The sequence below is a fragment of the Streptomyces sp. NPDC004539 genome (assembly GCF_040610055.1).
GTDB lineage: Bacteria > Actinomycetota > Actinomycetes > Streptomycetales > Streptomycetaceae > Streptomyces.
This window is the reverse complement of the sequence record NZ_JBEXLS010000036.1, coordinates 1-57,535: the sequence shown is the minus strand read 5'-3', so window position 1 is coordinate 57,535 and position 57,535 is coordinate 1. Positions and strand designations below refer to the sequence as shown.

Here is a 57,535-nt window from a genome sequence, read left to right as displayed (position 1 = left end):
GGCACCCTCTCGGGGAACCCGGTCGCGACGGCCGCCGGCCTCGCCCAGCTGCGCCTGCTGGACGACGCGGCGTACGACAAGCTCGGCGCCGTCTCCGGGCAGATCCAGGCGCTGGTCTCGCAGGCGCTGACCAAGGAGGGCGTCGCGCACACCGTGCAGAGCGCCTCCAACATGTTCTCGGTCTTCTTCACCGACCGTCCGGTGCGTACGTACGACGACGCGAAGGCGCAGGAGTCGTACCGTTTCACCGCGTTCTTCCACTCCCTTCTGGCGAACGGCGTCTACCTGCCGCCGTCGTCGTTCGAGTCGTGGTTCGTGTCCACGGCGCACGACGAGCGTGCCGTCCAGAGAATCGCCGACGCCCTCCCGGCGGCGGCCAGAGCAGCCGCGGAGGCCACGGCAGCATGAGCACAGCCAAGGAACTCACCGTCGTCCACCTGATGCGGCACGGCGAGGTGCACAACCCCGAGGGCATCCTGTACGGGCGGCTGCCGGGGTACCACCTCTCCGAGCTGGGCCGGCAGATGGCCGACCGGGTCGCCGAGCACCTCTCCGTCAGGGATGTCACCTACGTGGTCGCCTCCCCGCTGGAGCGCGCGCAGGAGACGGCGACGCCGATCGCGAAGGCGCACGGACTCGACCTCGCGACCGACTCGCGGCTGATCGAGGCGGGCAACTTCTTCCAGGGCAAGACGTTCGGGGTCGGCGACGGGGCGCTGAAGAAGCCGGAGAACTGGCGGCATCTCGTGAACCCGTTCAAGCCGTCCTGGGGCGAGCCGTACATCGATCAAGTCGTGCGGATGAAGGGGGCGTTGGACGCGGCCCGGGACCAGGCGCGGGGCCGTGAGGCCGTGCTCGTCAGCCACCAGCTGCCGATCTGGATCGTCCGCTCCTACGTCGAGCGGCGGCGGCTGTGGCACGACCCGCGCAGGCGGCAGTGCACGCTGGCCTCGCTGACGACCTTCACGTACGAGGGGGACCGGATCGTCTCCGTCGGGTACTCCGAGCCCGCGATCGACCTGGTTCCGGCGCATCTGCGGGCCGGGGCGAAGCCGGTGAAGGGTAAGGACAAGGCATTCGGGGCGTAAGGGTTTCCCCGTAGTACCTGAGGCCCTTGCGACGTCGGCCGGATTCGGTTGCTTCTGTTACCAAACCTGGAACTCCTGAGGGAACCTCTTCGTTCTGCACCTCCTCTGAATGAGTGAACCATCCAGAGAAACGTGACGAACGGAAGGTCCATGCGCACTGTCACCCGAAGGGGAGCAATAGGACTCGGGGCGGGCGCCGCCGCCGCGGCGGGGCTCTCCGCCTGCGGCACGTCCTCCGGGGGTTCCGGCTCCGGCGACGACAGCCCGTCCGCGAGCGGCTCCCCGAAGGGCAGCGACAAGCCCAGCGCCCCGGCGAAGCCCATCGGGGACGGCTCGACGTCGTTCACCGGCAAGCAGCCGCACCAGCCGGCCAAGCCGGTGCCGCTGGAGGCCGGCGAGGAGCCGCCGCAGTTCGTGATCTTCTCCTGGGACGGCGCGGGCGAGGTCGGCAACGGCCTCTTCCCCCGCTTCCTGGACCTCGCCAAGGAACACGGCGCGTCCATGACGTTCTTCCTCTCCGGGCTCTACCTGCTGCCGGAGAGCCAGAAGCGGCGGTACGAACCGCCGAACAACCGGCGCGGCGCCTCGGACATCGGCTACCTCACCGACGACCACGTCAAGGCGACCCTGACGAACGTCCGCCGCGCCTGGCTCGAAGGGCACGAGATCGGGACGCACTTCAACGGGCACTTCTGCGGCGAGGCGCACGGCTCGGTGAAGTGGTGGACGGCCAAGCAGTGGCGCAGCGAGATCGACCAGGCGAAAGCATTCGTCAAGGAGTGGCGGACGAACACGGGCTGGACGGATCTGCCGGCGCTCCCCTTCGACTACGACAAGGAGCTGGTCGGCGCGCGCACGCCGTGCCTGCTCGGCCAGGACAACCTGCTGCCGACCGCCCGCGAGCTGGGCTGGCGCTACGACGCGTCCTCGCCCGGCGGGCGCCAGGTCTGGCCGAAGAAGCGGCAGGGGATATGGGACCTGCCGCTCCAGGCGATACCTTTCCCCGGCCGTAAGTTCGAGGTCCTCTCGATGGACTACAACATGATGGCCAACCAGTCCCTGAACTCCACGAAGGCCCCGGCGCACAACTACCCGGGCTGGCGCAAGCAGTCCGCGGGCGCCTACATCCAGGGCTTCCAGCGCGCCTACACCACCAACCGCGCGCCCTTCTTCATCGGCAACCACTTCGAGCAGTGGAACGGCGGGATCTACATGGACTCCGTCGAAGAAGCGTTCAAGCACATCGCCGCGGAGAAGGAGAAGGGCGCGGACGTCCGCATGGTCTCCTTCCGCCAGTTCGTCGACTGGATGGACGTCCAGAAGCCCGAGGTCCTGGAGAAGCTCCGCAAGCTGGACGTCGGCCAGACCCCGACGGGCGGCTGGAAGGCGTTCATGACGGAGAGCACGGGGACGGCGGGGGCGTCCGCGGGTAGTACGGGTACGGGTACCACCACGCAGACGATGGGGTCGACGGCGGCCTACTAGGGGGACTACGGGTACTAAGGGTACGAGGGACCGCGCGCCGGCCCCTCAGTCCCCTCAGCGCGTCCCCAGCTCCCGCAGCACGGTCAGCGCCAGCGCACGGGCCACCCCGACCGTCTCCCGCACCGACACCGCCTCCCGCGCGCTGTGGGCGACGGCGATGTCCCCAGGCCCGTACTGGAGCGTGGGGACACCGGCCCCGGCGTACAGCCGGAGATCACTCCCGTAGGTCGCACCGCGCTCCCGGGGTACGACGCCCTGGTGCGTGTCGGCGTGGGCTTTCTGTACGACGTCCAGGAGCCGGTGTCCCTCAGGGAGCCGCCCGCTGGCGAACTGGCCGCCGGGCCAGGTCACTTCGGCGGGGTGGTCCCTCAACCACGCGTCCTGGGCGCAGGCTTCGGCGACGCACGCCTCGAACGCGGCCCGCGCGTCGGCGGGGTCCTCACCGAGCCGTACGCCCAACCGGCCCTCGGCGACGAGGAGATCGGGCACGCTGCTGGCCCAGTCCCCGGCGCGGAGGGTGCCGACGGAGAGGGAGTAGGGGATCGGGTACTCGGCGAGCAGGGCGTCGGCGTCACGATTGCGCTCCGCCTCAAGTCGCCCCAGCGCACGGTGGATCGGCAGAAACGCGTCGATCGCGCTCACCCCCTCCTCCCGCGAACTCGCGTGCGCGGCAAGCCCCGGGACGGCGAGCCGGAACGTGAGCGCCCCCGCGTTGGCGGTCACCACGGTCCCCCCGGTCGGCTCGGAGATCACACAAGCACCCCCGGTGTGCCCCCGCTTGAGCGTCCCGAACGCCCCGATCCCCCCGTCCTCCTCCCCGACGACGAAGTGCACCCCGAGCGTCCCCCGCAACCGCACCCCCGAGTCCCGCAACGCCCCCAGCACGGCCAACTGCGCGGCCAGCCCGGCCTTCATGTCGCAAGCGCCCCGCCCATGCACCAGATCCCCCCGCACCCGCGCCACGAACGGGTCCCCCTCCCAGGCGGCCGGGTCCCCCGCGGGCACGACATCGACATGCCCCTGAAGCACCAGCCCAGCCGACCCCCCAGCTGACCCGTAATACCCCACCACCCCCCAAGCCTCCTCCCGCTCCACCTCAAGCCCCGGAAACCCCGGATCGGCATACAACTCCCCCAGATCCATCGACCACAGATCCACCTCCGCCCCCAACTCCCCCAACTTCCGCGCCAACACCTGCTGAATCTCCGACTCCGCCGCACTCCCCGTCACACTCGGCACCCCCACCAACTCCACCAACGTCCCCACCAACGCCGCTTCATCGATCGCCTCCAACACAGCGGCCTCCTGCTCGGTGTACACGCGCCTGTACCTCCCTGGTCCTAGGGGGCCACGGCGGCCACCTCGAACGCATACTTACTCACCCGCACCACCCCCAACCCTCCAGGGGCGCGGGGCTGCATCAATCCGCGGCTCCGCCGCGCAGGCGCGACACCCCCCCACGAATCCGCACTCACCCCCGAACCGCAACCACGTCTCTTAGGGGCGCGGGGCTGCATCTGATCTGCGGCTCCGCCGCGCGGGCGCGACAAGCCACAACGAACCCGCACCCAACCCCCAACCCCCACCACATCCTTCAGGGGCGCGGGGAACTGCGCGACAAGCCACAACGCACCCGCACCCGCCCACTCACCTCACCCACCCCCCACAGTGAACCCAATAACCGACCCACCCCCCGCCCTCCGATGCGCATACGGCGTCCCCCCATGCGACAACGCCACCTCCCGCACGATCGACAACCCCAGCCCCGACCCCGGCAACGACCGCGCATCGGCGGCCCGGTAGAACCGGTCGAAGACCCGCGTGAGATCGTCCTCGGAAATCCCGGGCCCCCGGTCCAGCACTTCGACCCGCACGGTCCCGGGCCGAGCCGGCCCGGTGACGCTGATCTCGATCGGCCCCTTCCCCTCCCGATCGAACTTGGCGGCGTTCTCAACGAGGTTGGAGACGGCCCGCTGCAAGGACCCGGGCCGCCCATCGGTCGTCGTATCCCCACTGACCCGCACGACGATGTCCCGCCCGCTCCGCCGCCGAACCACCCCGGCGACCTCCTCCGCGATGTCGGCGAGATCGACCCGCTGCGGCGGCTCGGCGTCGGACTGCCCGGCCGCGAGATCGACGAGCTCGTTGACGAGATCGGTCAACTCCCGCGCCTCCTGCCCGAGATCGGCGACCAACTCCTCCCGCGTGGAGAGCGGCAGTTCGTCTATCCGCCGCAGCAGAGAGATGTTCGTACGGAGCGACGTCAACGGCGTACGCAACTCGTGCCCGGCGTCCTGGACGAGCCGCCGCTGATCCTCCTCGGACTGCGCGAGCCGCCCCAGCATCCGGTCGAAGGCCCGCCCGAGCCGCCCGACCTCGTCGTACCCGGTGACGGGAACCTGGATGCCCAGACGGCGAGTTCGGGCGACGTCCTCCGCGGCCATGGTCAGCACGACGAGCCGCCGGGTGATCCGCCGCGCCAGCCACCAGCCGAACAGCCCGGCGGCGGTGACGACAACCGCCATGAGCGCGAAGGTGCGTTGCTGAAGGTTGCGCAGCAAGTCCTCGGTACCGCTGAACTCCTGGGCGACCTGCACGGCCCCCCAGCCCCGCCCGAGGGAGACGGTGGCGATGCGGTAGACGTCGTCCCCGACGTTGACGTCCTTGTGCTCGACGAGCGTCCCGGCGACGGTCGCACCGGCGATCTCCCGGTCCCCGTCGGTGACGGGCAGCTTCGGCTGCCCGGGATCGACGACCTGCCCCCCGGAGCCGAGGACCTGCACGTTCGTCCGCGCGGGCCGCACCAGATCGTGCCCGGGCGCGGACGACGAGAAGTCCTCCGGCGTCATCTTCTGCTGCCGCACCTCGTCCCGCAGATCCTGCACGACCTCGCTGAAGACGGACTGCTGGTCGACGCGGACGAGCCGGGCGGCGGCGTTGTACGACAGGATGCCGACGAGCATCGTGACGGCGGCGGTGACGGCCGCGAAGGACACCGCGAACGTCGTCCCGAGCGCGGCGAGCCCCGGCCGCCGATGCTCGACGAGCCGCCGCAACCGGCCCACTCAGTCCTCCCTGAGGACGTACCCCACACCTCTTACGGTGTGAATCAGCTGAGGGGCGCCGGGCTCGTCGAGTTTTCGCCGCAGATACCCCACGTAGACGGCGAGGTTCTTCGAGCCGGGCCCGAAGTCGTAGCCCCAGATCCGGTCGTAGATGGTGGAGTGGTCGAGGACGATCCCCGAGTTGCGGACGAGGAGTTCGAGCAGCTCGAACTCGGTCCGGGTCAGTTCGAGTTCGCGCGCCCCGCGCCAGGCCCGCCGCGCCTGGGGGTCCATGCGCAGGCCCGCGGCCTCGATGTGCCGGTCGGACACGGGCGGCTCCTTGGGAGCGGGTGCGCTGGCCGGGACCGCGGCGGGGACGGCGGCGGCGGTGCCGCTGCGCCGCATGAGGGCGCGCAGCCGGGCGAACACCTCCTCGACGTCGAAGGGCTTGACGACGTAGTCGTCGGCGCCCGCGTCGAGTCCCGCGATCCGGTCGGCGGTCTCGACGAGCGCGGTCAGCATGAGGATGGGGGTGCGGTCACCCTCGGCCCGTAGTACCCGGCATACCTGGAGCCCGTCGATACCGGGCATCATCACGTCGAGGACGAGCACGTCCGGCGGTGACTTGTGCGCGTGCGCCAGCGCTTCCACACCGTCCGCCACCGCCGTGACCTGATACCCCTCCAGCGTCAGCGCCCGCTCCAGGGCATGGCGGATGGCTCGGTCGTCTTCGGCAAGCAGCACGGTCTGAGGCACTGGTCCAGTCTGCCAAGCCGAACCCGTCTCCACCCGCGGCGACCGCCATGACGATCACCCTTTTTACCTGCCTCTCACCGTGTCGGAGGCAACCGGAGATCCCCCCGTACCGAAGTACTAGGGGGAATCCTCAGAGACAGCCCGTAATACCTCCGCGTCAGCCCGTAGTACCCCCGCCGAGCGCCGCGAGCCGCTGCTCGAACGGTACGACGACCTCGAACTCGTCCCGCGCCTCAGGCACCCGCGCCACCGACAGCCCGCGCATCAGCGTGCCCAGCTCCCCGGCCGCCCGCTCGATCCGCTCGGGCAGCCCCTGCGCGCCCCAGTCCTCGGAGGCGGCGTAGACCCCGGTGGGGACGACGACGGCCCGCAGGTAGGAGAAGAGGGGCCGCAGCGCGTGGTCGAGGACGAGGGAGTGCCGGGCGGTCCCGCCGGTCGCGGCGACCAGCACCGGCTTCCCGGCCAGCGAGTCCTTCTCCAGCAGATCGAAGAACGACTTGAACAGCCCGCTGTACGAAGCGGAGAAGACGGGGGTGACGACGATCAGCCCGTCGGCCGCGACGACCGTCTCGAAAGCGGCCCGCAGTCCGGCGCCGGGAAATCCGCTGACGAAATTCTGCGCGATCTCGACGGCGAGTTCCCGCAGCTCGACGAATTCCACCTCGACGCCGGGAACCTGCTGCCCCACGGCGGCGGAGAGCCGCTCCCCGAGCAGCCGGGTGGACGACGGAACACTCAGCCCGGCGGAAACGACGACCAGCTTCATGACGTGCCCTCCTCGGAATTGTCCTCGGCGTTCTTCCTCGCCAGCAGCGATTCGTGCGTGGGCGCCTCCGGGACGTCCGTCCCGCGCCCGACGGCGAATTCCTTCCGCAGCACCGGCACGACCTCCTCGCCCAGCATGTCGAGCTGTTCGAGGACGGTCTTCAGCGGCAGCCCCGCGTGGTCGACGAGGAACAGCTGACGCTGGTAATCCCCGGCGTACTCACGGAACTTGAGCGTCTTCTCGATGACCTGCTCCGGCGTCCCCACGGTCAGCGGGGTCTGCGCGGAGAAGTCCTCCAGGGAGGGCCCGTGCCCGTAGACCGGCGCGACGTCGAAATACGGCCGGAATTCCCGGACGGCGTCCTGCGAGTTCTTCCGCATGAACACATGGCCGCCGAGTCCGACGATCGCCTGTTCCGCCGTCCCGTGCCCGTAGTGGGCGAACCGCGCCCGGTACAGGTCGATCATCCGCTTGGTGTGGTCGGCGGGCCAGAAGATGTTGTTGTGAAAGAAACCGTCACCGTAATACGCGGCCTGTTCCGCGATTTCCGGCGACCGGATGGAACCGTGCCAGACGAACGGCGGGACGTCGTCCAGCGGCCGGGGCGTCGAGGTGAACCCCTGGAGCGCCGTACGGAATTTCCCTTCCCAGTTCACGACGTCCTCGCGCCACAGGCGGCGCAGCAGGGCGTAGTTCTCGATCGCCAGGTTGATGCCCTCGCGGATGTCCTGCCCGAACCACGGGTAGACCGGCCCGGTGTTGCCGCGGCCCATCATCAGGTCGACGCGGCCGTCGGCCAGGTGCTGGAGCATCGCGAAGTCCTCGGCGATCTTCACCGGGTCGTTCGTCGTGATCAGGGTGGTGGAGGTGGAGAGGATCAGCTTCTCGGTCCGCGCGGCGACGTAGCCGAGCATCGTGGTGGGCGAGGACGGCACGAACGGCGGGTTGTGGTGCTCGCCGGTCGCGAAGACGTCGAGTCCGACCTCCTCGGCCTTGAGCGCGATGGCGACCATCGCCTTGATCCGCTCACGCTCGGTCGGCGTCCGCCCGGTCGTGGGGTCCGGCGTGACGTCACCGACGGTGAAGATCCCGAACTGCATGCCCGCTCACCCTCCAAGTTGTTGACCGTTGAACTATATCGCCGGAACGCGTCCCTCTCCAGCGGTATTCCCGGACGTACGATCCCCCCATGGCGGCCCCCCAGGACACCCGAGGCATCGTCGACCCGGCGGCCCTCCTCACCCGCGTCCGCTTCCGCCGCCGCCTCCCCGCACCCCCGCTGCGCCCGTACATCGAACGCTACTGGCTGATCGACTGGGACCTCCCCACCCCGTACACCTCAAGAGTGATCCCCCACCCCGCGGTCAACCTCACCTTCCAGTGGGACGGCCCCCGGACCGCCCCCTACACCGAGCTGACGGGCATCCCCCGGGGCCTCTACACCCGGACCCTGACGGGCCGAGGCAGGGTGTGCGGCGCGAAGTTCCGCCCGGGAGCGATCCGAGCCCTCCTCCCCGGACCACCCGCGACGCACTGGACCGGCAGAGTGCTGCCACTGGAGGAGGCACTACGGGAGGACCTGAGGGGTACGACGCCGGCGAGGCCGACGCCTCCGGGGGTGCCGGCGCCGGGGCCGACGCCTCCGAGGGTGCCGCCGGCGTCGTACCGAGACCCCCTCCCCGCCCTGGACCTCACCGCGCCCATGGACGACGACACCCGCGCCGCGGCCCTCGACGCCCACTTCCTCGCCCTCCCGCTCACCCCCGACCCCCAGATCGCCCAGGCCACCGCCCTGGTCGCCCTGATCCGTGAGACGCGTGACCTCCGCAGGGTCTCGGACGTGGCCGACGCCGCGAACCTCTCCGTCCGCTCCCTCCAGCGCCTCTTCGCGACCCACGTGGGCGTCACCCCGAAGTGGACGATCCTCCGCTACCGCCTGCACGAGGCCCTCGACCGGGCCACCACCGCCCCCGACCCCGACTGGCCCGCCCTGGCCGCCACCCTCGGCTACGCCGACCAGGCCCACCTGATCCGCGCGTTCACCAGAACCCTGGGGGTACCACCGGCGACGTACGCACAGGCGCTGGGGTCAGGGTCGTAGGAGTCGCAGGCGCCGGACGTCATACCCGTACGACCCTGAGCCCGCCCTCGGGGATACCCGTACCCCTCAGGAGCCACCCCTTCTCCTCCCCCGGGCACCCTCGGCACCCCCCAGCAACCCCTAGGGAACCAGCACCAGCCTCCCCCCGACCCCACCCCCGGCGAACCGCGTGTGCGCCGCGCCCGCCTCCTCCAGCCCGTACGTCCCGGCCACCCGGGTCGTCAGCACCCCCTCCTCCATGAGCTTCACCAGCTCGGCCAGCTGCGCCCCGTCGGCGGTGACCTGCACGGCGAAGGTCCGCACGCCCCGTACGGAAGCCGGCTCCCCCTGCGGCATCACCCCGGCGTAGACACCCCCGTCCCGCACCCACCCCAGCGCCGTCTCCCCCAGCACGGCCGCGTCGAGCACCCCGTCGAACTCCCCCTCGACGGAGCCGGCGAACTCCCCGTCCGCACCCCGCGCCAGCCCCGTCACCGCCAGCCCCCGATGCGCGGCGAGCTGCGCGGCGAACCCGCCGACACCCCCACCCGCGCCGGTCACCAGCAGCGACTGCCCGGCGCTCAACTCCATGGCGTCCAGGGCCTGGAGAGCCGTGAGCCCGTTCAGCGGCAGGGTGGACGCGTGCACGTCGTCGACCCCCACCGGCGCGACGGCGACCGCGTCGACGGGGACGACGACGTACTCCGCCTGCGCGCCGAGCGCCCCGGAGATCCCGTGGTCGAGGGCCACCACCCGGTCGCCCGGCGCCCACACGCTCGCGACCCCGGCCGCGTCCACGACACCCGCGGCGTCCCAGCCGAGCCCGACCTGCTTCCCGGCGCCCCCGAACGCCCCGGTCCGCACCGCGACGTCGACCGGGTTCAGCGCGGCGGCGGTCACCCTGATCCGCACCTCCCGCGCACCCGGCTCGGGCACCTCGGTCTCGACGACCTCCACGACCTCGGGCCCACCGAACCCCCGGACCACGACAGCACGCATGACAGCCAACTCCCTTTGATCTCAACCGAGTCGAGGGAACTTCCGCGCCCCCTCCACGGCAACCCTAGGAAGAGCTACTCTCCACAAGGAAGTAGTTACCCATAAGTGCGTATCTCCCCGGAGGGTGAGCCATGGCGACCACGACGGCGGCCGAACGCCGCGCACAGGCCCGTGTCGAGTACGACGCGTTCATCAAGGGCTGCGCCACGAACCAGCTCCTCGCCCGCCTGAGCGACAAGTGGGTCAGCCTCGTCGTCTGCGCCCTCGCCCCCGGCCCCCTCCGCTACAGCGACCTCGCCCGCAAACTGGCGGGCGTCAGCCCCAAGATGCTCACGCAGACGCTCCGCGCCCTCGAACGCGACGGTCTCCTCACCCGGGAGATCACCCCCTCGGTCCCGGTCCGCGTCGACTACGAACTCACCCCGCTCGGCCAGAGCCTCGCCCTCCTCCTCACGGCCGTGAAGGACTGGGCGGAGACTCACATGGACGAGGTCCACGTGGCCCGCGAGCACTACGACACGGAGAGCGCCGGCTCACCCGGCGTACTTCAGAAGTAGCCCCACGCGGCGTACCTCGGAAGCAGCCCCGCCCGGCGCACCCCGGAAGCAGCCCCACGCCGCGTACCTCAGAAGTAGTAGACGTCCCCCGTCTCCAGCACCAGCACCCGCTGCCGGTCGTTCGCCCGGTTCCGGTCGACGGTCCCCCCGCTCCACGCGGTCTCCACCTCCAGTACGACCTCCTCCGGCCGCCCCCTGAGACGTACCCCCACCTCGATCCGCTCCCCCGCCGAGTCCGCCGCCAGCGCCCCCGTCCGGCACACCACCTCCGCCGCCGCCACCCGCACACACCCGCCGGGCAACCGCTGCACCCCCGCCGCGAGCGGCACGGACCACCGCAGCCGCACCGCCGAATCCGGCACCCCCGAGGGCCCGTGATTCCGCGGCACGACCCGCACCTCCATCCGCCCGCCCTCCATCACGGCGTCCCCGTGAAACGAAAGATCAGCCTCGGCGACCACCCCCCACTCCCCAGCCACAGCACCCCCACCCCCGAACACCAGCCCAGCCACCGCAACCACCCCGACCGCAATGAACCTGCGCATACAACCACTCCTAGGTCGACCAAGGGCCACACAGGACATATCCCACACCCACCCCACCCCAGACCCCGCCCAACAGGTGAAGCCCCCACGCACCCGCACCCACCACCCCGCCTCCCCCCACCCCCACCTACTCTGGAACCCCATCGCCGCACCCCAGGAGCCCCCATGCCCTCCCCCGCGTCCCGCATCGCAGTAATCACCGGCGCGAGCAGCGGCATCGGCGCCGCGACGGCCCGCAAGCTGGCCCAGGCCGGCTACCGAGTCGTCCTCACGGCCCGCCGGGAGGACCGCATAGAGGCCCTGGCGAAGGAGATCACCGAGGCGGGCGGCTCGGCGACGGCATACCCCCTGGACGTCACGGACCGCACCGCCGTGGACGAGTTCGCCACCGCGTTCGAAACGATCGGCGTCCTCGTCAACAACGCCGGCGGAGCCCTCGGCAGCGACCCGGTCGCCACCGGCGACCCCGCCGACTGGCGCACGATGTACGAGACGAACGTCATCGGCACCCTCAACCTCACCCAGGCCCTCCTCCCCAAACTGGAGGCGAGCGGCGACGGCACGGTCGTGGTCGTCTCCTCGACCGCCGGCCACGGCACCTACGAGGGCGGCGCCGGCTACGTCGCCGCCAAGCACGGCGCCCACGTCCTCGCGGAAACCCTCCGCCTGGAGATCGTCGGCAAGCCCGTCCGCGTCATCGAGATCGCCCCCGGCATGGTCAAGACCGACGAGTTCGCCCTGACCCGCTTCGGCGGCGACAAGGAGAAAGCGGCGAAGGTGTACGAGGGCGTCGCCGAACCCCTCACCGCGGACGACGTGGCCGACACGATCACCTGGACGGTCACCCGCCCCAGCCACGTCAACGTGGACCTCCTGGTCCTGCGCCCCCGAGCCCAGGCGTCCAACACGAAGGTCCACCGGGACCTCTGATGCCCGACCACCCGACGAACGCCCCCACCCCCGACCCCGAGCCCACCCCCGGCCCTACCCCTGAGCCCGCCCCTGACTCCGACCCCGACCCCGAACGCGCCGCCGAACTCCGCCGCATCGCCCGCGAGACGAAGAACGAACGCCAGGTCTGGATCTACCTCGCCTACTTCTTCTTCGTCATCCACATCATCGCCTTCGTCATGATCTACGCGGTACGCCACGCGAAGTAACACCTTGGATATTCCTCTGAAGAAACGACCCACCATTAACCCGAACAGGTGAATCGCATCGATCACCAGACCGGTCCAGGAACAACCGGCCTAGGCTCGCCGCCACAAGATCGGATCGAGGCACTCAGCCAGGCGACAACCCGGCAGAGTGCCTCACCAGCAAGGAAGTTGACCGCTTCCCTATGGCTGAGCACGAGCCTACGACCCACCAGTTCATGGACCTCTCGATCCCTGAGTACGCATACATGTACGGCTTCTTGCAGGCGGACGGCCACCTCGCCCAAGGGCTGGGCCAAAAGGGGCGCCTGCGCGTCGAGATCAGCGCCAAGGACATCGAACTGCTCCGCAGCTTCCAGAAGTTGACGCCGTACTACAGCAGCATCAGGGAACGCACCCGCTCCACAAACTTCACCGAGACCCACACCTCGGCGATCTGGACCCTATGCTCCCTGGAAGCCAGAACCACACTGAACGAACTCGGCCTGCCCTACGGCCGAAAGTCCAAGACGATAGCCCCACCGAACGCTCCCTACGAGCACCGTGACTACCTGCGCGGCCTCATCGACGCGGACGGCTCGGTCGGCTTCACCAGCCAGGGTTTCCCCTTCGTCTCCCTCACCACGGCGAGCACCGCCACCGCATCCCACCTGCGCGACTACGCACGCGACGTGACAGGAGCCGAACGCACCCTCAAACGCAACGCCCGCGACGCCATCTACAACATCCTCTACACAAAAGAAAACGCCCAGAGGCTGGCAGCCGACCTCTACTACCCCGGTTGTATCTCCTTGGAGCGGAAGCAGAACGCCGCAGATTCGCTCAGTTCCTGGACCCGTCCGGCAGGCATGAAAATCCATCCCCCACGCATCGAGTGGACCCCCGAAATGGACCGCACTCTCCTCACCGCACCCACCATCGCCCACGCGGCAGCTGAACTCGGCTTCTCTCGAAGCCCTTGCCAGAACCGCCGCTGGAAGCTGCTGCACGGCATCGTGCCGCTCCCGGACTGAGCGACAGAAATGGGTGCGGCCCGCAATAGCCGCACCCATCGCCGTTCCTAGCCCTTCACACACACCACCTGCTTGAGCTTCGCCACGACCTCCACCAGATCCCGCTGCTGGTCGATGACCTGGTCGATCGGCTTGTAGGCCGCCGGAATCTCGTCCACGACCCCGGAGTCCTTCCGGCACTCCACGCCCCGCGTCTGCTCCTCCAGGTCCGCGACGGAGAACCTCCGCTTCGCGGCGTTCCGGCTCATCCGCCGACCCGCGCCGTGCGACGCGGAGTTGAAGGCGAGCGGGTTCCCGAGCCCCTTCACGATGTACGACCCGGTCCCCATGGACCCCGGGATGATCCCGTAGTCCCCGGACCCCGCCCGGATCGCACCCTTACGGGTCACCAGGAGGTCCATCCCGTCGTACCGCTCCTCCGCCACGTAGTTGTGGTGGCAGGAGATCTCCGGCTCGAAGGCGGGCTTCGCCTTCTTGAACTCCTTGCGGACGACGTCCTTGAACAGCGCCATCATCAGGGTGCGGTTGTACTTCGCGTACTCCTGCGCCCAGAACAGGTCGTTGCGGTAGGCGGCCATCTGCGGGGTGTCGGAGACGAAGACCGCGAGGTCGCGGTCCACAAGCCCCTGGTTGTGCGGCAGCTTCTGCGCGATGCCGATGTGGTGCTCGGCGAGTTCCTTGCCGATGTTGCGGGACCCGGAGTGCAGCATCAGCCAGACAGAACCCTCTGTGTCCACACACAGCTCTACAAAGTGGTTCCCCGACCCAAGTGTCCCCATTTGCAGGATTGCCCGCTCCTCCCGGAACTTCACCGCATCGGCAACCCCGTCGAACCGCCCCCAGAACCCGTCCCACCCAGCCGTGGCGAGCCCATGGAACTGTCCCGGATCGACGGGATCGTCATGCATCCCCCGCCCGACAGGAATCGCCGCCTCGATCTTCGACCGCAGCCGCGACAGATCCCCCGGCAGATCGTTCTCGGTGAGCGACGTCCGCACGGCCGACATCCCGCACCCGATGTCCACCCCGACGGCGGCGGGGCACACGGCCCCCTGCATCGCGATGACGGACCCGACGGTCGCGCCCTTCCCGTAGTGGACGTCGGGCATGACGGCCAGACCCTTGATCCACGGCAGGGTCGAGACGTTGCGCAGCTGCTGGAGCGCGACGTCCTCGACGCCCGCGGGGTCGGTCCACATCCGGATGGGCACCTGCGCGCCCGGCAGCTCCACGTACGACATGACTTCCCTCATTCCCCCATGAACATAAAAACCTTGAACGCGACAAACGACGCAGAAGACCGAATACGCAAAACCGGCATCAGCCCGACGAAACGGATGCCGGACCGGCATCGGCGGTGTCGCGTGCGATACACATTGTCGTCAGGTGTCACCCTCGCCCGGCAAGCGAAATTCCCGGCGGGGGACACTGGAACACCCCGGCACCGGACCACACCGGCCCCGCGCCGGGCCCCACACCGGAAACCCTCACAGGGAACCCCCTAGCCCTCAAGGAGCCCCCCGTGCAGCGCAAGGCGTACGTCCCCGGCGCGGCAGCCCTCCTCGCGGCGCTGCTGGCCGGCTGCACAGGCGGCTCGGACGGCGGCGGCTCGACGGACAACTCGAACCCGGGCGACAGCGGTACGACGAGCGCGGCGGCGCAGCCGGGCCGGTACGCGACGCTCCCCGAGGCGTGCGGCGCGGTCGGCCGCGGCACGCTGGACGCGCTCCTGCCGGGCATCAAGCAGCTCACGGACGCGACGCAGCAGGAGAAGGCGTACGCGGGCACCCCCTCCCTCACGTACGACACGGACCGCCGGGTCGGCTGCCGCTGGAAGGTCGAGTCGACGGCCGCGACGGACCACCTCTCGGTGGACTTCGAGCGCGTCGTCTCCTACACCAACACGGTCAGCGACGACTCCCAGGCGCAGACCCTGTTCGCGCAGAAGCAGGACGCGGCCGACCTCCCGATCCGCACGTCCCCGACCCCTAGTACCCCTAGTACCCCGAGCACCTCCCCCTCCCTCACCCCGAGCGGCACCCCTAGTACCCCTAATACCCCTAATACCTCGGTATCCCCCAGCACCTCCCCCTCCCCGACGGCTCCGACGACCCCCACGACCCCCACCGAGGACATCCAGCCCCGCGTCCTCGACGACCTCGGCGACGAGGCGTTCATCGACGACGCCCTCACCAGCTCCGGCTCGACGGCCAAGCAGCGCACGGTGACTGTGGCGTTCCGCACGTCCAACGTGATCGTGACCGTCCAGTACGAGGAGCAGCCGGCGACCCTCGGCACGGTCCCGGACAGCAAGGAAATGCAGGACAAGGCCCGGAAACTCGCGGCTCAACTGGCCGACAGACTCGGCTGACCGCCCGCCCCGCCGCCCCCCGGACCCCCGCCCGCCAAGCCGACGAATCGAAACCGCACAGCTTCTTCACCGCGTACGGTGGCCCCTCGGACCCGTTCCGACCCGCAGGAACCACGAGCCCGCAGGAACCACGAGCGTCATGAGTGAAGGAACCATGCAGCGACGAGCCCAGCGAGACGACCAGCGCGACCAGCGGACGAAGCGTGCCCGGAGCCTGAACCGCGCCCTCGCGGCAGCGGCGGTACCGGCACTGCTCTTCGCGGCAGGCTGCTCCTCGGACTCGGGCGACGGCGGTGGCAGCGGCGGCAACGCGGCGGACAGCGGCTCGCAGCAGTCGTCGGGCGGCTCGACGACCTCCCCCGGTGACACCGTGCCGTCCCCCACGCTCCAGGCGGCGGTCTACAGCGCGCTCCCGGACGCCTGCAAGGTCCTGTCGGAGGACACCCTCGACGACACCGTCCCGAAGGCCAAGTCGGGCAAGAAGTCGGCCTCGGGCGAGGCGGGCGTCCGCTCGGGCTGCACCTGGGACAGCCTCAGCGACAACGGCGTGAAGGGCTCGCAGTACCGCTGGCTCAGCGTCTCCCTGCTGCGCTTCGAGTCCAACTCCGTGGCCGGGGACGCCGATCAGCAGGCGCAGGAGTACTTCACCCGCCAGCTGAACGACGCGAAGTCGGTGTCGGGCGCGACGAACGTCAAGTCGACGGCGGCGGCCGGGATAGGCGACGCCGCGACGGCGATCAGCTACGACCAGAAGAAGAAGGAAGGCTCCTTCAAGCAGCAGACGGTGGTGACCCGTACGGAGAACGTCGTCATCACCGTCGACTACAACGGCGCCGGTCTCGCCGGCGACAAGGCTCCGGACGCCGCGGCTCTGATGAAACTCGCGCAGCAGGCCGCGAAGGAGACGGTCGCGTCCGTGAAGAAGGCCAACGGCGGTCCCACGCAGCCGAGTTCACCCGCGGCGACCCCTTCGGCGAACGGCTCGACAGCCCCGTCCGCCACTCCCTCCCCGAGCAAGAGCTGACGATCCGGCACAGCGTTCGCCGCACACATGTGCCACCCTGTTGCGCGCAACGACAGGAAAGCGAAGGGGAGTACGGGTGGCCGCGCCAATCCAGTTGACCCGGACGCACCGCGTTCTCATCGGCGTGGTCGTGGCCGGCGCCGTGATCATCGCCGGTATCGGCTTCGCCGGTTCGTACGCGGCGGTCCGCGAGCTGGCGATCAAGAAGGGCTTCGGGAACTTCAGTTACGTGTTCCCGATCGGCATCGACGCGGGGATCTGCGTCCTGCTCGCCCTGGACCTCCTCCTGACCTGGATACGCATACCCTTCCCGCTGCTGCGGCAGACGGCGTGGCTGCTGACGATGGCGACGATCGCCTTCAACGGCGCGGCGGCCTGGCCGGACCCGCTCGGCGTCGGGATGCACGCGGTGATCCCGGTCCTGTTCGTCGTCGCCGTCGAGGCGGCCCGGCACGCGGTCGGGCGGATCGCCGACATCACGGCGGACCGGCACATGGAGGGCGTCCGCATCACGCGCTGGCTGCTCTCGCCGATCCCGACGTTCCTGCTGTGGCGCCGGATGAAGCTGTGGGAGCTGCGCTCCTACGACCAGGTGATCAAGCTGGAGCAGGACCGCCTCGTCTACCAGGCCCGCCTCCAGTCCCGCTACGGCCGCTCCTGGCGCCGCAAGGCCCCGGTGGAGTCGGTCATGCCGCTGCGGCTGGCCCGCTACGGCATCCCCCTCTCGGAGACGGCCCCCGCGGGCCTGGCGGCGGCCGGCATCGAGCCCGTCCTGATCCCGCCGCCCTCGCCGGCGCTCCCCCAACAGGAGCTGCCCCCGGCCCCGGTGGAGCAGAGGCAGCCCGAACTCCCCGCGCAGCAGCAGCCGTTGCCGCAACCGGAACCGGAACCTGAGCCTGAAGAAAGCCCCTGGTTCCACCAGAAGGCCCCCACCGAGGTCCAGTACCAGGGCGGCTACGACCCGAACTACAACCCCGAGGCCGCGTACGCCGATTGGTACGCCCAAGAGGTCCAGGCCGAGCAGTACGCCGCCCAGCAGGAACCCCCGGCGGAGGAGCCCTCCCCCGAGGAGACCGGCACCTTCCCGATCCCCTCCGGCCCCGGCCGCACAAGGGAGTTGGGCGAGGGCGGGGGCACCCCGGAGCCCGACGAGGAGGCGTACTACACCGTCTTCAAGAAGTCGATAAACGGCAGCTACCCCACCCCGCGCGAGTTCAGCGAGAACGCCGAGGCCGAGTTCACCCTCCCGCTCTCGGTGGAGGAGGCCAAGCGCATGGTCAACCGCTTCACGAACCGCTACAACGCGGAGCTCGAAGAGGACCACATCGCGTAAGCGACCCGCACACAAAAGGGGCCCCACGAGAGGGCCCCTTTTGCACAACCGCTTACCGCGCCTTACTCCCCGAGCAGGGCCCGCACCCGCTCCTGCCCCACCGCCAGCAGCAGCGTGGGCAGCCGCGGCCCCGTGTCCCGCCCGACCAGCAGGTGGTACAGCAGCGCGAAGAACGTCCGCTGGGCCGTCTTGATCTCGGGCGGCAGCTCCTTGGCCGTCGCGTCGGCGGAGAACCCGGCCTGGACCTTGGGCACGCCGTAGACGAGGTGGGAGAGCCCGTCGAGGGACCAGTGGGAGGCAAGGCCGTCCAGGAGGAGCCGCAGGCTCTCCCGGGACGCGTCGTCGAGGGACTTCAGCAGATCGACGTCCGCCTCGGTCCGTACGACGGTCCGCTGGTCGGCGGGGACGTGCGTGTTGATCCACGCCTCCGCCCTGTCGTACCGGGGACGTACGTCGTCGAGTGCGACCAGCGGGTGAGCCGGGTCCAGCTCGGAGAGAATCCGCAGCGCCTGGTCCTGGTGCCCGGCGGTGACGTCGGCGACGGACGCGAGCGTCCGGTACGGCAACGCCCGCTTGGTGGACGGCAGTTCACCGGCGGCCGTACCGACGGCACGCGAGTACGCGGCGACGTCACCGGGCAGCGCGGAGCCGTCCTCCACCTTGAGGACCAGCTTGTCCCACTCGTCGTACAGCCGCTGGATCTCCTGGTCGAAGGCGATCTTGAACGACTGGTTGGGCCGCCGCCGGGCGTACAGCCAGCGCAGCAGCTGCGGTTCCATGATCTGGAGGGCGTCCCCGGGGGTCGGCACCCCGCCCTTGGACGACGACATCTTCGCCATCCCGGAGATCCCGACGAACGCGTACATCGGCCCGATCGGCTGCTGCCCGCCGAAGATCCCGACGATCTGCCCGCCGACCTGGAACGACGACCCGGGCGAGGAGTGGTCGACGCCCGACGGCTCGAACACGACCCCCTCGTACGCCCAGCGCATCGGCCAGTCGACCTTCCAGACCAGCTTGCCCCGGTTGAACTCGCTGAGCCGGACGGTCTCGGAGAACCCGCAGGCCGTGCAGGTGTACGTCAGCTCGGTGCTGTCGTCGTCGTAAGCGGTTACCGTCGTGAGGTCCTTCTCGCAGTTGCCGCAGTACGGCTTGTACGGGAAGTACCCGGCGGACCCGGCGGACCCGTCGTCCTCACCGGCGGCGCCGGACCCCTCGGCGGCCTCCAGCTCGGCCTCGTCGAGCGGCTTCTGGGACTGCTTGGCGGGGGCCTTCTTGGTCCGGTACTGGTCGAGGATCGCGTCGATGTCGGCGCGGTGGCGCATCGCGTGCAGCACCTGCTCGCGGTAGACCCCGGAGGTGTACTGCGCGGTCTGGCTGATCCCGTCGAACTCGACCCCCAGCTCGCCGAGCGCGGTGACCATCGCCGCCTTGAAGTGCTCCGCCCAGTTCGGGTACGGCGATCCCGCCGGCGCCGGTACGGAGGTCAGCGGCTTTCCGATGTGCTCGGCCCACGTCTCGTCGACGCCGGGCACCCCGGCCGGGACCTTGCGGTAGCGGTCGTAGTCGTCCCAGGAGATGAGGTGGCGGACCTCGCGGCCCCGGCGGCGGATCTCGTCCGCGACGAGGTGCGGGGTCATGACCTCGCGGAGGTTGCCCAGGTGGATCGGGCCCGAGGGGGAGAGGCCGGACGCGACGACGACACGTTTGCCGGGGGCCCGACGCTCCGACTCCTCGATGACCTCGTCCGCGAAACGGGAGACCCAGTCGGTGGTCTCGGTGCTCTGAGCCACGATCGGCACGTCCTCTGTGTTCTGGGATTCCTCTGGGAATCGACTACCAGCCGGTACGGTCGCACGGCTGACCGCCCCATTCTCCCAGGAGGCGCCCACACCACGAAAACGGGTATCGGCGCCCCCCGGCCCCCAGAGGTACTAGGGGTATTACGGGGACGCCGATAGAGATGCGATTACCTCAGCCGAAGTTCACTGCGCGAAGTTCACTGCGCGAAGTTCACCGGGATGTACTGGTCGTACGACCGGTCGGCCGTGGCGGTGAAGTCGGCGCGCGTCACGATCGCGCACCGCACCCCGTTCACCCCGCAGGTCACACCGTCGGCGATCTGCGGCTTCAGCTTGAGGGTGGTCAGGAAGGACCCGCCCTCCTGGTAGGGGAGGGTCACCCCGGGGGTACCCGTACCCGTGTCGGTGATCCGCCGCGCGGACCCGTCCGTGGACTCCCGCCCGCCGAGACAGGGCGAGGGCAGGGTGGTGTACGTCTCGGGGTGCCCGATGGCCACCCCCGCGGGTACGACGCAGAAGGCCAGGAAGATGCCCTGGGCCCGGTTGTAGCCGTACCCGGCGACGTCGACGGTCCCGCCCGACGCGGGCAGCAGGGTGTTGAACGCGCCGAGCCGCAGGTCGAACTTCTGCCCGTCGGCGGCGGTGGTCACGCGGTGCGCGGAACCGAAGGAGGGGGTGGAGTACGAGGGCGTGGCGGACGCACCGGAGGCGGTGACGAGCGCGAGCCCGGCGGCGGCGGCCGTGACCAGCGCGGTCCGGAGTTTCCTGGTGGGGGGCTTCATGGTCAACATGACAGTCGGCAACTGATCAGTAGGCAATGGCGCCTGTATTCGTACACCAGACCCACACATCAGCCGAAGTTCACCTTTATGTACTGGTCGTACGTACGTTGCGTGGTGTTCGTGGACTTCGTCACGATCGCGCACCGCACGCTGACGCCGCAGACCGCGCCGCTCTGGATGGCGGGCTTCACGACGAGGTCCGCGGCGAAGGCGCCGTCGTCGGCCTCGGTGATCGCCCCGGCGCCGCCGAGACAGGGTGTCGGCTGCTGGGTGTACGTCGAGGTGTCACCCACGGTCACCCCCTCGGGGATCGCGCAGAGGGAGACGGTGACGGGCTGCGCCGGGTTGTAGCCGCTGCCGGAGACGTGGACCGTGCCGCCGGAGGAGGGCAGGTCGAGCCCGGAGGCGACCATCCGCAGCCGGAAGGTCTTGCCGTCGACGGTGACGACACGGGCGGCGGCGCCGACGGGGGCCGCGACGGCCGTACCCGCGAGGGTGAGGGCGAGGCCGACGGAGGCGAGGAGGGTACCGACGGCCCGCAGCCGGCGTCGGCGCGGGGCGGGGGCGTTCGTGGTGGGTTGCGTCATACCTCATGCCTAGGGGTCGCCCCGTAGTACCTCAATGGAAGACGTCCACCCCCCGGGCATCCCGCCCCCGGCCGTTCCCGCCCTGCCTGTTCCCGAAAAGCGCTTTACCACCCATGGGATACTGGAGAGGTATATCCATCCCCACCAGGAGAACGGCACCCACTCCCATGGCCTCGGTCACGTCCCTGAGCGACTCCGTCCAGCAGCACCTCGCGTCCGCCCTCTCGGCCACCCTGCCGGAGGCGGCCGGCGCGGACCCGCTCCTGCGACGCAGCGACCGGGCGGACTACCAGGCCAACGGTGTCCTCGCGCTGGCGAAGAAGGCGAAGGCCAACCCGCGCGAGCTGGCCACGCAGGTCGTCGCGAACCTCACGGCCCCCGAGATCATCCAGGACATCGAGGTCTCCGGCCCCGGCTTCATCAACATCACCATCGCCGACAGGGCGATCACCGAGAACCTCGCCGCGCGCTACGCGGACGACACCGCCCGCCTCGGCGTGCCGTACGCCGCGAACCCGGGCACGACGGTCGTCGACTACGCGCAGCCGAACGTGGCCAAGGAGATGCACGTCGGCCACCTCCGCTCGGCGGTGATCGGTGACGCGGTGGTCCAACTCCTCGAATTCACCGGGGAGTCCGTGGTGCGCAGGCACCACATCGGCGACTGGGGAACCCAGTTCGGCATGCTGATCCAGTACCTGGACGAGCACCCGCACGAACTGGACCACAAGGACGGCGAGATCACCGGCGAGCAGGCGATGTCGAACCTCGACCGCCTCTACAAGACCGCGCGCAAACTCTTCGACTCCGACGAGGAGTTCAAGACGCGCGCCCGCCGCAGGGTCGTCGACCTCCAGGCGGGCGACCCGAAGACCCTCGCCTCCTGGCAGAAGTTCGTCGACGAGTCGAAGATCTACTTCTTCTCCGTCTTCGAGAAGCTGGACATGGAGGTCCGCGACCCCGACATCGTCGGTGAGAGCGGTTACAACGACATGCTCCACGAGACCTGCCGGCTCCTGGAGGAGTCGGGCGTGGCGGAGCGCTCCGAGGGCGCGCTGTGCGTCTTCTTCGACGACATCAAGGGCCCCGACGGCAACCGGGTCCCGCTGATCGTCCAGAAGTCCGACGGCGGCTTCGGCTACGCCGCGACCGACCTCTCGGCGATCCGTGACCGCGTCTTCAACCTGAAGGCGGACACCCTTCTCTACGTCGTCGACGCCCGTCAGTCCCTGCATTTCAAGATGGTCTTCGAGACGGCCCGCCGCGCCGGCTGGCTGAACGACGACATCACGGCCTTCCAGCTCGCGTTCGGCACGGTCCTCGGCAAGGACGGCAAGCCGTTCAAGACGCGTGAGGGCGAGACGGTCAAGCTGGAGGACCTCCTCGACGAGGCGGTCGACCGCGCGACGGCCGTCGTCCGCGACAAGGCCGAGAAGGTGGGCCTGACGGAGCCGGAGATCGTCGAGAACGGCCGGTACGTCGGGATCGGCGCGGTCAAGTACGCCGACCTGTCGACCTCCGCCGTGCGCGACTACAAGTTCGACCTAGACCAGATGGTCTCCCTGAACGGCGACACCTCGGTCTACCTCCAATACGCGTACGCCCGTATCCAGTCGATCCTCCGCAAGGCGGGAACCGCCACCCCCCAGCCCCACCCGGAGCTGGAACTGGCCCCGGCGGAACGCTCGTTGGGCCTCCACCTCGACCAGTTCGCCGAAACGGTCCTGGAGGTCGCCGCCTCCTACGAGCCCCACAAACTGGCCGCCTACCTCTACCAGTTGGCCAGCCACCTCACCACCTTCTACGACCAGTGCCCGGTCCTGAAGGCCGACACCCCCGCCCAGCAGGAGAACCGCCTCTTCCTGATCGACCTCACCGCCCGCACCCTCCACCAGGGCATGCACCTCCTGGGCATCAGGACCCCCGACAAGCTCTGATCCTCGGCGCCGCCCCTGGGCGCCCCCTTCAGCAGCGCCCCTCACCGCCTGTGACCTCGGATTCCCGAAGCGGTTTCCCGAAGTCACAGGCGGTGACAACTCCCTTGCGGCAAAGTACCGTTGACAACGCGATGGATGCGGGGGAGACATGGCCATCACCGTCGACGAACGGGCCGCGCGCCCAGCCGTCCCGTACAGCGGCATCACCACGTCGGAGCACGACTCCGACGGTTCCCGCCGCCGCGTCGACCCGCACGCCGAACAGCCCACGACGACCCTCCCGCCCGCCGTCCGCGAGGAACTCGTCCGCCTCAAGGCCCCCGCCGCCCTGCACAACCTCCCCCCGCTCCCGGCGGAGCCCTTCATCGGCCGTGAGACCGAACTCAGCCGATTACAGACGGCGTTGCGCTCGGGCAGCGGAGTCATCACCCCCCGAGAAGCGACCGGGGAAGCCCCTGAACCCGGGAATGCCCCCGAACCCCCTCGGCGAACGCCCTCACGAGACACCGCCACCACCATCAGCGGACTCGGCGGCATAGGCAAAACCGCCCTGGCCCTCCGCTACGCCCACACCCAGGCCACCGGCCAACACCCGCCGATATGGTGGATATCCGCCGAGTCGGAGGCCCAAATAGCCACCGGCCTCGCGGACTTGGCCCACCGCCTCCACCCCGCCTGGTCCCGCACCGCCCTCCCCGGCGAGCGCACCGAGTTCGCCCTCCTCTGGCTGCACTCCCACCGGGACTGGCTCTTGGTCTACGACAACGTGGAGCGCCCCGAGCACCTCACCCCGTACATGGGCCGACTCCTGGGCCGTGGCCGCCAGTTGGTCACCACCCGCCGCCGCACCGGCTGGCCCGACCAGGCCCCCCTGATCCCCCTGGACGTCCTGCCTCCCGACAAGGCGTACACCCTCCTGCACACGACGGCCGGCCTCGCCGACACCACCCCCGCCGACCGCACGGCGGCAGCGGCTCTGGCCGAGGACCTGGGCTACCTCCCCCTGGCCCTCTCCCAGGCGGGCGCCTACCTCCGCGAGACCGGCACCGCCCTGACGGGCTACCGCACCCGCCTCGCGAACGCGAAGGGCCCGGACGAGGCGGCCACCACCATCCCGCGCCCCCGGACTCCCGCCCCGCTCCACCGCATCACCCAGATCTGGCGCACCAGCCTCGCCACCATCCACCAGGACCACCCCCTCTCCACCCCCCTCCTGCACGCCCTCGCCTGGTGCGCCCCGGAGGCGATCCCCCGCGAGATCCTGGACCACTGGCCGGCCCCCCACGCCGAGGTGGAGTCCGCTCTGCGTGCCCTGGAGGACTTCCACCTCCTCACCGCCACCCCCTCCGGCCTCCTCCTGCACCGCCTGGTCCGCCGTTCCCTCCAACTCGCGGACCCGGCAGAGGAGTCACCCACCCGGACGGAACAACTCCCCACCCCCCGCGACCACATGGAACAGGCCCTGGCGGCCCACACGGCGACCACCCCCGCCGAGAAGTCCCCCCTGATCCACATCCAGGCCCTGGCGGGCTCCGCCCCCACGCACACCCCCACCCCCCTCATCGCCGACATGTACCGCAAGGGCACAGCGGAGTTGATCGCCAGAGAGCAACGCGTCCTGGCGATCCCCCTGATGGACGCGGCGGTCCACGCCGACCGGGCCCTGTACGGCGAGGACGCCCCCCGGACCCTCGACGACCGTGACCTCCTCGCGGAACTGCACGCCAAGGCGGGCGACCCGGCGAAGGCGCTGGCCCTCTGCAAGGACGTCTACCTGGACCGCCTCCGACTGCACGGCGAGGACGCCACCGAGACCCTCACCGCCCTGGAACGCCTGGCCCACACCTACCGCAAGGCGGGCGAGGTGACCCGCGCGGTCGCCCATCTGACGGAGGTCCTGGCCCACCGCCGCCGCCTCTTCCCGGAGGCCCCGGCGACCCACATGACCCGCTCGGGCCGCGCCTACGCCCTTCAGACGGCGGGCCGGCACGCGGAAGCCGTAAGGGAGTTCACGGCGCTCGCCGCGGACCTCCCCCGCGTCCTCACCCCTCGCCACCCCGACGCTCTCGCGGCCCTCAGCAACCTGGCCTACGCCCACCAGGCCGCCGGCGACCACCGCGAGGCCCTCGCCCTGTACGAGGAGGCGACGGCGGCCCGCCGGGACGCGTACGGCCCCGATCACCCCGAGACCCTGAACTGCCGGGGCTGGCTGGCGACGGCCCACCAGTTCGCCGGTGAGTCCCGTACGGCCGTGGCCCTGTACCGCGAACTGGTCGCCGACCGCACCCGGGTGCAGGGCCCCGACCACCCCGACACCCTCAAGTGCCGCCAGCGCCTCTCGTACTCCCTCGCGGACGCGGAGGGCGCCGGCGCGTCCCTCGCCGAGCAGGAGTCCCTGGCCGCGGACAGCGCCCGCTACCAGGGCCCCGACCACCCCGCGACCCTGGACTACCGGGACGACGTCGCGACCACCCACCGCATCCGCGGCGACCACGCCCTCGCGATCGCCGCGTACGAGGAGCTGATCGCCGACTTCACGCGCGTCCGGGGCGAGCACCACATCGAGACCCTCCGCACCCGGGGTGCCCTCGCCTTCACCCGCCAGCTCGCCGGCGACCTCACCAGAGCCGTACAGGAACGCGCCGAACTGGTCGACGTCCGTACCCGGGTCCAGGGCCCGGACCACCCCCACACCCTCACGGCCCGCGCCAACCTGGCGTTCGCGCATCGCGCCGCGGACGAACACGCCGAGGCGGTGAGGCTGTTCGAGGCGGTGGTGGCGGACCGTACGCGGGTGCTGGGGCCGGAGCATCCCGGAGTCCTGACTCTTCGTCAATCACTGGCGCGTACCCACCAGTTCATGGGCGAGCATCGCAGGGCGGTCGCCACTCTCCGTGAACTCCTCAGCTATGTGAGCGAGTTCCTGCGCGCCGACCACCCCACCGTCCTGAACACCCGGTACAACCTCGCCGAGGTGTTCCTGGACGAGGACGACCACCGCGAGGCCCTCGGCCTGTTCACGGAACTCGAAGCCGACCACGAGACCGCGTACGGCCCCGACCACCCATCGACCCTCTACGTACGGGAACGCCTCGCGGCGGCCCACCGCGCGGCCGGGAACCATCGCGAGTCGGCGGCCCTCTTCGACATCCTGATCGCCGACCGCACCCGCCTCCTGGGCCCCGACCACCCCCGCACCCTCGACACGAGGAGCTGGCGCGCGTACGTCATGCGTTCGGCGAGCAGGTTCCGCGAGGCCGTCCCGGCGTACGAGTCGCTGGTCGCCGACCGTTCCCGTGTCCTCGGCCCCGAGGCCCCCGACACCCTCCACGCCCGCAACGGCCTGGCGCTGGCCCGGCTGGGCGCGGACGACCACAACGGCGCGGTAACCGATTTCACCGCGTTGCTGGAGGACCGCACCCGCCTCCTGGGCCCGGAGGCCCCGTACACCCTCTTGATCAGGGAGAACCTGGCGGACGCGTGCTCGGCGGCGGGGGACCACGCACGAGCCGCCACGCTGTACGAGGAGGCGGTCGCGACCTGGACCCGGCTCCGGGGCGCCGATCACCCCCGTACGCTGCGCGCTCGCCGCGATCTGGCGATCGTCCGCCGGACCGCCGGGGCGCACGCGGAATCGCTGGCGCTGCTGGAGTCGGTGGTGGAGACGCTCGTACGGCGGAACGGGGCGGATCATCCGTCGGTGCTCCCGTTCCGTATCGACCTGGTGTGGGGCCACTGCTCGGCCAACGCCTACCAGCACGCGGCGACCCTGGCCGAGGTGCTGGTCGCCGACCACTCCCGGATCAGGGGGCGCAAGCACACCACGACCACGGGCGCGCGTGGCCAACTCGCCTACACGTGGATGGAATCGGGCCAGCACCAACGGGCGATCGTCGGCTTCGAGGCGCTGGTCGAGGCACGCACGGAGCTGGGCGGTCCGGACCATCACCTGACGCTCGGCGCCCGCTCGCTACTGGCGTCCGCGCTCGCCAAGGGCATGCACTACGAGCGGGCGGTCGTCGTCCGGGAGGACGTGGTCGCCGACCAGCGACGCGTGCTGGGCCCCGACCACCCGGACACCCTGCTCAGCCGGGTGTCCCTGGCCTCGAACCGCAGACAGACCGGCGACAGAACGGGAGCCCTGCGCGATCTGGCGCTGCTGCTGCACGACCACGAGCGCCTGCACGGCCCCGACCACGTCAAGACCCTCGGGGTCCGCCGCGAGGTCGTCTGGACGTGGTCGAGCTCCTCCGGGGCCGCTCTCGCCATCGAGACCGCAGAACGGCTGGTCGCGGACTGCACACGGGCTCTGGGCGCCGACCACCCCCACACGCTCACCGCGCACGACTGGCTCGCTTACGTGCGCAACGACGCGGGGCAAACCGCGCTCGCCCTCGCCGAGTACACCTCGCTCGCCGCCGACCGGGCCCGGGTGCAGGGCGCCGACCACCCGAGCACACTGAGGGTCCGCCAGACCTTCGCCTGGACGCTCCGCCGAGCCGGAGAGCACCTTCGCGGTATGCGGGAGACCGAGTCCCTGCTCGCGGACAGCTCGCGCATCCGCGGCGAGAACCACCCCGACACGCTGTATCTGTGGCTCCTGTTCTCCTATATCTGCTGGCAGGCGGGGGACACCCGGCGGGCGTCCCAGGTCCTGGAAGACCTGCTGCCGCGCTGCGAGGCCGCGCTCCCGGAGGAACATCCCACGACGTTCCGGGTACGCGGCTACCTCACCTGGCTGACGTCCGACGCGGGGCTGCCCGGACGCGCGGTGGAACTGGCCCGTGACCTGATCGAGCACGCCCGCCGGACCTTCGGCGCCGAGCACCGGCGCACCCTGGAGGTCCTCCCGGTCCTCGCCCACGCCCTGCTCCAGGACGGCGCTCGCGAGGAGGCGGCGGCGGTCCTGACGGAAGCGGTACGCCTGCACCCGGTCGACCTGCCCACGGCCCCGGAGGACATCGCGCGGGCCCACGAGGAGTCCGGCCCGGTCCGGGAGAACGACGAGGAGTCGATCCGGCGCGGCCAGGTCGTCGACCACTTCGCCCACGGGTACGCGGACTCCCTCCCCACCCTCGCCGTCCTCATCGCCCGCTCCCTCCCCACCCCCGAAGCCGCCGCCGCCCTCCTCCGCGCCGTCCACGACGGCCGCGCCCGCACCTTCGGCCCCCACCACCCCGACACCCTCGAAGCCCTCGCCGAACTCGCCTTCACCTGCCTGGAGTCCGGCATCGAGGACGGCCCCACCCCCGAGGACGTCGTCGCCCACCACGAAGAGGCCCTCGGCCCGGACCACCCCGCCGTCCACGAACTCGCCTGGCGCCTGCGCACCGCCCGCCCCGCCTGGCGCGCCCGCGTCACCCTCCTCACCGACGAGCCGACCACGGACACCCCCACCGCCCTGGAGGTCAGGCTCGAACGACAGCGCGGGGAGCGGGAGTTGCGCCGCCTGATGGTCCTCGCCGGCTGCCGCACGAAGGCGACGGTCGACCCGCCGATGGTCGAGTACGAGCCCGGCGGCCCCCTGCGCTTCGAACTGACCGCACGCGAACCCGGCGACCACGAGGTCCACTTCACGATGTACGACCACGCCTCGGGGTTCGTGCTCCAGGAGATCAAGGCGGTCGTCACGGTGTCGGGAGGACGGAAAGAAGAGGAAGCAGAGGAAGGAAAGGGCTCAACGGAATGACGGTGGAAACAGCGGTGGTCAGAGACCCGGCCCACGGCTACACGGGGGACCCGCCGGAGCAGAGCGGCACCGACCTGCGCATCGGACTGCTCCCGTTCGACGGGGAACGGCTCCAGATCGTGGTGTCGGGCCAGAACACCTGGCTGCGGGCGGAGTTGGAGACTCCGACGACGGAGTTGTGGCAACTGGGGGCCCGGCTGCGGGGTTTGTGGAGCGACCTGTTCGTCCACCACCAGAGCCCCGACGGGGAGTACGGTGCCCAGGTCGGCGGCCACCCCCTCGCCGACACCGCAGACCTCAGTGAATTCGCCACGGTCACCGACGAGTTGGTGGCGAGGCTGGCGCGTCAGGGATACGGCCTGCTGGCGACCGTGCTCGACGGTGAGCAGCCCCGCATGCGGACCCTGCGCGGCTTCCTCCTCGACGCGCTGACCGGCACACAGCCCCTGCGCCTGAGCTTCGACTCCAGCGTCCAGCTCCCCTGGCCGATGCTCGCCATCGACCCGGCGCTGTGCGCGAGCCCCTGGGAGGCGTTCCTCGGCTACCGCCACCAGGTGGAGCAGAACGCCCAGCACTCCTGGGACCACGCTCCACTGGCCGTCCGGGACCGGGCGACCACGAGCCTCAACAAGGACGAGGCGCTGGACGGTGTGGGCCGCGCCCCCGACGTCCATCAACTGCTGAAGGACCAGAGCCGGTTGATCGTCCGGACGCGCGGCGGCGAACTGCTGGACGCGCTCGCGGCGCGGGTGCTCGCCGAGGATCTCATGTACTTCTGGTGCCACGGCCACTTCGCCGACAACGGCAGTTCGGGGACCTGTCTGTCGGTGCGGCTGACCGACGAGGAGCATGTCGACGGCCCGGCGGTGGCCCTGCAACGCAGAGGCATCCCGCGCACGTCTCAGGCCCGTTTCAAGCCCTTCGTCCTCCTCAACGCCTGCCACACCGGCCGCGCGAACGCCCCCGGCGCCCTCAAGCACCTCGGCCAGGAGCTGATCGACATGGGCGCGGTCGGCGTACTGGCGCCGCAGATCGACGTACCCCAGCTCTTCGCCGCCGAATACGCCTACGGCTTCCTGGAGTCGTACCTCGCGGGCGACCGCACCGCCGGCGAGATCAGCCAGTCCCTGGTCCGGGACTTCGCCGAGAAGTACCACAACCCGCTGGCCCTCACGTACGGCCTGAACTGCGGCATCGACAGCAGACTGGACCTAGCCTCATGATCCCCGCCACGATCGACCTGGACGAGGAGGGCCGTCTCCTGTCCGGCGGCACCCCCGTCCCGGTCGGCCGCGTAGCCGAGCACCTCGCGCGTACGATCCCCCTGCCCAGATGGGCGACGGACGTCCACGTGTACGTGCACGGCTGGCAGACCCCGCCCGCGCAGGCGACGAGGGCGGCGGTCAGACTCCTGCGCGGGGCGACGGAGTTGTACAAGAGGCACCCCGGCCGGTACCCGGGGCTGGAGGAGGACGGGTACCGCCCGTGGGGTGTGGTGGTGCGGTGGCCGTCGTCGAGTCTGTCGAAGCTGAAGGGGGGTTACACCCGTATCCGGGACAGGGCGCATGCGATGAGTGCGGAGGGGAAGGGGCACGCGCCGTACGTGATAGGGCACTTGCTGGGGTATCTGGACACGGAGCGCGGCGACCCGAAGGCGGCGCGCGTGCTCGCGGGGCGCAGTGGGAAGTACCTGCACCTGATGGGGCACAGCTTCGGCGGGCGGTTCCTGTGCGAGGCGGTGCAGCGGGCGGCGGAGCCGCCGAAGACGCTGGGGTGGAGCATGCCGTACGACCCGCGCAGGCCGTTCACGGTGGACAGCATGCTGATCTTCCAGATGGCGGCGCCGCGCGACGCGTTCACGACGCACTTCGAGACCCTGTTCCCGACCCCGGCCCACCCGGGCGCCCCGCTGCGCGGCCCGCTCGTCCTCACGCACTCCCGCTGGGACCGGGCCACCGGCTTCTGGCACCTGCGCGCCGAGAAGGCCCCCGGCATCGGCCACTCGGGCGTGGGCGCGGCACCGGTCCCGCAGTTCAGCACGAAGCTGCTGCGGACGACCGTCCCGTACCCGCAACACACCCTGGACCACCGCCTGGTGAACGTCGACGCGGACTGGCTCTACCGGGGCGGCGCCCGCACCCGCCTCCACCCCTCCGGCGCCCACTCCGACTTCCTCCGCCCCGAATCCGCCCACCTCCTCCTGACGTTGGCGGAACGCTCCCGCTGACCCCCGCACCAACACCGCCCACCTCAAGCGGACTCCGCCGTTCCCCCGCGACCCCCCTCTCGATACCCTGCGGGATCATGAACCGCGCCTGGATTCTCCCCGCCCTCCTGGCCCTCTGCGGCGCCCTCGCCGCGATCGGCCTGCTCACCCGGGAGAACCCCGTCGCGGCGGTGGCCTTCACCCTCCTCTTCACGGTCCTCGCGGTCATCAACTCCCCGCTGATCTTCCCGAGTTCGATCACCGACGAGGAAGCACGCAACGCCGCCGACGGCCACCCGGTCGTCTACTGGCGCCCCGGCTGCAAGTACTGCGCCCGCCTGCGCATACGCCTCGGCCCCGACGCGCACCGTGTCCACTGGGTCAACATCTGGGCCGACCCGCAGGCGGCGGCGAGAGTGCGGGCGGTCAACGACGGCAACGAGACCGTACCGACCGTGTTCATCGCGGACCGCCCGTACGTCAACCCCGAACCGGCATGGTTGAAGGGGCAGTTGACGCCCCCGACCGCAAGGTGAACTCACACCACACGATCTTCCCGACGCCCCTCTCCCGCACCCCCCACTTCGCACTCAGCGCGGCGACGAGCACAAGCCCCCGCCCACCCTCGTCCTCATCGCCGCCCTCGCCCGGCGCCTGAGCGATGTGCGGCATCCCGTCCCCGCTGTCGTGCACCTCGACGAGCACCGTGTCCCCGTCGAGCCGCATCACCACCATGAACTGCCGCCCCACCGGCACCCCGTGCACCAACGCGTTGGTGGCCAACTCGCTGACGCACAACAGGACATCGGAAGCCCGCTCGCACTCCGCGAGCCCCCAGTCGACCAAATTCCTCAAGGCGAACCGCCGAGCAGCAGGCACGGACCGCCGATCACGACGGAAGCACCTCTCGCGCAGGGACGGCCGTTGAATTGTTCCGTTCACGGGGTGAGAGTTGCGCAAGGTCACTACGGTGGAACACCCTGCCAGCCCGTACTGCGTCGGTGTACGGGTGTGTACGGGTGAGCCGCGCCCAACTCCGGGGGATACACGCCAACATGAGTCCCAGGAAGCCGTCAAGGCGGAAGAACCAGACCTCGATGAAGATGCTGGGTCGGCAGATCGCCGCCGCACGTCTCGCGACCGGCCTCACCCAGGTCCAACTCGCCGAGATCATCAACATCGACGACGAGACGATGGCCTCCATCGAACAGGGACGCCGGACGCTGTACCCGGACATCGGCAGGAAGATCGACCGAGCACTCGGCACGAAGGGAGTGTTCGAGGAGGGCGCGGAGAACCTCCCGGAGATCGACCAATACCCGCTGTACGCCGAGGAGTACGTGGGTCAAGAGCGCACGGCAAAGACGCTGAGCTGGTACGACAACGCAGTCGTCCCCGGCCTTCTCCAGACAGCCGCGTACGCGGAAGCGGTACTGCGGGAGCGGGTCCCGACGTACTCCGAGGAGGAGATCCAGACAAAGCTGGAGGGTCGCGTCGAGCGGATGGAGATACTGCAACGGAAGAACCCGCCGACGATGAGCTTCGTCATCTGGGAACCGATCCTGCACATGACGGTCGGCGGTCCGGAAGTACGGCAGGAGGAACTCCGTCACCTGCGAGAAGTCGCTGACCTCCCGAACGTAACGATCCAGATCCTCCCTCTGAACAGCACTCACAACGCAGGCATGGCAGGACCCTTCACCCTCCTCGAAACCGAGGACCTCCAACGCCTCGCGTACACCGAGAGTCAGCGCGGCAGCCACTGGGTTTCGGACCCGGAGGAGATGTCCATCCTGGATGCCAAATATGCGATGCTGCGGACACAAGCGTTGGACGTAGAGGCGTCCAAGAACCTGCTTGACCGCTTGCTAGGAGAGCAATGAGCACCCAGGCACTTCAGTGGTTCAAGTCGACCTACAGCGGCAGTGAAGGTGGCGCGTGCCTCGAAGTCGCCCTCTCCTGGCGGAAGTCGACGTACAGCAGCGACGAAGGCGGCCAGTGCGTGGAAGTGGCCCACTGCCCCACCACCATCCACATCCGCGACTCCAAGCACCCGCAGGCAACCGCCCCCAACCTCCACCTCTCCCCCGCCACTTGGTCCGCCTTCACCACCACTCTCTGACCAAGATGATCGTTACCTAACACCCCACCCCGCAGATATACGGGGCATGTCGATCACCCCACCCCGCCCCACCCCCCTGCGTGACCTCCTCTTCCCGGAGGACGGCGGCGTCCACGCCCACCACCGGCGCGCCATCACCGCCCCCCTCTTCCGCCACCGCCCCGAAGCCACCACCGAGGAGCGGTGGCGTCTGGCGTACGACAGACTCCGCCACCTGCACAACGAACTCCCGGTCACGGCGGAGGAGTTGGCGACCGACCCCCGCCACCTCACGGCCCTGCACGAGTGGACGTCGGTCGTGGACGGCGGCACCACCTCCCTCGCGTCGATCCACTACAACCTCTTCCTCGGCAGCCTCCTCGCGGACCAGGAGTCCGCCCCCCGCGACCTCACCCCGTACACCACCCTCACCACCATCGGCACCTTCCTCTGCACGGAACGCGACCACGGCAACGACGCGGCGGCCCTGGAGACGACGGCGCGGTACGACGTGGAGTACGACGAGTTCGTCCTCGACACCCCGCACGCGGGCGCGACGAAGTACATGCCGAACACCAGCCCCGCGGGCGGCCCGAAGACCGGCGTGGTGGCGGCCCGCCTCCTCGTGGACGACCGTGACGAGGGCGTCTTCCTCTTCCTCACCCCGCTCACGGACGAGTACGGCCCCCTCCCCGGCGTCAAGATCGAACCGCTGCCCCCGCGGATCGGCAGCCCGGTGGACCACTGTGAGACGACGTTCACGGACGTCCGCCTCCCCCGCACGGCGCTGATCCAGGGCCCGCATGTCCGGCTGGAGCGGGACGGCACGGTGACGAGCACGATCGGCAGCCCAAGGAAACGGTTCCTCAAGGCGATCGACAGGGTCACGATCGGCAAGCTGTGCATGAGCGCGAGCACGCTGGGCGGCAGCCGGGCGGCGCTCGCCGTGGCCGTCCGCTACAGCGAGCACCGCAAGGTCTCGGGCCCGACCGGCGGCACCGCCCGCATCCCGATCTCGGCGTACACCTCCCACCACAGCCGCCTGCTGGCCCGCGTGGCGACGGCGTACGCGATGACGTTCCTCCACCGGGCCGTACTGGACCAGTGGCTCAGCCACTCATCCACCGATCCAGCCGCCTCCACCGACCCCGCCGCCGCGGAGCGCCTCGTGGCCATCGCGAAGGGCTGGATCACCTACCAGGCCCGCGACATCGTCACGGAGTGCCGCGAACGCTGCGGCGCCCGAGCCCTGTTCCCGGCGAACGGCCTCGCGGACTACGCGGCGAACGTGGAAGGCGCGATCACGGCGGAGGGCGACAACCTGGCGATCTGGTCGAAGGCGGCGGCGGAAATGCTCTTCGCCCACGACCTCGCCGAGGAGCGCCCCAAGGCGACGGGAGCCGAGAACGTAACGGACGTAACGTTCCTCCGCTCAGCCCTCACCACCGCCGAACGCCACTGGCACCGGACGGCCCGCACCGCCCTCCGCACCACCACCCCGCAGACCACCACCCCACAAACGGGCACCCCACAAACCGGCGCCTTCGCCCGCTGGAACAACGCCTCCCTCCCCGCCCTGGCCCTCGTCGAGACCCACGCCCTCCGCCTGGCATCGGACGCCTGGACCCAAGCCCAAGCCGAAGCCCACGCGGACTCCCCCCACCTGACCGCCCTCCACACCCTCTTCCTCCTCCGCCACCTCCAGCCCTACGAGGGCCTCCTGGCCGCCGAAGGCGCCCTGACCCCCGCCCAACTCCACGCCCTCCCCACAGCCCGCACCACCCTCACCGCCACCCTCGCCCCCCACCTCCCCACCCTGACCGAAGCCTTCGACATCCCCGAAGAACACCTCACTTCCCTCCCGATGCTCACCCCCTGACCCCCCGACGGCCCGCACTCCTCCCCGAAACACCCGGAGCAGCGCGGGCCCGTCCCCTCACCCGGCCGCCACACGACGCAAGCGACGAAATCACTCGGTCATAAACTGACCTGATTGCACACTCTCCAAGACGAAAGACGTCGCCTTGCGCTTCAGACCCGGACGGCTCCCGCTTCTCGCCCTGCTCCTGGCCCTGAGCCTCAACACGGTCGCCCTCGGCGCCGGTTCGGCGTCCGCCGGCTCCGGGCCGGGCCTGCGGGAGGAGGAGCGCTACTGGACGGCGGACCGGATGACCGACGCCGTCCCCACCGACGCCGTCCCCACCAAGGTCACGCCCACCGCCCCGCAGATCCGCCCCCACACCACAACCCCCCGCCGCCCACCCACCGGCACCCCCACCCCCGAACACTTCGCGGGCCACCCCACGGTGGGGACGTTCTTCTTCGACAGCAGACCCCTGGGCGGCAGGACGACGTTCTGCACGGGGAGCGTCGTGCACACGGCGGCCAAGGACATCGTGCTGACGGCAGGACACTGCGCGGCGGGGATGCGGACGGCCACGCACCGGATCTTCGTCCCGAAGTACGTGAGCGGAAAGCCCGCGAGCGCGCAGCCGTACGGCGTCTTCCCGATCACACGGGTGTACATCGACCCCCGGTACGAGGCGAACACGAAGAAGCCCGTCTCCGACCTGGACCTGGCGTTCGCGCAGACCGCCCGCGACAGCCGGGGCAGACGGCTGGAGGACGTCACGGGAGCGCTCACGTTCGCGCCCTCGACCGGCTACACCCACCGCGTCACGGTCCTCGGCTACCCCAGCTCCGCAAGCGTCAACCCCCGTCACAGCCTGGTCCGTTGCCCCGTCACGACCACCCGGCTCCGAGGCTTCGGCCAGCTGAGCATGGCCTGCACCGGCTTCTACGGCGGCGTCTCCGGCGGACCCTGGATCGAGGGGTACGACCCCGTCAAGGGCACCGGCAGGGTCATAGGCAGCACCGGCGGCTACAACGGCGGCGGCAACGACACCGACGACCACTGGGTGACGTACGCCCCGCTCTACGGCAAGGACGCGCAGGCCCTGTTCGCCGACGCCGCCGCCCACCGCCCGGTGGGCGCGAGGCCGCCGTACCGGCCCCCGGTGCCCACCTACGCCCGCGCCACCTGGAAGCACGCGGCCCAGATGACGGCGGGCTACTTCACGGCCGGCTCCTCAGGCGGCTCCCGGCGCATGGACCTGATCGTGCGCTGGGACGACGGTGAGGTGACCCTCTACCAGGGCGGCACCGGCAGCGACCCCTTCACCGCGGAGTACCGGCTCGCCCCGAGCGGAAGCGTCTGGTCCAAGGCCGTCTCCGTCACCACGGTCAACACCGGCGGCCCGACGGACGGACTGGCCGTCCGCTGGGCCGACGGCGAACTGACCCTCTACCCCACCGCCGACACCAAGGGCTTCCACGGCGAGAGGCGACTCGCCCCACCGGCAACCCCCTTGTGGCGCGACGACGCCCGCCTGATGACCGGCGGACGCTTCACCCCGGACGGCGGCACCCGCGACGACCTCCTCGTCACCTTCAAGGACGGCCACGTCACCCTCTACACCGGCCTCGCCGCGAACGGCCTCGGGAAGCAGACCGTACTCGCCGCCCGCAACACCACCTGGCCGCACGCCGGCCGGCTGACCACCGGCTCCTTCACCGCCCGCCCCACCGACGACGTCGTCGTCCGCTGGGACGACGGCGAGACGACCCTCTACCCCGGCCTCACCGCCCAGTCCCTGCCCCCGGAGACCCGCCTCCGCCCCGCGAACTCCCCCTGGAAGAACGCCACCCTCGTCACCGCGGGCGCCTTCACGACGGGCACCGCCGCCGACGACCTCCTCGTCCGCTGGAACGACGGCCGCCTCAGCCTCTTCACGGGCGTCGACGCCGGCGGCCTGCACACCGAAACGCCCCTCACCACGAGCTGACCGGCGAGAACGCCGGGCCGGGGGCGATTGTCAGTGCCGCCGCCTACAGTCACGGACATGGCGACACTTCCGAACCCGCTGCCCCGACTGACCTCCGACCCGAGTGGCCGCTCGCTGGGGCTCCAACTCCCGCCGGGGCGCGTGATCGACGCGCAGGACGGCGGCGCGGCCGTGCTGTGGTGCGCGCAGAAGGCGGCGGCACCGGGTACGTGGGCGGCGTTGGGCGCGCCCGCCGGCCGGGCCGGACTGGTGCCGGTGCTGGTGGACGCGCAGGACCCGCAAGGGGGGCCGGAGAGCTGGGGGTTGGCCCCGGAGGAGGCGTCGTACCCGGGGGACCACGACGCGGAGGAGATCCTGGAGGAGTACTGGGCGGAGGACGCCGGGGAGTACTCCGGGAACGGCACGGCCGACGGCGCGGGCGACGGCAGGGGCGACGGCACCGAGGACGCCCCGGAGTGGCCGGGCCTCGCCCCCGCCCCCACCCTCGTCGCCGACCCCGACGCCCGCGCCGCCGAGGTCGCCGACTCCCTGACGCAGGGCGGGAGTTCGCCGTACGAGGGCCTGCGTCTCGCCCTCGTCCCGGCCCGCCGCAGCGCGGACGTCCCGGCGGCGCTGGGCTGGAGCGGCGCCGTCAACTACGAGGAGGACGTGGCGCGGCTGTGCGCGGTCCTGCGGTCCTGGGAGGAGCGGTTCGGGATACGCGTCGTGGCCCTGTCGTACGACCGCCTCTCCGTCTCGGTCGCCGCCCCGCCGGCCACCCCGGAGGAGGCCGAGGCGCTCGCCCTCGAACACCTGGGCCTCTGCCCGTACGCGGTCCTGCGGACGGACGAGGACACGCTGGAGGTGTACGCGAAGGGGCTGATCGGCGCCCCCGCCTGGCACTTCTGGTGGGACTGAGGCCCCCCGGAGACCGGCATGATCATCGACCGCGTACACGCCCACGTCCCCGCTGACGTCGACAAGGCCCGATGGCCCTGGTCAGTCCCCTGCGTCAGCCACCTCACCACCCACGGCCTCTCCCTCACCGCCCCCGTCACCTTCCTCGTCGGCGAGAACGGCTCGGGAAAGTCCACCCTGGTGGAGGCCATCGCGGAAGGCTTCGGCCTCGACCCCTGGGGCGGCTCCCACGAATGGCGCTACGCCAGCCACCGCCCCAAGTCCCCCCTGGGCCAGCGCATCCGCCTGGACGCCACCAGGAACGGCCGCCGCATGATGGCCAGTTGGGCGGCCCGCCAGGGCTTCTTCCTGCGCGCCGAGACCGCCCTGGACGCCCTGGACCGCGAGGGCTTCACCCCCGACGCGGTCAGCCACGGCGAAGGCTTCCTCGCCGCGTTCCGGGGCAAGTTCGGCCGCCCCGGCCTGTACGTCCTGGACGAGCCCGAGGCCGCCCTGTCCTTCGGCTCCTGCCTCGAACTGCTGGGCCACATCGACCGGTTGGCGAAGGCGGGCGGCCAGGTCATCTGCGCCACCCACTCCCCGCTCCTCACCGCCCTGCCCGGCGCGGACATCGTCGAGGTCGGCGACCACGGCCTGCGCCGGACGGCCTGGCGGGACCTCGAACTGGTCGACCACTGGCGCCGCTACCTCGCCGACCCGCAGCTCTACCTACGGCACGTCATCGACCGAGGACGGTCCCCGTCGCCCCGTACACGTTGATGTCCTCGTCGGTGACGTCGTTGATGTCCCGGTACCGGATCTTCTCGATGTCGTCCAGCGCCTCGAACTCCTCCGCCTCCACGGCGGGCGGCAGCGGAGCGGGGCCGGGATGCCAGCGGTGCACGGGCACCACCCCGGGCGGCGTGTCGAGGGCGAGTCCGGGGGTGTCGTCGAAGAACCGCCCGACCTCCTCCCGCGACCGGAACACGAACGTGAACCCCCGCTCGGTGTACGTCCGCTGGACCGCCCGCGTCGGAATCGGATGCAGTTCGTCGGTGAGATGGCTGAGCACGACCCGGCTCCCCGCCGGCAGCGCCTCGACCAGCTCCCGCACGATCGGATACGCCCGCTCCTCCTCCACGAAGTGCAGGACGGCCACCAGACACAGCGCGACCGGCTGCCCGAAGTCCAGCGTCCGCGCGGCGAGTTCGAGGATCTTCCCCGGCTCGTCGAGATCCGCGTCGACGTAGTCGGTACGCCCCTCGGGCCCCGACGTCAGCAGCGCGCGGGCGTGCGCGAGGACGACGGGGTCGTTGTCGACGTACACGACCCGTGACTCGGGGGCCACCCGCTGGGCGATCTGGTGGACGTTCTCGGCGGTCGGCAGCCCGGTCCCGACGTCCAGGAACTGCCGTACGCCCTCCTCGGCGAGCCGCGTCACCGCCCGCCGCATGAAGTCCCGGTTGTGCCGGACGTCGAGATACCCCCGGGGATTCGCCGCGAGCCCCGCGGCGGCCGTCTCCCGGTCGACGGGGTAGTTGTCCTTCCCGCCGAGGAACACGTCGTACACCCGCGCCGGATGCGCCTTGGTCGAATCGATCCGCCTGCGCAGCTCGGCGGGGTCCACATCGAGTGCGTCACCGGACATGAAGATCTCCCTCCACACACCGAAAAATCCCTCAACCACCTAACGGCCGAAAGAAGTTGACTTACTCAACTCACTGCCACACCGACAGCTTCCGCGCCGCCTCCACCGCCCAGTACGTCAGGATGTTCCGCGCGCCCGCCCGCCGAATCCCGGTCAGCGTCTCGAAGATCGCCCGGTCCCGGTCGACCCAGCCCTTCTCCGCGGCGGCCTCGACCATCGAGTACTCCCCGGAGATCTGGTAGGCGACGACCGGCAGGTCCACGGCGTCGGAGACGCGCGCGAGGATGTCGAGGTAGGGCCCGGCCGGCTTGACCATCACCAGGTCCGCCCCCTCCTCCACGTCGAGCGCCAACTCCCGCAGGGACTCACGCCAGTTGGCCGGGTCCTGCTGGTACGTCTTGCGGTCCCCCTTCAGCGAGGACCCGACGGCCTCCCGGAACGGCCCGTAGAACGCGGAGGAGTACTTCGCGGTGTAGGCGAGGATCGCGACGTCCTCCCGCCCGATCTGGTCGAGCGCGTCGCGGACGACCCCGATCTGCCCGTCCATCATCCCGCTGGGCCCCACGACGTGCGCGCCCGCGTCGGCCTGGACCTGGGCCATCTCGGCGTACCGCTCCAGCGTGGCGTCGTTGTCGACGCGGCCCTGCTCGTCGAGGACCCCGCAGTGCCCGTGGTCGACCGTCTCGTCGAGGCACAGGTCGGACATGACCAGGAGATCGTCCCCGACCTCGGCGCGCACGTCGCGGATGGCGACCTGGAGAATCCCCTCGGGATCGGTCCCGGGGGTGCCGTACGCGTCCTTCTTCGACTCCTCCGGCACCCCGAACAGCATGATCCCGGAGACGCCCGCCTCCACGGCCTCGACGGCGGCTTTGCGGAGGCTGTCCCGGGTGTGCTGGACGACCCCGGGCATCGCCTGGATCGGCACCGGCTCGGTCACCCCCTCCCGGACGAACGCGGGCAGGATGAAGTCCGCCGGATGCAGCCGGGTCTCCGCGACCATCCGCCGCATCACAGGAGACGTACGCAGCCGCCGGGGCCGGGAACCGGGGAAAGAACCGTACTGAGACATATCCCTAAGCTACGCCCGCCCCGGCACCACCTTTGCCGACGCCCAGTCGGAGCACGCCGAGGAACCCGGCCCCGCCTGTGGACGCTCGGCCAACCCTTCGAAGACGCCACGCCAACGACAACACCCCCACCACCCCCCACCCTGTACACAGCCCGGGGAAAGCCGACGGCGGAGCACCTCCTCGCAGCCCCCCGCGAGGACGGCGCTCCGCCGTCTCCGTACACACCCCTCAGGTGGCCCGGCGCCGCCGTCCGCCCGGCCGCCGCTCGCTCGGCCGCGTCACCGGATCGCCCGCGTCCAGCGCGGCCCCCCGGCGTCGCATCCCGAACTCGGCCAGCGCCTCGGCCAGCTTCTGCGCGGACGGCTCGGGAGCCATCACGTCGACCCGCAGCCCGTGCTCCTCGGCGGTCTTCGCCGTGGCCGGCCCGATACAGGCGATGACGGTCACGTTGTGCGGCTTCCCGGCGATCCCCACCAGGTTCCGGACGGTGGACGACGACGTGAACAGCACCGCGTCGAACCCACCCCCCTTGATCGCCTCCCGGGTGTCGGCGGGCGGCGGCGAGGCACGGACCGTCCGGTACGCGGTGACGTCGTCCACCTCCCACCCGAGGTCGATGAGCCCGGCGACGAGCGTCTCGGTGGCGATGTCCGCGCGCGGCAGGAACACCCGGTCGATCGGGTCGAAGACCGGGTCGTACGGCGGCCAGTCCTCAAGGAGCCCGGCGGCGGACTGCTCCCCGCTCGGCACGAGGTCCGGCTTCACGCCGAACGCGATCAGCGCCTTGGCGGTCTGCTCGCCCACCGCGGCGACCTTGATCCCCGCGAACGCGCGCGCGTCGAGCCCGTACTCCTCGAACTTCTCGCGCACCGCCTTCACCGCGTTGACGGACGTGAAGGCGATCCACTCGTAGCGCCCGGTGACGAGCCCCTTGACGGCCCGCTCCATCTGCTGGGGCGTACGCGGCGGCTCGACGGCGATGGTCGGCACCTCGTGCGGCACGGCCCCGTAGGAGCGCAGCTGCTCGGAGAGCGAGGCGGCCTGCTCCTTCGTACGCGGGACCAGGACCTTCCACCCGAAGAGCGGCTTCGACTCGAACCAGGCGAGCTGGTCGCGCTGGGCCGGCGCCGAGCGCTCGCCGACGACGGCTATCACGGGCCGCCCGCCGTCCGGCGAGGGCAGCACCTTGGCCTGCTTCAGGGTCTGCGCGATGGTCCCGAGGGTCGCGCACCAGGTCCGCTGCCGGGTGGTGGTCCCGGCGACGGTGACCGTCAAAGGCGTATCGGGCTTGCGCCCGGCGGAGACCAGCTCACCGGCGGCGGCGGCGACCGCGTCCAGGGACGTGGAGACGACGACGGTCCCGTCGGACGCCCCCACCTCGGTCCAGCACCGGTCGGACGCCGTACGGGCGTCCACGAACCGGACGTCCGCCCCGTGCGCGTCCCGCAGCGGGACCCCGGCGTAGGCCGGCACCCCGACGGCGGTCGCGACACCGGGAACCACCTCGAAGGGGACGCCCGCGGAAGCGCAGGCGAGCATTTCGGAAGCGGCGTACGTATCGAGTCCGGGATCACCGGACACCGCACGGACGACCCGCCTGCCGCCCCGCGCGGCCTCCATGACAAGATGTGCCGCATCCCGCACCACGGGAAGCGCCACGGTCACTGACGCACTGTCAACTACCGTGGGCTGTGGTGCGATCGTGCCCGGGGCGGGGTCCGTGGGCACGACGGAGACGCCGGTACGCGCGTGCGTCCGTACGACGTCGAGCACCTCGTGCTCGGCGACGAGGACGTCCGCGCTCGCCAGTGCCTCCACGGCGCGCAGAGTCAGCAGTCCCGGATCTCCGGGTCCGGCACCCAGGAAGGTGACGTGCCCGTGTTCCAGGCCGGAGGGAAGGGTGGTGGGGCTCAATGTGCTCGCTCCCCCATCAGACCGGCCGCGCCCTGGGCAAGCATCTCGGCGGCGAGCTCGCGACCGAGCGTCATTGCCTGGTCATGCGTCTCGGGCACGGGACCGGTGGTGGACAGCTGCACCGTACGGGAACCGTCGGTGGTACCGACAACCCCCCGCAGGCGCATTTCCTTGACAATCTGCCCGTCGGCCAGAAGGTCGGCCAGCGCCCCCACAGGTGCGCTGCAACCGGCCTCCAGGGCGGCGAGCAGTGACCGTTCGGCCGTTACGGCGGCCCGCGTGAACGGGTCGTCGAGTTCGCCGAGCGCGGCGACGAGGTCGGCATCGGCAGCCGTGCACTCGATCGCCAGTGCCCCCTGGCCGGGGGCGGGCAGAACCGTGTCTATCGACAGGAAGTCGGTGATCTCGTCGGCGCGCCCGATCCGGTTGAGCCCGGCGGCGGCCAGCACGACCGCGTCCAGCTCACCGTCGTGGACGTACCGGATACGGGTGTCGACGTTGCCCCGGATCGCGACCATCTCGATCTCCAGCCCATGGGTGCGGGCGTACGCGTTGAGCTGCGCCGCCCTGCGCGGCGAACCGGTCCCGATGCGGGCCCCGCGCGGCAGGTCGGTGAACTTCAGCGCGTCCCGGGCGACGATCACGTCCCGGGGGTCCTCGCGGACGGGCACGGCCGCCAGCGTCAGCCCCTCGGGCTGCGCCGTCGGCAGGTCCTTCAGCGAGTGAACGGCGAAGTCGACGTCCCCGGCGAGCAGCGCGTCGCGCAGCGCGGTGACGAACACGCCCGTCCCGCCGATCTGCGCGAGGTGCTCACGGGAGGTGTCGCCGTACGTCGTGATCTCGACGAGTTCGACCGGCCGCCCGGTCACCTGACTCACCGCCTCGGCCACCTGTCCGGACTGGGCGAGGGCGAGTCTGCTCCGCCTCGTCCCCAGTCTCAGCGCCTTGTCAGTCATTCCGGGTCCTTCTCATCCGTTGCCCGGGACACGGCGGCGACCGTCTCCTGGTCGAGGTCGAACAGGGTCCGCAGCGCGTCCGCGTACCCGGCGCCGCCGGGCTCCGCCGCGAGCTGCTTGACCCGTACGGTCGGGGCGTGCAGCAGTTTGTCGACGACGCGCCGCACGGTCTGGGTGATCTCGGCCCGGTGCCTGTCGTCGAGCTCCGGCAGCCGCCCCTCAAGCCGCGCGATCTCGCCGGCCACCACATCGGCGGCCATCGTGCGCAGCGCGACGACGGTCGGGGTGATGTGGGCGGCCCGCTGCGCGGCACCGAAAGCGTTCACTTCGTCCGACACGATCCGCCGGACCTGGTCCACGTCGGACGCCATCGGCGCGTCCGCGCTGGCCTCGGCCAGCGACTCGATGTCCACCAGCCGCACCCCGCCGACGCGGTGCGCGGCGCCGTCGATGTCCCGGGGCATCGCGAGATCGAGCAGACAGAGCACGGGTTCGGCGGCGGGTACGGCGTCCAGGGCCCCCTCGGGCCTGCGCCGCTCCGGAATCCGGCCGACCGTGGCGGCGGTCTGCGCGAGCGCCGAGATCAGCTCGGCCTCCTTCTCCGCCCGCCGGTCGACGGTCCCGTTGTCGACCCACGCCGCGTGCTGCTCCAGCGTCGCCGCGTCCATCCCGGCGACGGCGGCCTCACCGGCGACGGAGAAGCCCTGCTGGACGGCGCCGAGGTCGAGGGGACAGGAGTCCTCCCCGGCCTGGGGAAGTCTGACGGGCTTGAGGGGAACGGCGTCCACGTACGCCGCCTCCTGGGTACGGCCCTCGACCGCCCGGGCGACGTCCTCACCCGTCAGCACCAGCCCCGTCGCCCCCGTACAGGACACCGCGAGGTCGGTCCGTGCCAGCTCGCCCGGCACCGATTCCATCGGGACCGCGCGAGCCGTCACGTCCGTACCGTCGGTCAGGATCTGTACGAGCCGCTCGGCGCGGTCGAGCGTCCGGTTGGCGACGACGATCTCGCCGACCCCGGCCCGCGCGAGCGTCGCGGCGGCCAGCGAGGACATCGATCCGGCGCCGATGACCAGCGCCTTCTTGCCCCGCACCCACTCCTCGACCGGCGTCTGGCGGGCGAGCTGCTCCAGCCCGAAGGTGACCAGCGACTGCCCGGCCCGGTCGATCCCGGTCTCGGAGTGCGCCCGTTTCCCGACCCGCAGGGCCTGCTGGAACAGGTCGTTCATCAGCCGCCCGGCGCTGTGCAGCTCCTGCGCCTTGGCCAGCGAGTCCTTGAGCTGCCCGAGGATCTGCCCCTCGCCGACGACCATCGAGTCCAGCCCGCACGCCACGGAGAACATGTGGTGGACGGCCCGGTCCTCGTAGTGCACGTACAGGTACGGCGTCAGCTCGTCGAGCCCGACCCCGCTGTGCTGGGCGAGGAGCGTGGACAGTTCGGCGACCCCGGCGTGGAACTTGTCCACATCGGCGTACAGCTCGATGCGGTTGCAGGTGGCGAGGACGGCGGCCTCGGCGGCCGGTTCGGCGGCGACCGTGTCCTGGAGCAGCTTGATCTGCGCGTCCTGACCGAGCGAGGCCCGCTCCAGGACGCTCACGGGAGCGCTGCGGTGGCTCAGGCCGACGACGAGGAGACTCATGCCGGCATCACGGCGGGGACGTCCCCGTCGGGCCCCTGCTCGGAGGCGTCGGCGGGCACCGGGGCGGACGCGCCCTCGGCGATCTCACCGGCCTTGCGCTGCTCGTGGAAGGCGAGGATCTGGAGCTCGATCGAGAGGTCGACCTTGCGGACGTCGACGCCGTCGGGGACGGTCAGGACGGTCGGCGCGAAGTTCAGGATGGACGTCACCCCGGCGGCCACGAGCCGGTCGCAGACCTGCTGGGCGACGCTGGGCGGGGTGGTGATGACGCCGATGGAGACGCCGTTGTCCTGGATGATCCGCTCCAGGTCGTCACTGTGCCGGACCCCGATCCCGGCGACCTGGCGGCCCTCCATCGCGGGGTCGGCGTCGATGAGCGCGGCCACGCGGAAGCCTCGCGAGGCGAACCCGCCGTAGTTGGCGAGGGCGGCGCCGAGGTTACCGATGCCGACGATGACGACCGGCCAGTCCTGGGTGAGGCCCAGCTCGCGGGAGATCTGGTAGACGAGGTACTCGACGTCGTAGCCGACACCGCGCGTCCCGTACGAACCCAGGTAGGAGAAGTCCTTGCGCAGCTTGGCGGAGTTGACCCCCGCCGCCGCCGCGAGCTCCTCGGAGGAGACCGTGGGCACCGAGCGCTCCGACAACGCGGTCAGGGCTCGGAGGTACAGCGGAAGCCTGGCGACGGTGGCCTCGGGAATCCCTCGGCTACGGGTCGCCGGTCGGTGAGTTCGGCCAGTTGCCACGGTGCTCCTGCGGGTAGCGCGGGGCTGTGGGCGGTCATACGTCCCCGGACCGCCCCGTCGAAAGCAGGCTATGTCTTTGTGAACGCGTGCACAAAGATGGTGTCCGATTTGCCCGGCCAACGTGACCGGCGTCACGCGTTTCACTCCTGGGGGCAAAACCGCTCACGCTCCTCACGAATCTCGCCCCCAAGACCACCAGGCCATCGATCCTAAGCGACATTCGTACGTCTTTGGACTAGCTGGTCAGTGCCTTACGCAACCTCTGCTCGTTGACCCGCCAGAACGTGTGCTGCTCGCCGTCCACGAGAACGACCGGAATCTGCTCCCAGTAGGCGTCGTGCAGCGCGCTGTCCTGCTGGATGTCCTTCTTCTCCCACTCCACCCCCAGCTCCCCGCACACCCTGGCCACCACCGCCTCCGCGTCCTCGCAGAGATGGCAGTCGGGCTTGCCGATCAAGGTGACGTGCCGGGGAGCGGAGGGCTTACGCCGGAAGAGCGGAGTCATGCGTCCCATTCTGTCGCGGAGGCGTCGAGTCGTAGTGGAGAGTTCACACCCCCCGAACCTGACCGATCCGGAACGCACACGGCGGACTGGCTATGCTCACGACATGGCCGCTCTCGGATGGCTCACTCCCCGTAGGCGCTCAGCCACGGCACGGAGCGTGTTGGCAGGCGAAGCGTCGGCTGAGGCCGCGCGGAAGTCCTCCAAGGAGGACGAGCAGAAGAACCAGAAGGACAGTACGGACGGCGCTGGGGCGGAGCCCGAGTTCCCCGTCCAGGGCGACGACAAGGCCGCCGCGTTCTTCGACCTCGACAACACCGTCATGCAGGGTGCCGCCCTGTTCCACTTCGGCCGCGGCCTGTACAAACGGAAGTTCTTCGAGACCCGCGACCTCGCCCGGTTCGCCTGGCAGCAGGCGTACTTCCGGCTGGCCGGCCACGAGGACCCCGAGCACATGCAGGACGCCCAGGACTCGGCCCTCTCCATCGTCAAGGGCCACCGCGTCGCCGAACTCCGGTCGATCGGCGAGGAGATCTACGACGAGTACCTCGCCGACCGCATCTGGCCGGGCACCCGCGCCCTCGCCCAGGCCCACCTCGACGCCGGCCAGAAGGTGTGGTTGGTCACAGCCGCCCCCATCGAGATCGCCCGCGTGATCGCCCGCCGCCTCGGCCTGACGGGCGCCCTCGGCACAGTCGCCGAATCGGTCGACGGCGTCTACACAGGCAAGTTGGTCGGCGAACTCCTCCACGGCCCGGCGAAGGCGGAGGCGGTCCGCGCGTTGGCGGCAGCCGAATCCCTGGACCTCACCCGCTGCGCCGCCTACAGCGACAGCCACAACGACATCCCCATGCTCTCCCTCGTCGGCCACCCCTACGCGATCAACCCCGACGCCAAACTCCGCAAACACGCCCGCAAGTTGGACTGGCGCCTACGCGATTATCGGACGGGCCGAAAAGCGGCACGGGTCGGTATTCCGGCGGCGGCGGGGGTGGGGGCGGTTGCGGGCGGAACGGCGGCGGCGATCGCACTGAGCCGTCGCAAACGCTGACTCTCAAGCTACGTGGGGCAGTTGCCGGGTTTAGGGGCGCGGGGCTGCATCAATTAGCAGCTCCGCTGCGGGGCGCGAGCCACAACACGCCCTGAACCTCTCTCACAGCCGATCCCTTTCGATCAACAACCGCTCAAAACCCGGAACTTGATCCACCCTCAATCGATCACAAACCCCATGTATTCGAAGTTTTGAGCAACTCGGCGTAGCAGCACCTTCACGAAGCGTTATTCTCCTCAAACGCATTCCGGAACCCGCCCACCCCTACAACAGGTGATCGGTCCCGCACTGCACGTGATGGAAGCTCTGCCTCTGGGAGTCCCGTGTACCCACACGTCGGGGTTGACGCCTCGGGCCTGGCTACGCTGCGCGAATCGATCGCAACGCTCAAGGAAACGCTGCGCGGCTGTGTCCCACCCGCGTTCGGCGTCCCCGCCTTCGCCACCGCCACCCCCGTCGGCGCGTGCTACGCGCTCGCCGACGGCGGCACCACCGTCGGCAGACGGGGCCGTACGACCGCCCCGGCCGCCCGCCGCCCCGCCGCGGACAGCGACAGCGCCCGCATGATGGACCTCGTAGAACGGGCCCAGGCCGGCGAGGCCGAGGCGTTCGGCTGTCTGTACGACCAGTACAGCGACACCGTCTACCGGTACATCTACTACCGCGTGGGCGGCAAGGCGACCGCCGAGGACCTCACGAGCGAGACGTTCCTGCGCGCGCTCAGGAGGATCGGCACCTTCACCTGGCAGGGCCGTGACTTCGGCGCCTGGCTCGTGACGATCGCCCGCAACCTCGTCGCCGATCACTTCAAGTCGAGCCGCTTCCGGCTGGAGGTGACGACCGGCGAGATGCTCGACGCGAACGAGGTCGAGCGCTCACCGGAGGACTCCGTCCTGGAGTCCCTGTCGAACGCCGCCCTGCTGGACGCCGTCCGCCGGCTCAACCCCCAGCAGCAGGAGTGCGTGACGCTCCGGTTCCTCCAGGGGCTGTCCGTCGCGGAGACCGCGCGGGTGATGGGGAAGAACGAGGGTGCGATCAAGACCCTCCAGTACCGCGCCGTCCGTACGCTGGCCCGGTTGCTGCCGGAAGACGCGCGGTAACCGAACCGGTTCTCCAACTCACTTTCAGTGAAAGTCCGTTGACTTCCCGATCCGATCATCCTCAGTCCGTAACCCAAGTGCCGCGCCATTCGTTGAGCGGGATACAGGCTCCCTGTGGTCACGTTCCGGCCGCCCCCGATCACCCGATCGTGTGGAAGCGGTCGCGGACGTGCAACCCTCAAGCCCCCAGGGGAGTCGACCGTGATGACGAGAGGAGGTGCCGCCAGTGATCGCGAACGTATCGGCACACCGGCGGGCGAACGCCTTCGCCCAGGCCCTGGAGGATTCCGACCGGGGCGCGGCGGCCGAGCAGTCCGAGGGATCGCCGCCGGCGGAAGACTCCGCGCAGGCCAGGCTGCTGTCCCTGACGGCGGGCCTCGCGGAGCTGCCCAAGCCGGCGCTGGACCCCGAGGTCAAGGTCGTCCAGCGGGCGCAGTTGGTCGCCGCGATGGAAGCGATGCTGCAAGGGGGCGAGGCCCCCTCCGTGCCGGAACAGCGCGGCCACCGCGCCGCGAAACACCGGGCGCTCGGCAGGCTCCGGCCCACCAGCAGGCTCGCCAAGGGCCTCACGGCGGGCGGGCTGAGCGTGAGCGTCGCGGCGGGCGCCTTCGGCGGGGTCGCCGCGGCGAGTTCGGACGCGCTGCCGGGTGACTCGCTGTACGGGCTGAAGCGCGGCATCGAGGACTTCAAGCTGACGTACCTGACGGACGACGACACGGAGCGCGGCCAGGCGTATCTGGACCAGGCGTCGACGCGGCTGAACGAGGCGCGGCGGCTTCTCGACCGGGGCCGCGGCAGCCATCTCGACCACGAATCGGTGGGCGAGATCCGCCGCACCCTCTCGGGCATGACGCACGACGCGACGGAGGGCCACCGGCTGCTCCACGCGGCCTACGAGCGAGATCCCGAGTCCCTGGGCCCGATCCAGGCGCTCTCCGCGTTCTCCCGCTCCCACCGAGAGGTCTGGGGCAGCCTCCGCGACAGCCTCCCGGTCCAGCTGGGTGACGTCAGCGAGCAGGTGACGTCGGTCTTCGACGCGATGGACGAAGAGGTCGCCCCTCTCCAGTCCCTGTTCCCACAGCCCCCCAGCCAGGGCACGAACACCTCCCACGCTCCGGGCACCACCCCCTCAGGCACCAAGGACTCTCACCAGTCCCCCACCCACCCGGACGCAAACTCCACCCCAGGCGGCCACTCCACCACCCCGGGCCACTCCACCCCCCCAGCAGCCTCCTCCCCCTCATCGGACGACGGCCTCCTGGGCGGCAACACCGGCGGCCTCCTGGACCCCCCGAAAAACCTCCCCACCACCCCCGCCCTCCCCTCCGCCAACCCCCCCGACGTCACCATCCCCCCCCTCCTCCCCGGCCTCCTCCCCGGCCTGGGCATCAACAGCGAGGACGCGGAGTAGCAGTCCCACAATGAGAGGGCGCCCCCTGTTGCAGGGGGCGCCCTCTCATCGTCGTACAGCCCTAGAAAAACACCGACCTCCGCTGCACCAGCAGTTTGTACAGCGTGTGCTGGATCTGCTCCCTCACCTGGTCCGTCAGGTTGAACATCAGCATCGGGTCCTCGGCCGCCTCCGGCGGATACCCGTCCGTCGGGATCGGCTCGCCGAACTGGATCGTCCACTTGGTGGGGAGGGGGACGGCGCCCAACGGGCCCAGCAGCGGGAACGTCGGTGTGATCGGGAAGTACGGGAAGCCCAACACCCGCGCCAGCGTCTTCGCGTTGCCGATCATCGGGTAGATCTCCTCCGCCCCGACGATCGAGCAGGGGATGATCGGCGCCCCCTTGCGCAGGGCGGTCGAGACGAAGCCGCCTCTGCCGAAGCGCTGGAGTTTGTAGCGCTCGCCGAAGGGCTTGCCGAGGCCCTTGAACCCCTCGGGCATGACGCCGACCAGCTCCCCCTGGCCGAGCAGCCGGTCGGCGTCCTCGGAGCAGGCGAGGGTGTGGCCCAGCTTGCGCGCGAGTTCGTTGACGACCGGCAGCACGAACACCAGGTCCGCCGCGAGGAGCCGCAGATGCCGGTCGGCGGGATGGTTGTCGTGGACGGCGACCTGCATCATCAGCCCGTCCAACGGCAACGTCCCGGAATGGTTGGCGACGATCAGCGCACCCCCCTCGGAGGGGATGTTCTCGATGCCCTTCACCTCGACCCGGAAGTACTTCTCGTACACCGGCCGCAACAGCGACATCAGGACCTGGTCGGTGAGCTCCTCGTCGAAGCCGAAGTCGTCGACCTCGTACTCCCCGGTCAGCCGCCGCCGCAGGAACGACAGCCCGCCCGCGATACGCCGCTCGACGGACCGCGGCTCCTGTGGTGTCACAGGAACATCATCGCGCTCAGGAGCCTTCGTGGGCAGGGTCTGGACCTCACCGTTTCCCCGTTTCGGCACCTCACCGTTTCCCCGTTTCGACAGCCCTCCCCGCCGCCGCGCCGGCCGCGGCACGGCCCCCGCCCGGGCCCGGTCGTCGTCGAACGGAATGACCTTGGCGTCCGCCATCGTGGACACGCTCCTCAGTTCGCGCTCGGCGTCGAAAAGTTCGGCAGATGCAGCGCCGCGACCCGGTCGACGGCGTCGGCGATCCGCTCCGGCGGCAGCAGCCCCGGCCCCTGCGCCCGCGCGAAGTCCGCGAAGGTCTCGGCGGTCGTGTACGTCGGCGTGAAGCCGAGCGTCTCCCGCATGAGCGCCGTCGACACGACCCGCCCGTGCGTCAGCAGCCGGATCTGCTCCGGCGAGAAGTCCGTCATCCCCAGCGTCCGCACCAGCGACCCCGCCCAGGTGACCGCCGGCAGCGGCAGCGGCGCGGTCGGCCGCCCGAGCCGCCGCGAGCACTGCGACAGCAGCAGCACCCCGTCCCCCGCGATGTTGAACGTCCCGCTGTTGAGCGTCCCCCGCCCCGGTTCGTGCGAGGCGATCCGCAGCACCTCGATCACGTCGTCCTCGTGCACGAACTGGAGCCGCGGGTCGTACCCGAACACCGTGGGCAGCACGGGCAGTTCGAAGTACGACGCGAGCGGCGTCTCCGCCCCCGGCCCCAGGATGTTGGCGAACCGCAGCACGCACACGGCCACATCGGGCCGCCGCCGCGCGAACCCCCGCACATACCCCTCGACCTCGACGGCGTCCTTCGCGAACCCCCCGCTCGGCAGCGACTTGGCGGCCGTCGACTCCGTGAACACGGCCGGATCGCGCGACGCGGACCCGTACACGTTCGTACTCGACTTCACCACCAGCCGCTTCACCCCGGGCGCCTTCTGACAGGCCCCCAGCAACTGCATCGTCCCGATGACGTTGGTCTCCTTGACCGACGTCCGGCTCCCACTGCCCAGCGGGGTCCCGGTCACATCCATGTGGACGACGGTGTCGGCGCCGCTCTCCGCCAGCACCCGGGCGATGGTCGGCTGGCGGATGTCCGCCTGGACGAAGCCGGCGCCCCCGAGCGAGTGCTCGGGCCGTACGACGTCCACCCCGATCACCCGGTCCACGCGCGGGTCCCGCTGGAGCCGCCGCACGAACCGTCCCCCCAGCCTGCGGGCCACTCCGGTGACAAGCACGACCTTCCCCAAGATCAGCGCCTTCCTTCCAGGGCCTGGTGTTGGGTGCCAACCTAGCGGTTCGGTGTTGCGCTGTGATGACTGCCCGACGCGCGAATGGCCATAAGCGCGCGGCGACCTCGGAACCCCGGGTCCGAAAAGGGGCCGGCAAATGCGTGTGGCCCCCGCCGGAATACCGATGGGGGCCACACCACGCGTACGCGACGCGCGCCGATTCAAGTCGTAAGCGCTATGGCTTACTTCTTGTTACGACGCTGGACACGCGTCCGCTTCAGCAGCTTGCGGTGCTTCTTCTTCGCCATCCGCTTACGCCGCTTCTTGATTACAGAGCCCACGACAACCCTCGCTCACTTCTCATCACTCGGTGCTGGGCGCCGGGGCCCACACGACCTACGAGGGGCCAGCCTACCCGCCTGAGAGCTGAGGCCGTAATCGAGGGGGTCGGGGGAGATCGGAAGAGCCCTGTACTGATCCCCCCCAGGTCAGCCGTCAGGCGGTTTCCACCCCCACATAGCTCTCGCGGAGGTACTCGTGCACCGCTTGCTCGGGGACGCGGAAGGACCGCCCCACCCTGATAGCGGGCAGATGACCGCTGTGCACCAGGCGGTACACGGTCATCTTGGAGACGCGCATCACCGCGGCGACTTCCGCCACGGTAAGGAACACAACCTCGTTGAGAGGCCGATCAGCTGCCATGACAACACCTGAACCTTCCGCACTCGACGGCCACCGGCTTCCCCTTCCGGTAACTCTTCGTCGTTGCGTGCTCACTCCCCAATGTAGGGGCGGGTGATGCGAGTGGGGAAGAGGTGCACCCAAGGCAGCCCTACTGTGACAGACACGCTCGATTGAGTACGTAGCGGGTCAGCGGCAAGTAGTAATCGGACCGCACGCCGTCATCAACCGGAACGGCGACGGACACGGTCCCCTCGGCCTGCCCCACGAACAGCGCGGGGTCATCGGTATCGGCGAGACCAATGGCCTCACACCCCAGCTGACCTGCTCCGCAGACCCAGCCGTGGTCCCCGATGACGAGGTCGGGCAGCCGCTTGCCGGCCGCCGCGAGGGCCTCCAGCGCGAGTCGAACCGGCAGCGGGGAATGCGTGTGCACACCGGTCGCACAACCGGCGCGTTCGACACCCGGTTCGAGGAGCCGGCCGACTCCTCGTACGTACTCCAGGATGTACGTGCGTAGACCGAACCGGGTCGTTATGTCGACAGGGAGACCCTTCGCAGGTGTGAGCACTTCACATCCCGCCGTCGACAACGCGTCCACGAGGCCCCGGTAAAACCCACCCAACCGCCCCGGATGCCCCGTCCCCACCAACACACCACCGTTACGCAGAGCGACATCTTTGATCCGATCCGCAAACGCATCAAGCCCCGCGACGGTCTTGGCCGGCTCGATCCAGTCCCGCCCGGAAACAACCCCCAGATCGTCCGAAACCCCACACTTGTCAGCCATCACCCGCACCACCTCCCCCACCCCCCACACCCCCTCCGTCACCACCCCCAACCGCACCCCCGGGTCCCCCGCCGCGAACAGCCGATAATTCCGCAGACTCCGCTCCCTCTCGGTCCCCACCACCCCCGCGATCCCCACCCCGACGACATACTCCCGCAACCCCTCAGCACTGAACACGCCACCATACTCCCGCCCCCACCCCCACCCCACCCACAACCACCCCCAAACCAAACCCACTTGGCCCACCCCCCGCACCACCCGCATCCCTCAGGGGCGCGGGGAACTGCGCGAACACCCCCACCCACCCGCACTCACACTCCTGCCGCCGCCCAACTGCGGGCAGTCGTGCCGCGCCCGCCCGCACCCACCCACAGCCACGTCTCCTCCCGCCACCTAGCTGCGGGCAGTCGTGCCGCCAGGGCACGGGTGGGCTGGGGGTCCCCCCTGCTCGAAGAGCTCGGGGGAGGCACCCCGCACGCGCGGGCAAGCGACCCCCCGCCCCAGCCACCCACCGGCCCGACCGAAGCCCACCCACCCCGCACCCACCCACCCCAACTCCCTACGCCAACAACCCCCGCAACGGAAACACCGCCCGCCGAGCCGCCAGCACAGCCTGGTCAACCCGATCGCCAGGGTCGTACCCCTCCTCCCAGGAAGCCCAACTCACCGGCCACCGCCCATCGGTCATCCGAGCCGGAGCCAACTGCCGCGTACGCGCGAAGACTTGCTCCCGCCACCCTTCGGGAATCACCGTCTCGGGAGAGACCTCCTTCCCCGAGGCGATCCCCACAAGATGCGCCCAGGACCGAGGCACGACATCCACCACCGAATACCCACCCCCACCGAGCGCGATCCACTTCCCCCCGGCGTATTCATGCGCCAACTCATGACAAGCCACCTGAACAGCCCGCTGCGCATCGAGAGAAACCGCCAGATGAGCCAACGGGTCCTCGAAATGCGTATCGGCCCCATGCTGACTCACCACCACCTCCGGCCGAAACTCCGCCACCAACTCCGGCACCACGGAATGAAACGCCCGCACCCACCCCGCGTCCCCCGTCCCCGCCGGCAACGCCACATTCACCGCCGACCCCTCGGCCACCCCCACCGCCCCCGTCTCCTCCGCCCACCCGGTCTGCGGAAACAACGTCCGAGGATGCTCGTGCAACGAAATCGTCAGCACCCGCGGATCTTCCCAGAACGCCGCCTGCACCCCGTCCCCGTGATGCACATCGACATCGACGTACACCACCCTCTCCGCCCCCAACTCCAGCAACCGCGCGATGGCGAGAGCCGCGTCGTTGTAGATGCAGAACCCGGCGGCCCCACCAGGCATCGCATGATGCAGTCCCCCGGCGAAGTTGACCGCGTGCGCCACCTCCCCCCGCCACACGGCCTCGGCCGCCCCCACGGACAACCCGGCGATGAGCGAGCTGACTTCATGCATCCCGAGGAACGCCGGATCGTCGACGGTCCCCAGCCCGTACGCCTGATCCGCCGCCCGAGGGTCGGCCGACGCCACCTTCACCGCGTCGATGTAGTCCTGCCGATGCACGAGCCGCAGCGTCGACTCCCCCGCGGCCTTCGCCGAGACGACCTCCACCTCCCGGTCCAGCCCGAGCGCCCCCACCAACCCCCGGGTCAGCTCAAGCCGGACGGGGTCCATCGGATGCCCGTCCCCGAAGTCGTACCCCGTTACCGCTTCATCCCACATCAGCTGTGCGCGCCCGCTCATGCCCGCCACCGTATCGGTCCCCCCGCGTCTCGAACGACCGGGCATACAGGACAGTGACCAGCACCAACCCCATCGGTACGAGCATGGCTCCCCGGTAACTCCACGCGTCCCCGATCACCCCCACCAACGGCGAACCCACCAGGAACCCCACGTAGTTGAAGATGTTCAGCCGCGCCACGGCCGCATCGGACGCCCCCGGGAACAGCCTCCCCGCCGCGGCGAACGTCTGCGGCACGATCACGCACAACCCCACCCCCACCAGCGTGAACCCGAGCATCCCCACCCACGCCCCGGGCGCCCCCGCGACCACGACGAACCCCCCGGCCGCCACCAACGCCCCCACCCGCACCACGACGACGGCCCCGAACCGCCGCACCCCGTAGTCCCCGATGGCCCGCCCGACGAGCATGGTCACCATGTAGACGTTGTACGGCACCGTCGCGAGCTGCTCCGAACTCCCCAGCACGTCCTGGAGGTACTTCGCACTCCAGTTGGACACGGTGGAGTCCCCGATATAGGCGAACGCCATCACAAGACACAGCGGCAGCAGCACCTTGAACGCGAGCCCGTCCCCCTTCGCCTCCGCGGCCTCCTCGACCTCAACTCCCTTGCCCCCGTCGACATACCACCGGCTCCCGATCAACGCCGCCGGCAACAGCACCCCCACGACCGGCAGATACAGCACCCACAACGCCAACTCCCAGTGCGCCCCCGCCCAGGCGAGCGACGACCCGACGATCCCCCCGAGACTGAACGCGGCGTGGAAACTCAGCATGATGCTGCGCCCGTAGTCCCGCTGAAGACTCACCCCCAGCATGTTCATCGTCGCGTCCAACGCCCCGAGCGACAGCCCGAACACCGCGAGCGCCACAGCGAGTTGAACAGTCCCGTCCCCCGCCCCGACCCCCAACAACGCGAGCAGTACGACGGGCTGGGCCCAGCGCAGCACGACGCTCGGCGCCACCCTCCGCACCACCCGTTCGGACGCCACGCTCCCGGCCCCGGCGAGCACCGGCACGGCCGCCAGGTACACCGGCAGCATCCCGTCGGAGACCCCGTACCGATCCTGGACGGCCGGAATCCGGGTCACCAGCAGAGCGAACGCGGCCCCCTGGGCAAAGAAGCTGAACGCCAAAGAGGCCCTACCGCGCCGCAGCACTTCTGTCATGGCGGCGAGCGTAGGGCCCCGGCGTACTCATGGGTAGATCAAGCCAAAGATGAATTTTCCTCAGCTCTGCTCGGAGCCCGGCGCTAGCTCTGGTCTGAACCCGTCGCTAGCTCTGGATCGGAGCCCGGCGCTGAGCCGAGCAGCAGCTCGATCAGCTCCCCGGGCTCGGAGTACAGCCGCGAGGCCCCCACGAGCCGCTCAGCGGGCGTCATGGCGGTGAATCCGAGGACGTCCATCCCGGCCGCGACGCCGGCCCGCACCCCGAGCGGCGAGTCCTCGACGACCACGCACCGCTCCGGCGCCACCCCCATCCGCTCGGCCGCGTACAGGAAGAGATCCGGCGCCGGCTTCCCCTTCCCCACGTCCTGCGCGCTGAAGACCCGCCCTTCCCCGAAGAACCCCTCCAGCCCCGCCACCCGATGCCCCACCCGAATCCGCTCATGGCTCCCGGACGACCCCACGCAGTACGGCACCCCCTCCACCGCCAGCTTCTCCAGCACCTCCACGATCCCCGTCACCGGCTTCAGCTCCCGCTCGAACGCGGCGAACACCCGAGCGTGAAAGACCTCGTCGAACCCCTCCGGCAACCGCTCCCCGGTCCGCTCGAAGACCAGATCATGAATCCGGTGCATCGCGGACCCCATGTAGTCCCGGATCGACTCCTCGTACGACGTCGGGTGCCCGACCTCGGTGAGATATTCGGCGAGCAGCCGATTGGAGATGGGCTCGCTGTCGACGAGCACCCCGTCATTGTCGAAGATCACCAGGTCGTAGCGCATAACCGAACCCTAAACGCAGAAAACCCCCGCACCATACGGTGCGGGGGTTTCCCGGAATGATTGTTCGGCGGCGTCCTACTCTCCCACAGGGTCCCCCCTGCAGTACCATCGGCGCTGTGAGGCTTAGCTTCCGGGTTCGGAATGTAACCGGGC

52 protein-coding genes and 1 rRNA gene (1 of these 53 cut by a window edge) are annotated in these 57,535 nt (G+C 70.3%); 25 read left to right on the top strand and 28 right to left on the bottom strand.

What is annotated here, in order from left to right:
• The 3 genes from hemL to ABZX85_RS44860 form a co-directional block, all read left to right on the top strand.
• Positions 1-408, top strand: the end of a protein-coding gene (gene hemL / locus ABZX85_RS44870; protein ID WP_355883244.1) for a glutamate-1-semialdehyde 2,1-aminomutase. Its footprint begins 912 nt before the window's first position; 408 of the gene's 1,320 nt are visible here — the last part of the coding sequence; the start codon falls outside the window, past its left edge; the stop codon is at positions 406-408.
• Complete coding sequence (locus tag ABZX85_RS44865; protein ID WP_355883241.1) at positions 405-1,088, top strand: histidine phosphatase family protein; 684 nt, start codon at positions 405-407, stop codon at positions 1,086-1,088. Before hemL ends, ABZX85_RS44865 begins: the two co-directional genes overlap by 4 nt.
• 150 nt (positions 1,089-1,238) lie before the next feature.
• Positions 1,239-2,573, top strand: coding sequence for a hypothetical protein (locus tag ABZX85_RS44860; protein WP_355883238.1), 1,335 nt, complete (start codon positions 1,239-1,241; stop codon positions 2,571-2,573).
• Between the two features lie 54 nt (positions 2,574-2,627).
• On the opposite strand, the gene ABZX85_RS44855 is transcribed toward ABZX85_RS44860, so the two are convergent.
• From ABZX85_RS44855 to ABZX85_RS44835, 5 genes are all read right to left on the bottom strand, one after another.
• Positions 2,628-3,893 carry an ArgE/DapE family deacylase gene (locus ABZX85_RS44855; RefSeq protein WP_355883236.1) on the bottom strand — a complete coding sequence of 422 codons (1,266 nt, stop codon included), beginning with the start codon at positions 3,891-3,893 and terminating at the stop codon, positions 2,628-2,630.
• Between the two features lie 332 nt (positions 3,894-4,225).
• Positions 4,226-5,638, bottom strand: a complete 1,413-nt coding sequence (locus ABZX85_RS44850; protein ID WP_355883233.1) for a HAMP domain-containing sensor histidine kinase — start codon at positions 5,636-5,638, stop codon at positions 4,226-4,228.
• The gene (locus ABZX85_RS44845) at positions 5,639-6,373 is read right to left on the bottom strand and encodes a response regulator transcription factor (RefSeq protein ID WP_355883230.1); all 735 of its coding nucleotides are present in this window, start codon (positions 6,371-6,373) and stop codon (positions 5,639-5,641) included. It lies immediately after the preceding gene.
• A 157-nt stretch (positions 6,374-6,530) separates the two neighbouring features.
• On the bottom strand, positions 6,531-7,139 hold the full coding sequence (locus ABZX85_RS44840; RefSeq protein ID WP_355883227.1) for an FMN reductase: 609 nt from the start codon (positions 7,137-7,139) through the stop codon (positions 6,531-6,533).
• The gene (locus ABZX85_RS44835) at positions 7,136-8,239 is read right to left on the bottom strand and encodes an LLM class flavin-dependent oxidoreductase (RefSeq protein ID WP_355883224.1); all 1,104 of its coding nucleotides are present in this window, start codon (positions 8,237-8,239) and stop codon (positions 7,136-7,138) included. The genes ABZX85_RS44840 and ABZX85_RS44835 overlap by 4 nt, the downstream gene beginning before the upstream one ends.
• Before the next feature lie 89 nt (positions 8,240-8,328).
• On the opposite strand from ABZX85_RS44835, the gene ABZX85_RS44830 reads away from it, so the two are divergent.
• Positions 8,329-9,240 (top strand): helix-turn-helix transcriptional regulator, encoded by a 912-nt coding sequence (locus tag ABZX85_RS44830; protein WP_355883221.1) that lies wholly within the window; start codon positions 8,329-8,331, stop codon positions 9,238-9,240.
• Positions 9,241-9,360: 120 nt separating this feature from the next.
• Here ABZX85_RS44830 and ABZX85_RS44825 read toward each other — a convergent pair whose 3' ends face one another.
• Entirely contained in the window at positions 9,361-10,218 is an 858-nt protein-coding gene (locus ABZX85_RS44825; protein WP_355883218.1) for a zinc-binding dehydrogenase, read from the bottom strand.
• A 131-nt stretch (positions 10,219-10,349) separates the two neighbouring features.
• Here ABZX85_RS44825 and ABZX85_RS44820 point away from each other — a divergent pair, with 131 nt between their 5' ends.
• Positions 10,350-10,775, top strand: a complete 426-nt coding sequence (locus ABZX85_RS44820) for a helix-turn-helix domain-containing protein (RefSeq protein ID WP_355883215.1) — start codon at positions 10,350-10,352, stop codon at positions 10,773-10,775.
• A gap of 68 nt (positions 10,776-10,843) precedes the next feature.
• Here the strand turns inward: ABZX85_RS44820 and ABZX85_RS44815 are convergent, their stop codons facing one another.
• Positions 10,844-11,320, bottom strand: a complete 477-nt coding sequence (locus tag ABZX85_RS44815) for a hypothetical protein (RefSeq protein ID WP_355883212.1) — start codon at positions 11,318-11,320, stop codon at positions 10,844-10,846.
• 165 nt (positions 11,321-11,485) lie between these two features.
• On the opposite strand from ABZX85_RS44815, the gene ABZX85_RS44810 reads away from it, so the two are divergent.
• The 3 genes from ABZX85_RS44810 (at position 11,486) to ABZX85_RS44800 (ending at position 13,490) form a co-directional block, all read left to right on the top strand.
• Positions 11,486-12,250, top strand: a complete 765-nt coding sequence (locus ABZX85_RS44810; RefSeq protein WP_355883210.1) for an SDR family oxidoreductase — start codon at positions 11,486-11,488, stop codon at positions 12,248-12,250.
• Positions 12,250-12,480 (top strand): hypothetical protein, encoded by a 231-nt coding sequence (locus ABZX85_RS44805; protein WP_355883207.1) that lies wholly within the window; start codon positions 12,250-12,252, stop codon positions 12,478-12,480. Before ABZX85_RS44810 ends, ABZX85_RS44805 begins: the two co-directional genes overlap by 1 nt.
• 215 nt (positions 12,481-12,695) lie before the next feature.
• Positions 12,696-13,490: an LAGLIDADG family homing endonuclease gene (locus ABZX85_RS44800; protein WP_355883204.1), complete on the top strand. Its 795-nt coding sequence runs from the start codon at positions 12,696-12,698 to the stop codon at positions 13,488-13,490.
• A 47-nt stretch (positions 13,491-13,537) separates the two neighbouring features.
• Here the strand turns inward: ABZX85_RS44800 and ABZX85_RS44795 are convergent, their stop codons facing one another.
• Entirely contained in the window at positions 13,538-14,731 is a 1,194-nt protein-coding gene (locus ABZX85_RS44795; RefSeq protein WP_355883201.1) for an RtcB family protein, read from the bottom strand.
• A 281-nt stretch (positions 14,732-15,012) separates the two neighbouring features.
• On the opposite strand from ABZX85_RS44795, the gene ABZX85_RS44790 reads away from it, so the two are divergent.
• The 3 genes from ABZX85_RS44790 to ABZX85_RS44780 all read left to right on the top strand — a co-directional run bounded on the left by ABZX85_RS44790 (position 15,013) and on the right by ABZX85_RS44780 (position 18,218).
• Positions 15,013-15,861 (top strand): DUF3558 domain-containing protein, encoded by an 849-nt coding sequence (locus ABZX85_RS44790; RefSeq protein ID WP_355883198.1) that lies wholly within the window; start codon positions 15,013-15,015, stop codon positions 15,859-15,861.
• 139 nt (positions 15,862-16,000) lie between these two features.
• A complete protein-coding gene (locus ABZX85_RS44785) occupies positions 16,001-16,885 on the top strand; it encodes a DUF3558 domain-containing protein (RefSeq protein ID WP_355883196.1) in 885 nt (294 codons plus the stop codon).
• 76 nt (positions 16,886-16,961) lie between these two features.
• A complete protein-coding gene (locus ABZX85_RS44780) occupies positions 16,962-18,218 on the top strand; it encodes a DUF2637 domain-containing protein (protein ID WP_355883194.1) in 1,257 nt (418 codons plus the stop codon).
• A 62-nt stretch (positions 18,219-18,280) separates the two neighbouring features.
• On the opposite strand, the gene lysS is transcribed toward ABZX85_RS44780, so the two are convergent.
• From lysS to ABZX85_RS44765, 3 genes are all read right to left on the bottom strand, one after another.
• Entirely contained in the window at positions 18,281-20,020 is a 1,740-nt protein-coding gene (lysS, locus tag ABZX85_RS44775; RefSeq protein WP_355883191.1) for a lysine--tRNA ligase, read from the bottom strand.
• Positions 20,021-20,217: 197 nt separating this feature from the next.
• Positions 20,218-20,802, bottom strand: coding sequence for a hypothetical protein (locus ABZX85_RS44770; protein WP_355883188.1), 585 nt, complete (start codon positions 20,800-20,802; stop codon positions 20,218-20,220).
• Positions 20,803-20,870: 68 nt separating this feature from the next.
• On the bottom strand, positions 20,871-21,389 hold the full coding sequence (locus ABZX85_RS44765; RefSeq protein WP_355883185.1) for a hypothetical protein: 519 nt from the start codon (positions 21,387-21,389) through the stop codon (positions 20,871-20,873).
• Positions 21,390-21,556: 167 nt separating this feature from the next.
• Here ABZX85_RS44765 and argS point away from each other — a divergent pair, with 167 nt between their 5' ends.
• The 5 genes from argS (at position 21,557) to ABZX85_RS44740 (ending at position 31,757) form a co-directional block, all read left to right on the top strand.
• On the top strand, positions 21,557-23,326 hold the full coding sequence (argS, locus tag ABZX85_RS44760) for an arginine--tRNA ligase (protein WP_355883182.1): 1,770 nt from the start codon (positions 21,557-21,559) through the stop codon (positions 23,324-23,326).
• A 148-nt stretch (positions 23,327-23,474) separates the two neighbouring features.
• Entirely contained in the window at positions 23,475-29,015 is a 5,541-nt protein-coding gene (locus ABZX85_RS44755) for a tetratricopeptide repeat protein (protein ID WP_355883179.1), read from the top strand.
• Positions 29,012-30,238: a hypothetical protein gene (locus ABZX85_RS44750; RefSeq protein ID WP_355883176.1), complete on the top strand. Its 1,227-nt coding sequence runs from the start codon at positions 29,012-29,014 to the stop codon at positions 30,236-30,238. The genes ABZX85_RS44755 and ABZX85_RS44750 overlap by 4 nt, the downstream gene beginning before the upstream one ends.
• Positions 30,235-31,242 carry a hypothetical protein gene (locus ABZX85_RS44745; protein WP_355883173.1) on the top strand — a complete coding sequence of 336 codons (1,008 nt, stop codon included), beginning with the start codon at positions 30,235-30,237 and terminating at the stop codon, positions 31,240-31,242. Before ABZX85_RS44750 ends, ABZX85_RS44745 begins: the two co-directional genes overlap by 4 nt.
• A 77-nt stretch (positions 31,243-31,319) precedes the next feature.
• Positions 31,320-31,757 (top strand): glutaredoxin domain-containing protein, encoded by a 438-nt coding sequence (locus ABZX85_RS44740; RefSeq protein WP_355883170.1) that lies wholly within the window; start codon positions 31,320-31,322, stop codon positions 31,755-31,757.
• Here the strand turns inward: ABZX85_RS44740 and ABZX85_RS44735 are convergent.
• A complete protein-coding gene (locus ABZX85_RS44735) occupies positions 31,702-32,163 on the bottom strand; it encodes an ATP-binding protein (protein WP_355883167.1) in 462 nt (153 codons plus the stop codon). The genes ABZX85_RS44740 and ABZX85_RS44735 overlap by 56 nt on opposite strands.
• Before the next feature lie 113 nt (positions 32,164-32,276).
• Here ABZX85_RS44735 and ABZX85_RS44730 point away from each other — a divergent pair, with 113 nt between their 5' ends.
• The 6 genes from ABZX85_RS44730 to ABZX85_RS44705 all read left to right on the top strand — a co-directional run bounded on the left by ABZX85_RS44730 (position 32,277) and on the right by ABZX85_RS44705 (position 38,823).
• Positions 32,277-33,104: a Scr1 family TA system antitoxin-like transcriptional regulator gene (locus ABZX85_RS44730; RefSeq protein ID WP_355883164.1), complete on the top strand. Its 828-nt coding sequence runs from the start codon at positions 32,277-32,279 to the stop codon at positions 33,102-33,104.
• Entirely contained in the window at positions 33,101-33,343 is a 243-nt protein-coding gene (locus ABZX85_RS44725; protein ID WP_355883162.1) for a DUF397 domain-containing protein, read from the top strand. The genes ABZX85_RS44730 and ABZX85_RS44725 overlap by 4 nt, the downstream gene beginning before the upstream one ends.
• A 46-nt stretch (positions 33,344-33,389) precedes the next feature.
• Positions 33,390-35,201 (top strand): acyl-CoA dehydrogenase, encoded by a 1,812-nt coding sequence (locus ABZX85_RS44720; protein ID WP_355883159.1) that lies wholly within the window; start codon positions 33,390-33,392, stop codon positions 35,199-35,201.
• 145 nt (positions 35,202-35,346) lie between these two features.
• A complete protein-coding gene (locus tag ABZX85_RS44715) occupies positions 35,347-37,167 on the top strand; it encodes a trypsin-like serine protease (RefSeq protein ID WP_355883156.1) in 1,821 nt (606 codons plus the stop codon).
• Between the two features lie 57 nt (positions 37,168-37,224).
• Complete coding sequence (locus ABZX85_RS44710) at positions 37,225-38,064, top strand: DUF4253 domain-containing protein (RefSeq protein ID WP_355883153.1); 840 nt, start codon at positions 37,225-37,227, stop codon at positions 38,062-38,064.
• Positions 38,065-38,082: 18 nt separating this feature from the next.
• Positions 38,083-38,823: an ABC transporter gene (locus tag ABZX85_RS44705; RefSeq protein ID WP_355883150.1), complete on the top strand. Its 741-nt coding sequence runs from the start codon at positions 38,083-38,085 to the stop codon at positions 38,821-38,823.
• On the opposite strand, the gene ABZX85_RS44700 is transcribed toward ABZX85_RS44705, so the two are convergent.
• The 7 genes from ABZX85_RS44700 to ABZX85_RS44670 all read right to left on the bottom strand — a co-directional run bounded on the left by ABZX85_RS44700 (position 38,783) and on the right by ABZX85_RS44670 (position 46,534).
• Positions 38,783-39,691 carry an SAM-dependent methyltransferase gene (locus tag ABZX85_RS44700; RefSeq protein ID WP_355883147.1) on the bottom strand — a complete coding sequence of 303 codons (909 nt, stop codon included), beginning with the start codon at positions 39,689-39,691 and terminating at the stop codon, positions 38,783-38,785. The genes ABZX85_RS44705 and ABZX85_RS44700 overlap by 41 nt on opposite strands.
• A 70-nt stretch (positions 39,692-39,761) precedes the next feature.
• Positions 39,762-40,763 carry a porphobilinogen synthase gene (gene hemB, locus ABZX85_RS44695; RefSeq protein ID WP_355883144.1) on the bottom strand — a complete coding sequence of 334 codons (1,002 nt, stop codon included), beginning with the start codon at positions 40,761-40,763 and terminating at the stop codon, positions 39,762-39,764.
• Between the two features lie 229 nt (positions 40,764-40,992).
• Entirely contained in the window at positions 40,993-42,678 is a 1,686-nt protein-coding gene (locus ABZX85_RS44690) for a bifunctional uroporphyrinogen-III C-methyltransferase/uroporphyrinogen-III synthase (RefSeq protein WP_355883141.1), read from the bottom strand.
• Complete coding sequence (gene hemC, locus ABZX85_RS44685) at positions 42,675-43,634, bottom strand: hydroxymethylbilane synthase (RefSeq protein ID WP_355883138.1); 960 nt, start codon at positions 43,632-43,634, stop codon at positions 42,675-42,677. Before hemC ends, ABZX85_RS44690 begins: the two co-directional genes overlap by 4 nt.
• Entirely contained in the window at positions 43,631-45,274 is a 1,644-nt protein-coding gene (locus ABZX85_RS44680) for a glutamyl-tRNA reductase (protein ID WP_355883135.1), read from the bottom strand. Before ABZX85_RS44680 ends, hemC begins: the two co-directional genes overlap by 4 nt.
• Positions 45,271-46,020 carry a redox-sensing transcriptional repressor Rex gene (locus ABZX85_RS44675; protein ID WP_355883132.1) on the bottom strand — a complete coding sequence of 250 codons (750 nt, stop codon included), beginning with the start codon at positions 46,018-46,020 and terminating at the stop codon, positions 45,271-45,273. Before ABZX85_RS44675 ends, ABZX85_RS44680 begins: the two co-directional genes overlap by 4 nt.
• 235 nt (positions 46,021-46,255) lie before the next feature.
• Complete coding sequence (locus ABZX85_RS44670) at positions 46,256-46,534, bottom strand: glutaredoxin family protein (RefSeq protein ID WP_355883129.1); 279 nt, start codon at positions 46,532-46,534, stop codon at positions 46,256-46,258.
• Between the two features lie 94 nt (positions 46,535-46,628).
• Here ABZX85_RS44670 and ABZX85_RS44665 point away from each other — a divergent pair, with 94 nt between their 5' ends.
• The 3 genes from ABZX85_RS44665 (at position 46,629) to ABZX85_RS44655 (ending at position 50,084) form a co-directional block, all read left to right on the top strand.
• Positions 46,629-47,573: an HAD-IB family hydrolase gene (locus ABZX85_RS44665; RefSeq protein WP_355883126.1), complete on the top strand. Its 945-nt coding sequence runs from the start codon at positions 46,629-46,631 to the stop codon at positions 47,571-47,573.
• Between the two features lie 323 nt (positions 47,574-47,896).
• A complete protein-coding gene (locus ABZX85_RS44660; protein WP_187747952.1) occupies positions 47,897-48,673 on the top strand; it encodes an ECF subfamily RNA polymerase sigma factor, BldN family in 777 nt (258 codons plus the stop codon).
• Positions 48,674-48,899: 226 nt separating this feature from the next.
• Positions 48,900-50,084: a DUF5667 domain-containing protein gene (locus ABZX85_RS44655; protein WP_355883123.1), complete on the top strand. Its 1,185-nt coding sequence runs from the start codon at positions 48,900-48,902 to the stop codon at positions 50,082-50,084.
• A 61-nt stretch (positions 50,085-50,145) separates the two neighbouring features.
• Here the strand turns inward: ABZX85_RS44655 and ABZX85_RS44650 are convergent, their stop codons facing one another.
• The 9 genes from ABZX85_RS44650 to rrf form a co-directional block, all read right to left on the bottom strand.
• Positions 50,146-51,180 (bottom strand): lysophospholipid acyltransferase family protein, encoded by a 1,035-nt coding sequence (locus ABZX85_RS44650; RefSeq protein WP_355883121.1) that lies wholly within the window; start codon positions 51,178-51,180, stop codon positions 50,146-50,148.
• Between the two features lie 14 nt (positions 51,181-51,194).
• Positions 51,195-52,247: an NAD-dependent epimerase/dehydratase family protein gene (locus ABZX85_RS44645; protein ID WP_355883118.1), complete on the bottom strand. Its 1,053-nt coding sequence runs from the start codon at positions 52,245-52,247 to the stop codon at positions 51,195-51,197.
• A gap of 224 nt (positions 52,248-52,471) precedes the next feature.
• Positions 52,472-52,570: an AURKAIP1/COX24 domain-containing protein gene (locus tag ABZX85_RS44640; protein WP_003948845.1), complete on the bottom strand. Its 99-nt coding sequence runs from the start codon at positions 52,568-52,570 to the stop codon at positions 52,472-52,474.
• A gap of 154 nt (positions 52,571-52,724) precedes the next feature.
• Positions 52,725-52,931, bottom strand: coding sequence for a helix-turn-helix domain-containing protein (locus tag ABZX85_RS44635; protein ID WP_010351066.1), 207 nt, complete (start codon positions 52,929-52,931; stop codon positions 52,725-52,727).
• 130 nt (positions 52,932-53,061) lie between these two features.
• Positions 53,062-53,877: a phosphatase gene (locus ABZX85_RS44630; protein WP_355883114.1), complete on the bottom strand. Its 816-nt coding sequence runs from the start codon at positions 53,875-53,877 to the stop codon at positions 53,062-53,064.
• Positions 53,878-54,259: 382 nt separating this feature from the next.
• The gene (locus ABZX85_RS44625) at positions 54,260-55,435 is read right to left on the bottom strand and encodes an acetoin utilization protein AcuC (RefSeq protein WP_355883111.1); all 1,176 of its coding nucleotides are present in this window, start codon (positions 55,433-55,435) and stop codon (positions 54,260-54,262) included.
• Entirely contained in the window at positions 55,404-56,603 is a 1,200-nt protein-coding gene (locus ABZX85_RS44620) for an MFS transporter (RefSeq protein ID WP_355883108.1), read from the bottom strand. Before ABZX85_RS44620 ends, ABZX85_RS44625 begins: the two co-directional genes overlap by 32 nt.
• An 83-nt stretch (positions 56,604-56,686) precedes the next feature.
• Positions 56,687-57,382 (bottom strand): HAD family hydrolase, encoded by a 696-nt coding sequence (locus tag ABZX85_RS44615; protein WP_355883105.1) that lies wholly within the window; start codon positions 57,380-57,382, stop codon positions 56,687-56,689.
• Between the two features lie 62 nt (positions 57,383-57,444).
• Positions 57,445-57,535, bottom strand: a 5S ribosomal RNA gene (gene rrf / locus ABZX85_RS44610); the annotation flags it as partial.

Excerpts from the sequence above, each read along its gene's own strand:
- ABZX85_RS44835 (WP_355883224.1), bottom strand. The coding sequence starts at position 8,239 with ATGCAGTTCGGGATCTTCACCGTCGGTGACGTCACGCCGGACCCCACG.
- ABZX85_RS44785 (WP_355883196.1), top strand. The coding sequence starts at position 16,001 with ATGAGTGAAGGAACCATGCAGCGACGAGCCCAGCGAGACGACCAGCGC.
- ABZX85_RS44750 (WP_355883176.1), top strand. The coding sequence starts at position 29,012 with ATGACGGTGGAAACAGCGGTGGTCAGAGACCCGGCCCACGGCTACACG.
- hemC (WP_355883138.1), bottom strand. The coding sequence starts at position 43,634 with ATGACTGACAAGGCGCTGAGACTGGGGACGAGGCGGAGCAGACTCGCC.
- ABZX85_RS44795 (WP_355883201.1), bottom strand. The coding sequence starts at position 14,731 with ATGTCGTACGTGGAGCTGCCGGGCGCGCAGGTGCCCATCCGGATGTGG.
- ABZX85_RS44680 (WP_355883135.1), bottom strand. The coding sequence starts at position 45,274 with ATGAGTCTCCTCGTCGTCGGCCTGAGCCACCGCAGCGCTCCCGTGAGC.
- ABZX85_RS44860 (WP_355883238.1), top strand. The coding sequence starts at position 1,239 with ATGCGCACTGTCACCCGAAGGGGAGCAATAGGACTCGGGGCGGGCGCC.
- argS (WP_355883182.1), top strand. The coding sequence starts at position 21,557 with ATGGCCTCGGTCACGTCCCTGAGCGACTCCGTCCAGCAGCACCTCGCG.
- ABZX85_RS44620 (WP_355883108.1), bottom strand. The coding sequence starts at position 56,603 with ATGACAGAAGTGCTGCGGCGCGGTAGGGCCTCTTTGGCGTTCAGCTTC.
- ABZX85_RS44830 (WP_355883221.1), top strand. The coding sequence starts at position 8,329 with ATGGCGGCCCCCCAGGACACCCGAGGCATCGTCGACCCGGCGGCCCTC.
- ABZX85_RS44665 (WP_355883126.1), top strand. The coding sequence starts at position 46,629 with ATGGCCGCTCTCGGATGGCTCACTCCCCGTAGGCGCTCAGCCACGGCA.
- ABZX85_RS44810 (WP_355883210.1), top strand. The coding sequence starts at position 11,486 with ATGCCCTCCCCCGCGTCCCGCATCGCAGTAATCACCGGCGCGAGCAGC.
- ABZX85_RS44710 (WP_355883153.1), top strand. The coding sequence starts at position 37,225 with ATGGCGACACTTCCGAACCCGCTGCCCCGACTGACCTCCGACCCGAGT.
- ABZX85_RS44800 (WP_355883204.1), top strand. The coding sequence starts at position 12,696 with ATGGACCTCTCGATCCCTGAGTACGCATACATGTACGGCTTCTTGCAG.
- ABZX85_RS44765 (WP_355883185.1), bottom strand. The coding sequence starts at position 21,389 with ATGACGCAACCCACCACGAACGCCCCCGCCCCGCGCCGACGCCGGCTG.
- ABZX85_RS44670 (WP_355883129.1), bottom strand. The coding sequence starts at position 46,534 with ATGGGACGCATGACTCCGCTCTTCCGGCGTAAGCCCTCCGCTCCCCGG.
- ABZX85_RS44815 (WP_355883212.1), bottom strand. The coding sequence starts at position 11,320 with ATGCGCAGGTTCATTGCGGTCGGGGTGGTTGCGGTGGCTGGGCTGGTG.
- ABZX85_RS44725 (WP_355883162.1), top strand. The coding sequence starts at position 33,101 with ATGAGCACCCAGGCACTTCAGTGGTTCAAGTCGACCTACAGCGGCAGT.
- ABZX85_RS44705 (WP_355883150.1), top strand. The coding sequence starts at position 38,083 with ATGATCATCGACCGCGTACACGCCCACGTCCCCGCTGACGTCGACAAG.
- ABZX85_RS44745 (WP_355883173.1), top strand. The coding sequence starts at position 30,235 with ATGATCCCCGCCACGATCGACCTGGACGAGGAGGGCCGTCTCCTGTCC.
- ABZX85_RS44730 (WP_355883164.1), top strand. The coding sequence starts at position 32,277 with ATGAGTCCCAGGAAGCCGTCAAGGCGGAAGAACCAGACCTCGATGAAG.
- ABZX85_RS44650 (WP_355883121.1), bottom strand. The coding sequence starts at position 51,180 with ATGGCGGACGCCAAGGTCATTCCGTTCGACGACGACCGGGCCCGGGCG.
- ABZX85_RS44755 (WP_355883179.1), top strand. The coding sequence starts at position 23,475 with ATGGCCATCACCGTCGACGAACGGGCCGCGCGCCCAGCCGTCCCGTAC.
- hemB (WP_355883144.1), bottom strand. The coding sequence starts at position 40,763 with ATGTCTCAGTACGGTTCTTTCCCCGGTTCCCGGCCCCGGCGGCTGCGT.
- ABZX85_RS44805 (WP_355883207.1), top strand. The coding sequence starts at position 12,250 with ATGCCCGACCACCCGACGAACGCCCCCACCCCCGACCCCGAGCCCACC.
- ABZX85_RS44720 (WP_355883159.1), top strand. The coding sequence starts at position 33,390 with ATGTCGATCACCCCACCCCGCCCCACCCCCCTGCGTGACCTCCTCTTC.
- ABZX85_RS44825 (WP_355883218.1), bottom strand. The coding sequence starts at position 10,218 with ATGCGTGCTGTCGTGGTCCGGGGGTTCGGTGGGCCCGAGGTCGTGGAG.
- ABZX85_RS44740 (WP_355883170.1), top strand. The coding sequence starts at position 31,320 with ATGAACCGCGCCTGGATTCTCCCCGCCCTCCTGGCCCTCTGCGGCGCC.
- ABZX85_RS44865 (WP_355883241.1), top strand. The coding sequence starts at position 405 with ATGAGCACAGCCAAGGAACTCACCGTCGTCCACCTGATGCGGCACGGC.
- ABZX85_RS44840 (WP_355883227.1), bottom strand. The coding sequence starts at position 7,139 with ATGAAGCTGGTCGTCGTTTCCGCCGGGCTGAGTGTTCCGTCGTCCACC.
- ABZX85_RS44700 (WP_355883147.1), bottom strand. The coding sequence starts at position 39,691 with ATGTCCGGTGACGCACTCGATGTGGACCCCGCCGAGCTGCGCAGGCGG.
- ABZX85_RS44615 (WP_355883105.1), bottom strand. The coding sequence starts at position 57,382 with ATGCGCTACGACCTGGTGATCTTCGACAATGACGGGGTGCTCGTCGAC.
- ABZX85_RS44635 (WP_010351066.1), bottom strand. The coding sequence starts at position 52,931 with ATGGCAGCTGATCGGCCTCTCAACGAGGTTGTGTTCCTTACCGTGGCG.
- ABZX85_RS44625 (WP_355883111.1), bottom strand. The coding sequence starts at position 55,435 with ATGAGCGGGCGCGCACAGCTGATGTGGGATGAAGCGGTAACGGGGTAC.
- ABZX85_RS44820 (WP_355883215.1), top strand. The coding sequence starts at position 10,350 with ATGGCGACCACGACGGCGGCCGAACGCCGCGCACAGGCCCGTGTCGAG.
- ABZX85_RS44770 (WP_355883188.1), bottom strand. The coding sequence starts at position 20,802 with ATGAAGCCCCCCACCAGGAAACTCCGGACCGCGCTGGTCACGGCCGCC.